General features: G+C 44.1%; 41 protein-coding genes, 6 tRNA genes, 4 pseudogenes and 1 riboswitch. Of the genes and pseudogenes, 26 read left to right on the top strand and 25 right to left on the bottom strand.

Going from position 1 to position 57671, the window contains the following annotated elements; translation table 11 throughout:
- Nucleotides 1-54 precede the first annotated feature (54 nt).
- Together purT and BXY_RS01250 are read left to right on the top strand one after the other, a co-directional pair.
- A complete protein-coding gene (purT, locus tag BXY_RS01255) occupies nucleotides 55-1221 on the top strand; it encodes a formate-dependent phosphoribosylglycinamide formyltransferase (RefSeq protein WP_008639987.1) in 1167 nt (388 codons plus the stop codon).
- A gap of 20 nt (nucleotides 1222-1241) precedes the next feature.
- A complete protein-coding gene (locus tag BXY_RS01250) occupies nucleotides 1242-1712 on the top strand; it encodes a GNAT family N-acetyltransferase (protein WP_008639984.1) in 471 nt (156 codons plus the stop codon).
- Nucleotides 1713-1883: 171 nt separating this feature from the next.
- Here BXY_RS01250 and BXY_RS01245 read toward each other — a convergent pair whose 3' ends face one another.
- The 5 genes and pseudogenes from BXY_RS01245 to BXY_RS01225 all read right to left on the bottom strand — a co-directional run bounded on the left by BXY_RS01245 (nucleotide 1884) and on the right by BXY_RS01225 (nucleotide 7469).
- On the bottom strand, nucleotides 1884-3038 hold the full coding sequence (locus BXY_RS01245) for an acyltransferase family protein (RefSeq protein WP_004315308.1): 1155 nt from the start codon (nucleotides 3036-3038) through the stop codon (nucleotides 1884-1886).
- 97 nt (nucleotides 3039-3135) lie between these two features.
- Nucleotides 3136-3700 (bottom strand): annotated as a pseudogene (locus BXY_RS01240) (Crp/Fnr family transcriptional regulator).
- Nucleotides 3701-3745: 45 nt separating this feature from the next.
- Nucleotides 3746-5140 carry an acyloxyacyl hydrolase gene (locus BXY_RS01235; RefSeq protein WP_004315310.1) on the bottom strand — a complete coding sequence of 465 codons (1395 nt, stop codon included), beginning with the start codon at nucleotides 5138-5140 and terminating at the stop codon, nucleotides 3746-3748.
- A gap of 34 nt (nucleotides 5141-5174) precedes the next feature.
- Complete coding sequence (locus BXY_RS01230; protein WP_004315311.1) at nucleotides 5175-5798, bottom strand: chloramphenicol acetyltransferase; 624 nt, start codon at nucleotides 5796-5798, stop codon at nucleotides 5175-5177.
- 153 nt (nucleotides 5799-5951) lie between these two features.
- On the bottom strand, nucleotides 5952-7469 hold the full coding sequence (locus BXY_RS01225) for a DUF4301 family protein (RefSeq protein WP_015531024.1): 1518 nt from the start codon (nucleotides 7467-7469) through the stop codon (nucleotides 5952-5954).
- 106 nt (nucleotides 7470-7575) lie between these two features.
- Here BXY_RS01225 and BXY_RS01220 point away from each other — a divergent pair, with 106 nt between their 5' ends.
- Complete coding sequence (locus tag BXY_RS01220) at nucleotides 7576-9792, top strand: RelA/SpoT family protein (protein ID WP_004316962.1); 2217 nt, start codon at nucleotides 7576-7578, stop codon at nucleotides 9790-9792.
- Nucleotides 9793-9895: 103 nt separating this feature from the next.
- On the opposite strand, the gene BXY_RS01215 is transcribed toward BXY_RS01220, so the two are convergent.
- The 3 genes from BXY_RS01215 to BXY_RS01205 all read right to left on the bottom strand — a co-directional run bounded on the left by BXY_RS01215 (nucleotide 9896) and on the right by BXY_RS01205 (nucleotide 12796).
- A complete protein-coding gene (locus BXY_RS01215; RefSeq protein WP_004316963.1) occupies nucleotides 9896-11053 on the bottom strand; it encodes an MFS transporter in 1158 nt (385 codons plus the stop codon).
- 8 nt (nucleotides 11054-11061) lie between these two features.
- A complete protein-coding gene (gene panB / locus BXY_RS01210; RefSeq protein WP_004316964.1) occupies nucleotides 11062-11883 on the bottom strand; it encodes a 3-methyl-2-oxobutanoate hydroxymethyltransferase in 822 nt (273 codons plus the stop codon).
- A 265-nt stretch (nucleotides 11884-12148) separates the two neighbouring features.
- On the bottom strand, nucleotides 12149-12796 hold the full coding sequence (locus tag BXY_RS01205; RefSeq protein ID WP_004316965.1) for an HAD family hydrolase: 648 nt from the start codon (nucleotides 12794-12796) through the stop codon (nucleotides 12149-12151).
- Nucleotides 12797-12946: 150 nt separating this feature from the next.
- On the opposite strand from BXY_RS01205, the gene BXY_RS01200 reads away from it, so the two are divergent.
- Nucleotides 12947-14308, top strand: coding sequence for an MATE family efflux transporter (locus BXY_RS01200; RefSeq protein ID WP_015531022.1), 1362 nt, complete (start codon nucleotides 12947-12949; stop codon nucleotides 14306-14308).
- A 39-nt stretch (nucleotides 14309-14347) separates the two neighbouring features.
- Here BXY_RS01200 and BXY_RS01195 read toward each other — a convergent pair.
- Nucleotides 14348-16667: pseudogene (locus BXY_RS01195) on the bottom strand (ABC transporter permease).
- 14 nt (nucleotides 16668-16681) lie between these two features.
- Nucleotides 16682-17356 carry an ABC transporter ATP-binding protein gene (locus tag BXY_RS01190; RefSeq protein WP_004316968.1) on the bottom strand — a complete coding sequence of 225 codons (675 nt, stop codon included), beginning with the start codon at nucleotides 17354-17356 and terminating at the stop codon, nucleotides 16682-16684.
- Between the two features lie 301 nt (nucleotides 17357-17657).
- On the opposite strand from BXY_RS01190, the gene BXY_RS01185 reads away from it, so the two are divergent.
- The 6 genes from BXY_RS01185 to hcp all read left to right on the top strand — a co-directional run bounded on the left by BXY_RS01185 (nucleotide 17658) and on the right by hcp (nucleotide 24431).
- Nucleotides 17658-18461 (top strand): metallophosphoesterase family protein, encoded by an 804-nt coding sequence (locus BXY_RS01185; RefSeq protein ID WP_015531021.1) that lies wholly within the window; start codon nucleotides 17658-17660, stop codon nucleotides 18459-18461.
- Complete coding sequence (locus BXY_RS01180; RefSeq protein ID WP_074909294.1) at nucleotides 18442-19245, top strand: hypothetical protein; 804 nt, start codon at nucleotides 18442-18444, stop codon at nucleotides 19243-19245. The genes BXY_RS01185 and BXY_RS01180 overlap by 20 nt, the downstream gene beginning before the upstream one ends.
- A gap of 75 nt (nucleotides 19246-19320) precedes the next feature.
- Nucleotides 19321-20661, top strand: a complete 1341-nt coding sequence (locus BXY_RS01175) for a sigma-54-dependent transcriptional regulator (protein ID WP_015531019.1) — start codon at nucleotides 19321-19323, stop codon at nucleotides 20659-20661.
- On the top strand, nucleotides 20658-21971 hold the full coding sequence (locus BXY_RS01170; protein ID WP_008022633.1) for a sensor histidine kinase: 1314 nt from the start codon (nucleotides 20658-20660) through the stop codon (nucleotides 21969-21971). The genes BXY_RS01175 and BXY_RS01170 overlap by 4 nt, the downstream gene beginning before the upstream one ends.
- Nucleotides 21972-21981: 10 nt before the next feature.
- Nucleotides 21982-22650, top strand: a complete 669-nt coding sequence (locus BXY_RS01165; protein ID WP_008022634.1) for a Crp/Fnr family transcriptional regulator — start codon at nucleotides 21982-21984, stop codon at nucleotides 22648-22650.
- 149 nt (nucleotides 22651-22799) lie between these two features.
- Nucleotides 22800-24431 (top strand): hydroxylamine reductase, encoded by a 1632-nt coding sequence (gene hcp, locus BXY_RS01160; RefSeq protein WP_004316974.1) that lies wholly within the window; start codon nucleotides 22800-22802, stop codon nucleotides 24429-24431.
- Nucleotides 24432-24638: 207 nt separating this feature from the next.
- Here hcp and BXY_RS01155 read toward each other — a convergent pair whose 3' ends face one another.
- Nucleotides 24639-25823, bottom strand: coding sequence for a uracil-xanthine permease family protein (locus tag BXY_RS01155; protein WP_015531018.1), 1185 nt, complete (start codon nucleotides 25821-25823; stop codon nucleotides 24639-24641).
- A 166-nt stretch (nucleotides 25824-25989) separates the two neighbouring features.
- On the opposite strand from BXY_RS01155, the gene BXY_RS01150 reads away from it, so the two are divergent.
- The 4 genes from BXY_RS01150 (at nucleotide 25990) to BXY_RS01135 (ending at nucleotide 31568) form a co-directional block, all read left to right on the top strand.
- On the top strand, nucleotides 25990-27456 hold the full coding sequence (locus BXY_RS01150) for a potassium/proton antiporter (RefSeq protein WP_015531017.1): 1467 nt from the start codon (nucleotides 25990-25992) through the stop codon (nucleotides 27454-27456).
- 279 nt (nucleotides 27457-27735) lie between these two features.
- Complete coding sequence (locus BXY_RS01145; RefSeq protein ID WP_004316977.1) at nucleotides 27736-29400, top strand: long-chain fatty acid--CoA ligase; 1665 nt, start codon at nucleotides 27736-27738, stop codon at nucleotides 29398-29400.
- 141 nt (nucleotides 29401-29541) lie between these two features.
- Nucleotides 29542-30216, top strand: coding sequence for a response regulator transcription factor (locus BXY_RS01140; RefSeq protein ID WP_008639963.1), 675 nt, complete (start codon nucleotides 29542-29544; stop codon nucleotides 30214-30216).
- 20 nt (nucleotides 30217-30236) lie between these two features.
- A complete protein-coding gene (locus BXY_RS01135; protein WP_015531016.1) occupies nucleotides 30237-31568 on the top strand; it encodes a sensor histidine kinase in 1332 nt (443 codons plus the stop codon).
- Nucleotides 31569-31656: 88 nt separating this feature from the next.
- Here the strand turns inward: BXY_RS01135 and BXY_RS01130 are convergent, their stop codons facing one another.
- The 3 genes and pseudogenes from BXY_RS01130 to BXY_RS01120 form a co-directional block, all read right to left on the bottom strand.
- Complete coding sequence (locus BXY_RS01130) at nucleotides 31657-34782, bottom strand: efflux RND transporter permease subunit (RefSeq protein ID WP_015531015.1); 3126 nt, start codon at nucleotides 34780-34782, stop codon at nucleotides 31657-31659.
- A 14-nt stretch (nucleotides 34783-34796) separates the two neighbouring features.
- Nucleotides 34797-35891, bottom strand: a pseudogene (locus tag BXY_RS01125) (efflux RND transporter periplasmic adaptor subunit).
- Nucleotides 35892-35913: 22 nt separating this feature from the next.
- A complete protein-coding gene (locus tag BXY_RS01120; protein WP_008639957.1) occupies nucleotides 35914-37179 on the bottom strand; it encodes a TolC family protein in 1266 nt (421 codons plus the stop codon).
- A 239-nt stretch (nucleotides 37180-37418) separates the two neighbouring features.
- Here BXY_RS01120 and BXY_RS01115 point away from each other — a divergent pair, with 239 nt between their 5' ends.
- Complete coding sequence (locus tag BXY_RS01115) at nucleotides 37419-37781, top strand: thioredoxin family protein (protein WP_009039518.1); 363 nt, start codon at nucleotides 37419-37421, stop codon at nucleotides 37779-37781.
- A gap of 259 nt (nucleotides 37782-38040) precedes the next feature.
- On the opposite strand, the gene nagA (BXY_RS01110) is transcribed toward BXY_RS01115, so the two are convergent.
- The 9 genes from nagA (BXY_RS01110) to nspC form a co-directional block, all read right to left on the bottom strand.
- Nucleotides 38041-39213: an N-acetylglucosamine-6-phosphate deacetylase gene (nagA, locus tag BXY_RS01110; RefSeq protein WP_009039517.1), complete on the bottom strand. Its 1173-nt coding sequence runs from the start codon at nucleotides 39211-39213 to the stop codon at nucleotides 38041-38043.
- Between the two features lie 21 nt (nucleotides 39214-39234).
- Nucleotides 39235-40401: an N-acetylglucosamine-6-phosphate deacetylase gene (gene nagA / locus BXY_RS01105; protein ID WP_008022640.1), complete on the bottom strand. Its 1167-nt coding sequence runs from the start codon at nucleotides 40399-40401 to the stop codon at nucleotides 39235-39237.
- 246 nt (nucleotides 40402-40647) lie between these two features.
- Nucleotides 40648-40723, bottom strand: a tRNA-Gly gene (locus BXY_RS01100).
- A 37-nt stretch (nucleotides 40724-40760) separates the two neighbouring features.
- A tRNA-Leu gene (locus tag BXY_RS01095) sits at nucleotides 40761-40842 on the bottom strand.
- Nucleotides 40843-40874: 32 nt separating this feature from the next.
- Nucleotides 40875-40947: transfer RNA gene (locus BXY_RS01090), tRNA-Gly, on the bottom strand.
- 19 nt (nucleotides 40948-40966) lie between these two features.
- Nucleotides 40967-41050, bottom strand: a tRNA-Leu gene (locus BXY_RS01085).
- Between the two features lie 23 nt (nucleotides 41051-41073).
- Nucleotides 41074-41155 (bottom strand) — tRNA-Leu (locus BXY_RS01080).
- 34 nt (nucleotides 41156-41189) lie between these two features.
- Nucleotides 41190-41262 (bottom strand) — tRNA-Gly (locus BXY_RS01075).
- Between the two features lie 118 nt (nucleotides 41263-41380).
- The gene (gene nspC / locus BXY_RS01070) at nucleotides 41381-42520 is read right to left on the bottom strand and encodes a carboxynorspermidine decarboxylase (protein ID WP_015531012.1); all 1140 of its coding nucleotides are present in this window, start codon (nucleotides 42518-42520) and stop codon (nucleotides 41381-41383) included.
- A gap of 176 nt (nucleotides 42521-42696) precedes the next feature.
- Between nspC and BXY_RS01065 the strand changes: the two genes are divergently transcribed.
- Nucleotides 42697-43254: an NAD(P)H-dependent oxidoreductase gene (locus BXY_RS01065; protein ID WP_009039515.1), complete on the top strand. Its 558-nt coding sequence runs from the start codon at nucleotides 42697-42699 to the stop codon at nucleotides 43252-43254.
- Nucleotides 43255-43525: 271 nt separating this feature from the next.
- On the opposite strand, the gene BXY_RS01060 is transcribed toward BXY_RS01065, so the two are convergent.
- Nucleotides 43526-44218, bottom strand: a complete 693-nt coding sequence (locus tag BXY_RS01060; protein WP_004313158.1) for a hypothetical protein — start codon at nucleotides 44216-44218, stop codon at nucleotides 43526-43528.
- 25 nt (nucleotides 44219-44243) lie between these two features.
- A pseudogene (locus tag BXY_RS01055) lies at nucleotides 44244-46621 on the bottom strand (ATP-dependent helicase).
- Between the two features lie 146 nt (nucleotides 46622-46767).
- Here BXY_RS01055 and BXY_RS01050 point away from each other — a divergent pair.
- From BXY_RS01050 to BXY_RS01005, 10 genes are all read left to right on the top strand, one after another.
- Nucleotides 46768-48507 carry an RHS repeat protein gene (locus BXY_RS01050; protein ID WP_134993104.1) on the top strand — a complete coding sequence of 580 codons (1740 nt, stop codon included), beginning with the start codon at nucleotides 46768-46770 and terminating at the stop codon, nucleotides 48505-48507.
- 75 nt (nucleotides 48508-48582) lie between these two features.
- The gene (locus BXY_RS01045; protein WP_008022648.1) at nucleotides 48583-49200 is read left to right on the top strand and encodes a superoxide dismutase; all 618 of its coding nucleotides are present in this window, start codon (nucleotides 48583-48585) and stop codon (nucleotides 49198-49200) included.
- 148 nt (nucleotides 49201-49348) lie between these two features.
- Nucleotides 49349-51331, top strand: coding sequence for a sensor histidine kinase (locus BXY_RS01040; protein WP_015531009.1), 1983 nt, complete (start codon nucleotides 49349-49351; stop codon nucleotides 51329-51331).
- 55 nt (nucleotides 51332-51386) lie between these two features.
- Nucleotides 51387-51480: riboswitch (TPP riboswitch) on the top strand.
- Between the two features lie 60 nt (nucleotides 51481-51540).
- Complete coding sequence (gene thiS, locus BXY_RS01035; protein WP_015531008.1) at nucleotides 51541-51741, top strand: sulfur carrier protein ThiS; 201 nt, start codon at nucleotides 51541-51543, stop codon at nucleotides 51739-51741.
- A 4-nt stretch (nucleotides 51742-51745) separates the two neighbouring features.
- Nucleotides 51746-52366, top strand: coding sequence for a thiamine phosphate synthase (locus tag BXY_RS01030; protein WP_015531007.1), 621 nt, complete (start codon nucleotides 51746-51748; stop codon nucleotides 52364-52366).
- A gap of 153 nt (nucleotides 52367-52519) precedes the next feature.
- Nucleotides 52520-53293 (top strand): thiazole synthase, encoded by a 774-nt coding sequence (locus tag BXY_RS01025; RefSeq protein WP_008643676.1) that lies wholly within the window; start codon nucleotides 52520-52522, stop codon nucleotides 53291-53293.
- Between the two features lie 12 nt (nucleotides 53294-53305).
- Nucleotides 53306-55003, top strand: coding sequence for a phosphomethylpyrimidine synthase ThiC (thiC, locus tag BXY_RS01020; protein WP_008643678.1), 1698 nt, complete (start codon nucleotides 53306-53308; stop codon nucleotides 55001-55003).
- Nucleotides 55004-55090: 87 nt separating this feature from the next.
- A complete protein-coding gene (gene thiH / locus BXY_RS01015) occupies nucleotides 55091-56215 on the top strand; it encodes a 2-iminoacetate synthase ThiH (protein WP_004313167.1) in 1125 nt (374 codons plus the stop codon).
- A gap of 4 nt (nucleotides 56216-56219) precedes the next feature.
- Nucleotides 56220-56912 carry a HesA/MoeB/ThiF family protein gene (locus BXY_RS01010; RefSeq protein WP_008770632.1) on the top strand — a complete coding sequence of 231 codons (693 nt, stop codon included), beginning with the start codon at nucleotides 56220-56222 and terminating at the stop codon, nucleotides 56910-56912.
- Nucleotides 56913-56974: 62 nt separating this feature from the next.
- Entirely contained in the window at nucleotides 56975-57583 is a 609-nt protein-coding gene (locus BXY_RS01005; RefSeq protein WP_004313169.1) for a thiamine phosphate synthase, read from the top strand.
- Nucleotides 57584-57671: the final 88 nt, after the last annotated feature.

Below are 57671 nucleotides of genomic sequence, written 5' to 3'. Positions count from 1 at the left end.
TTATCTCATTTTTTTGCTGTAATTTTGCACCACTAATATAAAACACTCAAAATGATGAAGAAAATACTGTTACTCGGTTCCGGAGAACTAGGAAAAGAATTTGTAATTTCAGCTCAACGTAAAGGTCAACACATCATTGCCTGCGACTCATACGCGGGAGCACCTGCTATGCAAGTGGCTGATGAATTTGAAGTATTCGATATGCTGAACGGTGAAGAACTGGAGCGTGTCGTAAAGAAACACCAGCCGGACATTATCGTTCCGGAGATTGAAGCGATCCGCACAGAACGTTTGTATGACTTCGAAAAAGAAGGCATACAGGTAGTGCCCAGCGCCCGTGCCGTGAACTTCACGATGAATCGTAAAGCTATCCGCGACCTTGCCGCCAAAGAGCTCGGACTGAAAACAGCCAAATACTTCTACGCCAAAACATTGGACGAACTGAAAGAAGCTGCCGCTAAAATCGGTTTCCCTTGTGTCGTTAAACCGTTGATGTCATCCTCCGGTAAAGGACAGTCGCTGGTGAAGAGTGCCGACGAACTTGAACACGCCTGGGAATACGGATGCAGCGGAAGCCGTGGCGATATCCGCGAACTTATCATTGAAGAATTTATCAAATTCGACAGCGAAATCACCCTGCTCACCGTTACTCAAAAGAACGGCCCCACCCTGTTCTGCCCCCCTATCGGACACGTGCAGAAAGGTGGCGACTATCGCGAAAGTTTCCAGCCTGCACACATCGATCCTGCTCATTTGAAAGAAGCGGAAGAGATGGCAGAAAAAGTAACCCGCGCGTTGACAGGCGCAGGACTTTGGGGAGTTGAGTTCTTCCTAAGCCATGAAAACGGAGTCTATTTCTCCGAACTTTCTCCACGTCCGCACGATACCGGCATGGTAACTTTGGCAGGAACACAAAATCTGAATGAATTTGAATTGCACCTGCGTGCCGTGCTCGGTCTGCCTATTCCGGGCATCAAGCAAGAACGAATAGGCGCAAGTGCCGTCATCCTCTCTCCGATTGCCAGCCAGGAGCGCCCTCAATATCGTGGACTGGAAGAAGTGACCAAAGAAGAAGATACCTATCTACGTATATTCGGCAAACCGTTTACACGCGTCAACCGTCGTATGGGTGTGGTGCTTTGCTACGCTCCGCTCGATGCTGATTTGGATGCGTTGCGCGACAAGGCTAAGAGAATTGCAGAGAAAGTAGAAGTTTACTAAAAAAGAAATTTAGAGATAAGATGAATAGAATCCGCCAAGTAAACCTGTCTGACATTCCAGCACTACAAGAGCTATATCAGCATACAGTCCTGACTGTGAACCGAAAAGATTATACAGCCGAAGAAGTAGCAGACTGGGCTTCGTGCGGAGACGATACATCACATTGGGGTGAGCTTTTCGAAGAGCAACATTACGTGGTTGCAGAAAATGAAGAAGGTGTGATTGTAGGCTTCGGCTCTGTCAACGACGACGGATATATGCACACGCTGTTTGTCCATAAGGACTTTCAGCATCAAGGCATTGCGACATCTTTGTATAAATATCTCGAAGCATACGCACGAGAAAGAGGTGCGAAAAGATTAACATCGGAGGTTAGCATCACGGCAAAACCGTTTTTCGAGAAACAAGGTTTTCAGGTTGATGAAGAACAAAAACGGAAAGCTAATCAAATGTGTCTCACCAATTATAAAATGAGCAAGCAACTCTATTAATCTATATCGTTTCACATCTAAAATGCAAAGACATAGAATCAGTCTCACTTACTGACGAAGAGAAAACTTATTCTATTGATAAAAAACTCCAACCAATGCGACTTTATCCGCCACTTGGTTGGAGTTCTTTTTTAGCTTTATGAAATATTTTTCAGATACATAACAATGAAACTATCGTTTCTTACTCAAGAAACGTTTTGCCAAATATTTACGTATCGGTTCGTCATACAGTTTCAGGCACAGATAAGCAAGCACGATACTCAAGACAAAGACGCACACGGCTACGTGCCAAGTCTCGCCCAACGTATAGAGCTTATTCTCAATCAGCCATGCATAGAACAGATACATCAACGGATAATGGATCACATAAACCGGATAGGATATATCCCCCAGAAATTTGCATATCTTTGTCGATTGCACGTCCGTAGTGGTGCCCGACGCTCCTATCCAAAGAATGATAGGGAAAGCCACAATCACACAAAACGCTTCATAAACACCATTCATGCAAAGCGGCTCCATTCCTTCGAGATAAGGAACAGCGAACAGGGCAATCAATGCAACGGTACAGATCCAGAAAGCACCTCTCACCTTCATAGGCTTGAAGTTACGCGACATCAGCATACCCAGCGAAAAAGGGAAAAGCATACGTAGGGAGCCGCCCAGGAAGTTAACCCCGTCCAGCGTCCAGCCCACTCCTATGTTTCCATAAGTGGAGACATTGAAGACGGCAAACGCTGCCAATGCTACCCCCAGCAACACCACAAATACCGTCAGCGCCTTGTTGGACAAGCGACGGATGAACAACGCATACAGGATATTACCGATATACTCGAAAAATAACGACCAGCAAGGGCCGTTCAACGGAAACATCTCACCGTTGCCACGAACTTCATATCCCACCCCCGGCATGGCAGGAATGAAGAATATCGTGCAAAGAAGAGACAACATAATCATGGAGATGGCTACATGCGTTCCATCCCATTGCACACAACCCTGAATACAGAATGTGATAGCACCCAATACGGCACCCATAACGACCATCGGATGAAGACGTATCAAACGGCGTTTAAAGAAATCTTTCATGGTGAGACTCTTGCCCCAACGGTCGTCATAAGCGTAACCGATCACGAAACCCGAAAGGATAAAGAAGAAATCCACGGCAAGATAACCGTGGTTGAGAGTCTCGATATTGCCACCACCGGCAAAAGCATATCCCTCGAATACATGATACCATATCACCATAAGAGCCGCTACACCGCGAAGTCCGTCAAGAAGATCATAATGTGCTTTGGTATCTGCAAAGGCTGAAGAAGAAATGTTCGACATCTGTTTTTCTATTAGTTAGTTAGTATTTTCAGATGGCAAAGATACGGTTTGCGAAACGAAGTTCTTTTGCTTAAAAGCAAAAAAGCCCTACCGAAAACTATTTTTTAGCACGTACCCGACTAAGCGTGTAGATGGAAATGCCCAAAAAGGCAGCCACATACTTCAGCTTCACCCGGTTTATCAGTCCGGGATAGCGACGGTTGAACTGCTCATACCGTTCTTTAGGCGAAAGCTGGAGCCGTTCCACAAACATGTGGCTAAGTTCTTTATTGACATTCTGATGCAGGATACCGCCCCCAGTTGGCTATGTCGATATAGGTTTCGTAGAGCATATTCAGCTTGTCGATATGGATGACGTAGATTTTGCAATCGGAAAGCGTTTCAATGCTCTCCACCGACGGTTGCTGATAGTAGAGCGAATCCATGCCGAACGTAATGTCGCCTTCTAGCGTGAACCACGTAGTAGTATCCTGTCCGTTGTGATGGAATACGGAACGGGCAATGCCCTCTTCAATGAAATAAACCAGGCGGTCTGTTACCCCCGACTGGACGATATAGGTATCTTTAGGATAATATCGCAGTTCCATATTCGCCTGAAGCGCCTGAAGCGCTTCATCGGATACCGGATAGATTTCTCTTATTTTTTGAATAATGTTTTCCATTTTGAGATTCCTTACTTGATTCGACAGACCACCGGACGGACATTTCTAATGACGCACCTTAGGATACTTATTATTGAAACGGAATCCCAAGCCGAGCATCAGATAATTAGGTGTCTGAAAGTTTTGGAGATTGTAACCGATGTGAAGGAAAGAGCTACGTGTCACGTCTATCTTCAACGCAAAGACCTGATACAGCCCCCGCAAATCGCCACGCCCCAGCACATTCGTTCCCAAACCGACATTGATGGTGAAAAACGGCATTACATACTCCGCCCGTCCCGAAAGTCCGAGAGCAAGCTGATGCTGAATGCCCGGCACAAGAAACCTGCGTTCGGAAGTGCCGCTGCCTCCATCGTAATCGTACTCCACAATCCGGTCTTCGGTGTACACATTGGCACTACCGTCATAAACACCGTCCAGCGAGACGCCGAATCGCAGCTTATAGTTGAGGTTGTACATCGGGGCAAAGTTGAATCCCGCCACGGGGTAACTGCCCGGCGAAGCTATCTGCTTCCCGCTTTCTACGTACACGCCTTTCCGTCTCCACGAGCCGAACAACACAAGGTCGTAACTGATATGACGGGGAAAACGGGGAATATACGGCTTGACCAAAGACTTGGTCAGGTCGGATTCTTCACGGTTGAAGTTGTACACCAGACCGATTTTCGCTCCGGTGGTGTTCACTCCTGCGTTGGGGAATTTGGTGTTGCCGTTGGAGAAATGCGTAAAATCTCCGCCGATGATAAAATCGAAATAACGGGAAAGCGACCAATTGAGGTAGATACCTGCATTGAGATACGCATTCACCCGTGAACCTACCGCTCCGTTGTAGGAGTTGTAATCGTTATCGTATGGTTTCCATCCGGCAGAAAGGCCGAAATTCCACTCGTAATTGAGCGAAAGACGGGGATTGAAACGGGCGATACGTGCGCCCTGAAAGACATAGAACGTCACCGGATCACCGAGTTGCTTACGGTCGCCAAAGGTGGTGACGGCCAAGCCGAAGCCTTGGTAGGCTCCGCCGTAGATACGGTCGGCACAGGTATTGGGACGAAACTTGAAGGAATATTTCAAATGAGCGGCAAAGGAACTTTGGATGGGCTTCCACCGTTCGTTCTCTCCTTGCAGGAAAGGATTGGTGGGGAACACGTATTGCGGCCGAGCTTCTATCCCCAACCGGTGAATGAACCGATGGGGAACGTAAGGAGCTACCGTGTCCATGCCACATTGCGGGAAACTGTTGCGCCGGAATCCATGAAGTTCTTCCTGCAATCGACGCACTTCTTCACGAAGTTCGCGGACGTCCTGCTGGAGTTGCTCCACGTCTTGCCTGACCTCTTTCACCTCCTGCCCCACTTCTTGCGCGCACAGCGAAGCAACGGGGAAAAGCAAGGCGGAACAGAATAGGATGATTTCCCGTCTGGGTATCTTTACTCTCATATCATAGTCTGGTTAGTCTTTTTCAGAACGAAGTTTATAAATGGAGCTTCTCGATAAACTGCGCTACATGATAGCCATCCATCAATCCATGATGGCAAGTGACGGAAACGGGCATCATCAGCCTTTCTCCTTCGCGGAAGTATTTACCGGTGGAGATTTTGGGAACGCTGTCGCCCGAACGCATATTGGTGGGATGCTTCATATCGGTGAAAGAGAGCCACGGCACAGCCGAATAATGAATGGCGTTGGGATGAAACGTACCTCCTTTGTTGAGTCCCGTAGTGGCTTGCAGGCGTTCCATCTCGGCTTTTGCCCGACGAATAAAGACGAGTTCGTCCGGATCGTATTCAAAAGCGGCAAAAGAAAAGGTGTGGTCGGCACGCCCCACAGTGGCTTCGGGCAGAAGACTGTCATAACACACCACTCGATTGCCTTCGATGCGGTAGCGGAACTCTTCCACGGCAGCCGCGGCAGTCACGATGCGGTGAAGGACGAGCAGGGAAAAGGAAACGCCTTTGTCTTTGGCTTCCTGATACGCGCGCGTACAATCTACGTTGACCGTCACTCCAAAAAAAGGATCGTCAAAAGCACTGAAATGTTCGTAATGTTCTCTTCTGTTCCAAGTAGCAATATCGATGATCTTCTCTATCTGATTCATTCTAAACACTCTTTTTTAAGTTTCACCACAGATTACACAGATTAACACAGATTGAATTCGGATGCATCCTTTTTTCTTTTTATATCTCAACCATTATCGGTAATTAAGAATCTGTGTTAATCCGTGTAATCTGTGGTGAACATAGATATACAATTACTGATGTTGCTCACGCAACAAGTCATTCACTGTCTTCACCGGGTTAAAGGTAGAAAGAGGAACTTCTACAAAGACGGTATTCCAGTCGCTCATCGCACCATTCCACAAACCGGGAAGTTCGAGGGCTTTCAGGTCTTTACCGTTCTTCGATTTGTAGGAGATGAAGCCGGTGGCTTTATCTACATATTTCACCAGGTCGAATTTATGTCCTTTATAATCACGCACAGCGCATACGAGGTCTACCGGATTGAAGTGCGTACCCTTCTCGAACATTTCTTTCTTCTCCGGATCGTCCATGTCGATCTGCGAGCTTTCGAGGATTTGCAGGGAGATGGTTCCGTCGCTATTGTAAGCAAGGAACGGACCGCCGCCGGGTTCGCCTACGTTCTTCACCATTCCGCAGACACGCATCGGACGGTTGAACTTGTTTTTGAGGTAAATGGCCAGTACGGAGTCTTCGAGATCTTTTGTTTCCGGATTCTTGCAGAAGAGTTTCTTTTGCAGGAATTGAAGCATTTCCATCATCTGGTCGTGCGTATACTTGCCGCTGTCGAGCAGCGTGAGGTATTCGAATACTTGTTTTTGCAGGGTCACGAGCACTCCGGCAATCAGTTTCTTATACGTAACGGTGTCGGCTTTCAAACGGTCGGGCACTACGTTGTCGATGTTCTTGATGAAGATGATGTCTGCGTCCAAGTCGTTCAGGTTCTCAATCAGCGCGCCATGACCACCGGGACGGAACAGCAGTTTGCCGTTGTCGCGGAACGGTTGGTTGTCCATATCGGCAGCAATGGTGTCGGTACTTGGCTTCTGCTCGGAGAAGGTGATGTAATAGTCTACGCCGTAACGTTTGGCGAAGTCGTCCACTTTTTCCGTCACGAGCTTCTTGAAAAGTTCGCGGTGTTCGGTAGACACGGTGAAGTGTACGTTCACTTTGCCGCTCTTGCCGGCTGCATACAGAGCGCCTTCGGCAAGATGTTCCTCCATCGGAGTGCGGGAGCCTTCGGGATATTTATGGAATTTGAGCAGACCTTTCGGTAGTGCGCCATAGTTCAGTCCTGCAGTCTCCAGCAGGGCGGACACCACTGCTTTATAGTTGCCTTCTTCCATCAGTCCGGGAATGTCTTTTCCGGAGATTCGCTGACAGGCCACATTCAGATCGTCATAGAAAGCAAAATTCTTGATTCCGTCAAAGAAGGCCTGCTCGAACTTGGTAGTCGGCTGGTCATAATCGGCGGACAGAAACTCGAATAGATTCTTAAACATACGACTTGCAGCACCGGAGGCAGGCACGAACTTCACAACAGTCTTATCTGTGTTTGTATATGCATCCCAGGCGGCCAGATAAGCCTTCTGTTCTTCTGCGTCGGGAGCTAATATGCCCTTTTCGATGGAAGCTGCCGCATCCAGTTTTAAAAAGGGAAATCCCGTCTGGAAGCATGCTAATTGTTCTGCAATTTGCTCTTCCGTGATGCCTTTCTTGGCAAGCAACTCTTTGTCCTGTGTCGTTATCATAATATCTAATTTTATTAATTGATGCCCAAAAATACAAAATGTTATTTACTTCTTGCCGAATAACCGGAAAAAAAACTACTTTTACATCGAATTAACAAGATTGAATATGGACGACTTTTTTACATTGGAGGAAAAAAAGGAGCTTTTTTCACTCTATCGACATTTATTGCAGTCCGCCGGAGACAGTATTTTCTGGAGAGATTGCCAAAAGTTAAAGAAACATCTTATCAAGGCGGCCCAATGTAACGGTCTGCAACGCAATAACTTCGGGATGAATCCCGTCATCAGAGATTTACAAACAGCAGTGATCGTTGCCGAGGAAATCGGTATGAAAGGTTCGTGCCTGATCGGGATCATGTTGCACGAAATCGTGAAAGGCCATGTATTGTCTATCGACGAGGTGAACGCCGAATATGGTGAAGACGTGGCAAGTATCATCAAGGGATTGGTGAAGACGAACGAGCTGTATGCCAAAAGCCCTGCCATCGAGTCGGAGAATTTCCGTAATCTGCTGCTGTCGTTTGCGGAGGATATGCGCGTAATCCTGATTATGATTGCCGACCGCGTGAACGTGATGCGCAAAATAAAGGATACAGGCAACGAGGAGGACCGGATCAAGGTAGCAAACGAAGCAGCATATCTGTATGCTCCGCTGGCTCACAAGCTGGGATTGTATAAGCTGAAATCGGAACTGGAGGATTTGTCTCTCAAATATACGCAGAAAGAGACATATTATTTCATCAAGGATAAGCTGAACGAAACAAAGGCTTCCCGCGACAAGTATATCGCCGCTTTTATCGAACCGATCCAAAAGAAGGTGGCGGAAGCGGGACTGAAGTTCGACATCAAGGGACGCACGAAGTCGATTCATTCGATATGGAACAAGATTCAGAAGCAAAAGACTCCTTTTGAGGGGATTTATGACTTGTTCGCCATCCGTATCATACTGGATTCGGAACCGGACCCGGCGAAGGAGAAGCAGGAGTGTTGGCAGGTGTATTCGATTGTGACGGATATGTACCAGCCGAACCCGAAGCGTCTGCGCGACTGGCTTTCAATACCGAAGAGTAATGGTTACGAGTCGTTGCACATCACCGTGATGGGCCCGGAAGGGAAATGGGTGGAAGTGCAGATACGTACCCGACGGATGGACGAGATCGCGGAACGCGGACTGGCTGCGCACTGGAGATATAAAGGTATCAAAGGAGAAACGGGCTTGGACGAGTGGTTGACTTCCGTGCGGGAGGCGTTGGAGAACGCGGACAACGACTCGATGAAGGTGATGGATCAGTTTAAGATGGATCTCTACGAGGATGAAGTGTTTGTCTTTACGCCCAAAGGGGATTTGTTCAAGCTGGCTAAAGGGGCTACGGTGCTTGATTTTGCTTTCCATATACATAGTAAGTTGGGATGCAAGTGTATCGGCGCGAAAGTGAACGGCAAGAATGTGCAGTTGAAGCAGAAGTTGAACAGCGGCGACCAGGTGGAGATCATGACTTCAAACACCCAGACTCCGAAACAGGACTGGCTGAACATCGTGACGACTTCCAAAGCACGCACCAAGATACGCCAGGCGCTCAAAGAGATGGTGGCACGCCAACATGCGTTTGCCAAAGAGACGCTGGAACGAAAATTCAAGAACCGCAAACTGGAGTATGATGAAGCGACCATGATGCGCCTCATCAAGCGTTTGGGATTCAAGAACGTGACGGAGTTTTATCAACGGATTGCCGATGGCGGACTGGATGTGAACGAGATTCTGGATAAATACATTGAGCAGCAAAAACGGGACAGCGATACGCACGATGAAATTGTTTATCGGAGTGCCGAAGGGTATAATTTGCAAACCGCGCAGGAGGAAACGACATCTAAAGAGGATGTACTGGTGATTGACCAGAATCTGAAAGGACTGGAGTTTAAACTGGCTAAATGTTGTAACCCGATTTATGGCGATGATGTGTTCGGGTTCGTAACGGTGAGCGGCGGTATCAAGATACACCGGTCGGATTGTCCGAACGCGAACCAGATGCGCGAACGTTTCGGCTACCGGATTGTGAAGGCTCGCTGGGCGGGCAAGTCGGAAGGTACGCAATATCCGATCACGCTGCGCGTTGTAGGACATGATGATATTGGTATCGTAACAAATATTACTTCGATCATCTCGAAAGAGAATGGTATCACGCTACGTTCTATCGGTATTGATTCGAACGATGGGTTATTCTCTGGCACACTGACGGTAATGGTGGGTGATACGGGGCGTTTGGAGGCTCTTATCAAGAAATTACGGACGGTGAAGGGAGTAAAACAGGTGAGCAGGAATTAAAGTTAAGACAGAAGAACAAAAGAACATATTTTTGGATACGTATGATGAAAATCAAAAAACAATCATCACTCCTGAAATATGTTCTTTTGTTCTTCTGTCTATTTTATCTTACCTTCTTCTTTATATAATAAGGATAAGTGACCAATACGAAGAACAGCAAAGCGATAGAAGCTACCATCTGTCCGGTATGGAGCATCTTGTCTGTATCCAATTCCATGTAGCACGCAGTAGCGATACCCAGGGAGATACCAACTTCGCTTGCCAACAAATGGGTAGTGTTGGCTGTTCCGCGTTGGCAATGATGGGATAGTTTCACAAATATCATCAGGAATTCCGGCATGGTTAAACCTAAACCCAATCCCAAGAGTACGGAAGAGATGCCTATCGAAAGGTCTGTGTTCAATAAGGACATGGCTACCATTTCCAACCCGATTCCTATAATGACCAAGCGCAGTGTCTTCTCTTTAAAAAAGAACAGGCGCGCGATGAACAGGGAGATAATGTATCCGAGGGTTGTGCCGACAAAGAACGGTACGGGGATTCCCACGTTTCCGAGTACGAAATCGTTTAGGAAAGGGTGTACCATTGGAATCAGTAAGCCCGGAACAAATGTTATCAGAATCAGGTTGATAGCGGGAACCCATCCACGAAGCAATAAGAAGCGGTCGAAGGAATAGAGTTTAGTGACAATCGGCGCACGGAAAGGTACATATACCCCCGATAGCATGAGAATTCCTACAGCTCCGGTTATGACAGATACAGTGAGCAGGTTTTGGAATGAGTGGCTTTGATAGAGCCACACTCCGAGGATAATCCCCAAAAGCATTCCCAGACGTGCCGTCCACGAGAAGCTGACATTTCCCGCGCTCCGCAGTGTGGAGTTGGTGATGTCGATAGCCAAGGTGATACCGGCAGTAGTGCCTATGCCAAAGGCCAGTCCTTGCACGGTACTCAACAGGATTAGTTCTGTGAAGTTCGTCACAAAGGCGTACCCAATCGTCGCCACTACCATCAGGGCAGCGGCAAACATACATACGTATTTACGTTTGTAGGCATCTACCAGGTAGGCATGGAAAGGACCGATAAGGAACATCCCCAAGGTGAAAAAAAGAAAGATTACTCCTGTCTGTGCGGCCGGCACTCCGAGACGGTCGGCCATCTCTACGGAAAGTACCGGAAATAACACATACAAGGATATAAACAACAGCAAATTAGCTACACATATCCGCATAAAATGAACTGTCCACAATTTAACTGCCATATACTATCTTAATATTGTTCCTTCTCGTTGGGGAAGTAGCAATTCTTCACGTCGGAAACGTAACGGCTGATGGCGTCGGTCATCACTGTGTACAAGTCAGCATAACGACGTAAGAAACGCGGACGGAATCCGTTGTTCATGCCAAGCATGTCCTGAATAACCAATACCTGACCGTCTACGTGGCCGCCGGCACCGATTCCGATGATAGGAATAGTGAGTTCGGAAGCTACACGCTCTGCAAGGGTAGCGGGGATTTTTTCGAGTACAATGGCAAAACAGCCTGCTTCTTCCAATAAATGGGCGTCGCGAATCAGTTTGTCGGCTTCGGCTTCGTCTTTGGCACGTACGGTATAGGTTCCGTATTTGTTAATGGATTGAGGCATGAGTCCCAAATGTCCCATCACAGGGATACCGGCGCATACGATACGTTTCACCGTGTCGATGATTTCTTCACCGCCTTCGAGCTTCAATGCGTCAGCGTGACTTTCTTTCATGATGCGGATAGCGGAAGCAAGGCCCTCCATCTCATTGCCCTGGTAAGATCCGAAAGGCATATCAACTACCACCATCGCCCGCTTTACACCACGTACTACGGATTTGGCATGATAAATCATTTGGTCGAGCGTGATAGGTAATGTAGTCACGTTACCTGCCATTACGTTAGAAGCGGAGTCGCCTACCAGGATTACGTCCATTCCCGCACCGTCTACAATCTGTGCCATTGTGTAATCATACGCAGTCAGCATAGATATTTTTTCGCCTCTCTGTTTCATTTCAACCAAGCGATGAGTAGTCACCTTTCTTGTGTCATCTGATATATAACCAGCCATGTCTTTTTAATTTATGATTTATGAATTATGATTTATGTCATTGATGTCTGCGCATTTGGACGCTTTCAAAAATTGCGGCAAAGTTATAACATTTAATTCATAACTGGGAAAGAAAAGCAAAAAATCCTTTCAAATGCTTCGCTTGGATAGTTGGAAGGCATTTGAAAGGATGGGTGGGTCTCACTATTTTTATTTATCTCGGTTATTTTTCTTATTTCATTTATTAATATAATATAAGTGAGGTAACTATTTAAAAATAATGCCGTTATTTATGGAGAGATATCATTTTTTCGTATGTCATGCCGGTGAAGTCGTCTATTATATAATGGGCTTTTCCGGTGATGGCTTCGCGTGAGTTGGTGGTGGCAAGTCCGATCACGGTTGCCCCGGAAGTCATGCCGGCTTGCAGGCCGTGGAAAGAATCCTCAAAGACGTAGGAGTTTTCGGGGGTGGCTTCAAAGATTTCCATTCCCAGCAGGAAACAGTCGGGAGCGGGTTTTGAACGGGCAAACATTTCTCCTGTCAGGATGCGGTCTACCATTCCTTTAAATTCGGGATGGGCATTGTAGACGTTGGCCATCTTCTCTTCGTTGGAGCTGGTGACTACGGCTATCTTTGCACCGTTCCGACGAAGATCGGCTATGAAGGCTTCTACTCCGGGGATGTATTCGTAGGACATCTTTTTCTCGTAAACATTGAGTTCAGCGCTTATTTCGAGCTGTGCTTCGGGTTTGTCCGCGAAATGCTTTTCATAGATTTGTAATAGCGTCTGTCCCTTGATACGGCGTCCGAAATCTTCTTCATTCAGATATTTCCGTCCTTGCTCGTCCCAAAAAACAGTGTACTGCGTTTCTGTATCCATGATGACACCGTCAAAGTCGAAGAGTGCTGCAATTGTTTTCGTTGTATTCATATTAAACTGGCTTTTTACCTAAAACGTTAAACCTTGTGTATCTATCGCCGCAAAGTTCCGAATAATCATCGAATCAGGCAAATAATTCGTACCTTTGCAAAGCTAAAAAAAACGTAACATACGTTTTTATCCAACAAAATCTACTGCCGCATGAGCAAGAACGACCCGCACATTTTAGGCAAAGAACGTATCGGCAAATTGCTGTTACAATATTCCATTCCTGCGATTATCGGAATGACGATTACTTCTATCTATAACATCATTGATAGTATCTTCATCGGACATGGCGTAGGACCGATGGCTATTGCCGGACTGGCTATCAGCTTCCCGCTGATGAATCTTGTTGTCGCTTTCTGTACACTGGTTTCGGCTGGTGGGTCTACCCTCGCCTCTATCCGTTTGGGACAGAAGGATATGAAAGGAGCTACGGAAATTTTGTCACATACGCTGATGCTTTGTATCACAAATTCTCTTTTCTTCGGTATTCTGTCTTTTATCTTCCTGGATGATATACTGACTTTTTTCGGAGCCAGCGCCGACACCCTTCCATATGCACGCAGCTTTATGCAGGTGATTTTGCTGGGAACTCCCATCACTTACACAATGATCGGGCTGAACAACGTGATGCGCGCTACCGGATACCCCAAAAAGGCTATGCTTACTTCAATGGTAACGGTGGTGGCTAACATCATCCTCGCTCCTATCTTTATCTTCCACTTCGAATGGGGAATGAGGGGTGCGGCTACGGCAACGGTTATCTCGCAGTTGATTGGTATGGTGTGGGTGGTGAGCCACTTCACCAAGAAAGACAGTACGGTGCATTTTGAAGGGAATATCTGGAAAATGAAACCGAGGATTGTAGAAAGTATCTTCGCCATCGGTATGTCTCCATTCCTGATGAATGTGTGTGCGTGTGCCATCGTGATTATCATCAATAACAGCCTGCAAAACTATGGGGGCGATATGGCTATCGGCGCGTATGGCATCATCAATCGGTTGCTGACGCTTTATGTAATGATTGTGTTGGGGCTGACTATGGGTATGCAGCCAATCGTAGGCTACAACTTCGGAGCACAAAAGATAGACCGGGTGAAACAAACGCTGCGACTGGGGATTATCTCAGGGGTAGTGATTACGAGCAGCGGGTTCGTGATTTGTGAGTTCTTCCCTCATGCCGTATCGGCTCTCTTCACCGATAGTGATGAATTGATTGATTTGGCGGTAGGCGGTATCCGGCTGACTGTGTTGATGTTCCCGTTTGTAGGGGCACAGATTGTAATCGGTAACTTCTTCCAAAGTATCGGCAAGGCTAAAATCAGTATTTTCCTTTCGCTGACGCGTCAGTTGCTTTATCTTTTGCCTTGCTTATTACTTTTCCCTAACTGGTGGGGATTGGAAGGAATTTGGATCAGTATGCCGGTATCGGATGCGCTGGCGTTTATTACAGCCGTTGTCAGTCTGATGATTTATATCAAGAAGGTTTCCAAACTGCATCCGGTAGTAGCAGAATAAGGCGGTGTCTGCCCTATTCTGCCATTTATTCTATTCGGCTTATTCTGCCTTAATGCTATTGACCGGATTCTCGTTCGCGATATGCCATGCTTTCAGAACAACACAGATTACAATCAGTAATTGGACGAACAAGGCCGTAGCAGCAAAAAGCAATGGATTCAAATCAATCTGCTCGGCAAATTGGTCGAGCCATGCCTGTCCTGCAAAATAAGAAACGGTAGTACCTACTAGGATAGAAATCACTGAAACGTATAAAATGTCACGTGTCAGTAATCCGAGGATATGAGATGCTTCGGCTCCATTCACTTTCCGGATAGCTATCTCTTTGCTCCGGCGCTGGGTTTCATCATTCACATAGCCAATCAATCCCATGATAACGATCAGTAGGATAAAGGCGGAAGTGATCCAGACGGAATTGCGGAAGCGGTATACGTCTTTATAGATATTTTTCACCATTTGATCTACCAGGATAAAACGCAAGGATATATTCGGATAGGTGTTTTCTACAAACTCGTTCAGACGTTTCAGATTCTCGTTATATGGTTCTTTCAAACGGACATCAAATGCATGGTTGGCATTTTCATCTCCAATCAGGACAATAGGAGATTGCGACCCATAAAAGCTGTTATTGCGAATGTCACGGAATACGCCTACAATCGTTCCTTGAATGTCATTCACTGTTTTACCTACTGCTCCGTCGGTCCATTTCATCAGACGCACCAGTTCTTCGTTTACTAATAAGTCGTTCTGCTTTTTCAGTGTAGTACCTTCTATAATCTTAATACCCATTACTTCAGGATAGTTGTAATGGCAGGAGTTGTAATTTAGGGTAGCAATCCGCTTACCGTCATTTCCCATCAGTCCGCGTGTCCAGTACTCGCCCAACACCCCATTCACGGCAACGGTCACTCCTTCTACCATCGGTTGGCGGTTCAAATCGTCTTTGATATGCTCCACCGATTCTTTAGGCAACCATGTCTGCGCTTGAGCTAATCCGGGCACGACGATACCCATATCACGGCTCATCAGATGACTGTACTGCAACAGAGTGACCAGCAACAATCCCAAGACGAAAGAAACTCCCGTAAACTGCACAAACAATAACGAACGTTTCCACCCTTTCTTCCCATCTGTATACCGGCGGAATACCTGCGTGACAGGGATACGGGAGAATAATCGTCCCGGTATGCCACCTGCCAGTATGAAGAGAACAAGGATAGTGAGCAACGGTACCCACAACGTTTCCCAAGTGAAAAGTGAGGAAAGACGGACGGAAAGTAAATCTTCAATCAGACCACGCGCATTGATTATCAGTAAGAAACTAAGCAATACGGAAAGAATGACAAGGATTCCCGTCTCTGCCATAAACATTCTGAAAATATGGGTGGAACTGGCTCCATTGCACTTATGTACTCCCACTCCTTTTGCACGACGGCTTAAAGTAGCAATGGATATCAGCATATAGTTCATGATAGCCACAAAGAAGATAGCAAAACCCAAAAATCCGTAAATGACCAAACGCTTTTGTACATCGGGAGAAGCCAGATGACGTTTCACCAATGGAAGGACGCTAAATTCAATTTTCCAGCCATCATACTCTAAATCTGTATATTTCCCGATCACCCGCTGAATGTCAGCATTCACTTTGTCAATGTCCGAAGCATGGCGCAAACGAAGGAAAGCGTAAAAGACATCATTTCCTCTCCAGCCGGCTCCTGCATGATACCCTCCATTCTGATGAACAGATATCACGAAATCATGGGTGAGCATCGTATTTTCCGGTACATCTTTGTAGATCCCACGTATGGTCAGTGTGTTTTGTTTTTCAACAGAAAGCACTTTACCAACAGGGCTTTCATCTCCAAACGTCTCACGGGCAAAATGCTCCGAAACAAAAACGCTTCCGGGCATAATCATATTCTTGGGATTGCCTTCCAACACCGGTATGCCGAAAGTCTGAAAGAAACAAGTATCCGCAAAGATGTAATCTGCATCGGGCAACAGTTTATCTTCATAATAAATATTGGCACTTCCCATCGAAAGGACACTACTGGCTACTTCTATTTCTTTCGGCATCTCTTCTGCCAAAGTAGGTGCCACCACATCGAAAACAGTATAGTCATAACCGATCTCTCCATCATCACCTGCGGTTTCGCCTGTACTAAGATTAGTCATCTGACAACGTACAAGTGCCAGGCGTTCCGCCTCCGGATAGCATTTCTCATAGCTTAGTTCGAAAGCTATCTGCGAGAAAAGCAGAACACCGATAGTAAGCCCTAAGGAAAGGGAAATGATTCGTATGATATTCGATCCGCGTTCACGCAATAAGGTAACGTATAGTATAATAGATTTGTCTCATGGTTGGTTCTCTGTTTATGCCTTTACACTTGCTACAATACTTCCATCGAATAAATGTACGGTACGATGTGCAAAACTGGCATCGTGCTGTGAGTGGGTCACCATGATAATGGTTGTCCCCTCTCTATTCAGTTCCGTCAACAGATTCATCACTTCCGCTCCGTTCTTTGAGTCAAGGTTACCTGTAGGCTCATCGGCAAGGATGAGTTGAGGATTGGTAACAACCGCGCGGGCTATCGCCACCCGTTGTTGTTGTCCGCCGGAAAGCTGTTGAGGAAAATGTTTAGCACGGTGGTTGATATTCATTCTTTTTAGAATGTCTTCCACCATTCGGCGGCGTTCGGAAGATTTAAGACCTAAATAAGTGAGCGGAAGTTCCACATTCTCATAGACGTTCAATTCGTCTATCAGATTAAAGCTCTGGAATACAAAGCCCAGTTTACCTTTACGGACACGGGTACGCTCCTTTTCTTTCAGACCGGCTACTTCTTCTCCCATCAACAGATAAGAGCCTTCAGTGGGGTTATCTAATAGGCCGAGGATGTTTAATAAGGTGGATTTCCCACAACCAGACGGTCCCATGATAGCAACAAATTCTCCTTCTTTTACTTCAAGGTTTACATGATTTAATGCGACCGTCTCCACTTCGGTAGTACGGAATACTTTACTAATATTTTCAATCTGTATCATCTTGTTTATTTATGATGTTGTTCTACATAGATTTATTTCCAGTTTTACTATTGACGTTTTTAGTCATGCAGAAAGTATGCCAAACAAGAATGGCTATTCATTTTCAATCATTTATCTTTTCCTAGTTTCCCAAGCATTGTCTAATAATTAGACGGTCCTGTCTGATTATTAGACAAATCGATACTGTTCCATATCTCCCATTTATTGTTCAAAGAGTCCTATTTGCCTGTTAGCCGATTGTCCATCCAAATAGAAAACTTTATCTTTGCATTTAGTTTTCTAGACTATAAACAAAATAATTATGATGAGAAAGAATGTATATGTATTCTTATCGTGCTTTTTACTTTCCGGATGCGGCATGATAGATTACCATCCATATGACGTCCGTATCAGCGGCGAAACAGAGGTCAACGCACATAATATCGAAAGAATAGAAGCAAACTGCCAGGGTAAAACGACCATACGCTTTGTGACTATGGGCGACTCACAACGATGGTACGATGAAACGGAAGATTTCGTGAAAGAGATTAATAAACGGAATGATATCGACTTCGTTATTCACGGAGGCGATATGAGTGACTTCGGACTAACCAAAGAGTTTCTCTGGCAAAGGGATATCATGAACGGACTTAACGTGCCTTATGTAGTCCTTATCGGCAACCATGATTGTTTGGGGACGGGAGCAGAAACATACAAGGCAGTATTCGGTCCCACTAACTTCTCTTTTATTGCAGGCAACGTCAAATTTATCTGTCTGAACACCAATGCATTGGAGTATGACTACTCTGAACCGGTGCCGAACTTCACCTTTATGGAACAAGAGTTAACGAACAGACAGGACGAATTCAAAAAAACAGTCATTAGTATGCACGCACGCCCCTACACAGATGTATTCAATGATAATGTGGCAAAAGTATTCCAACATTATGTCAAACAATACCCGGGAATACAGTTTTGTACAGCTGCCCACACACATCACTTTCAGGATGACGTGATTTTTGATGATGGAATACATTATGTTACCAGTGATTGCATGGATCTCCGTACTTATCTGGTATTTACAATAACCCCGGAAAAATATGAATATGAACTGGTTAAATACTAACTATATCTTGCGCGCAGGAGTATTATCCGTACTTCTGTTACTTCCCGGTCTGATTTCAGCTACTTGTAAAGCAGATACAATCATCAACTCGTACAAGGCTGATTCACTCCGTTTCATTATCAAAGATGATTCAATTATCACTTTTCGCACAGGAGATTCTATATTTACGATCATCAGAGCGGACTCTGTATTGCCGGTTACACCGAAGCAGGTGAAACACAGTCGTTACGATAACCGGATTCACCGTTTCCGCAGTCACTGGGAACGGATTATCCCGACGCACTCCAAAATACAGTATGCCGGAAACATGGGATTACTTTCTTTCGGTACGGGATGGGATTACGGGAAACATAATCAGTGGGAAACGGATATATTGCTCGGATTTATACCGAAATATTCGTCAAAGAAGGCCAAAGTAACCATGACGCTCAAGCAGAACTATATGCCCTGGAGCATTAATATCGGAAAGGGCTTCTCTACGGAACCTCTTACCTGCGGGCTTTATGTGAATACCGTGTTTGGCGACCAGTTTTGGGTGAATGAGCCGGAACGTTATCCGAAAGGTTACTATGGTTTCTCCAGCAAAGTACGTTTTCATGTTTTCATGGGACAACGGTTGACATACGATATTGATCCGCAACGTAGATTTTTAGCCAAGTCGGTGACTTTTTTCTATGAAATAAGTACGTGCGACCTGTATGTTATCAGTGCAGTAAACAATAGCTATCTCCGTCCCCGTGATTATCTTAGTTTATCATTCGGATTGAAGTTCCAGTGGTTATAAAAGAATTTATGATTTATGAATTATGATTTATAACTCACTTTTTCGTAAGTTTGCGCTTTACAAACTTAAACGAAAATGAGTAAATCAGGAACAATCATCATTGTAGACGATAATAAAGGAGTATTGACTGCCGTACAAATCCTTCTGAAAAGTTATTTTTCCAAGATTGTCACACTCTCCTCTCCTGTCACCCTGTCCAGTGTCATAAGGGAAGAAACACCGGAAGTAATTTTGTTGGATATGAATTTCACATCAGGCATCAACACCGGTAATGAGGGTTTATTCTGGTTGCATGAAATAAAGAAAGTACGTCCGGAACTTCCGGTCGTACTTTTTACGGCTTATGCCGACATCGAACTGGCTATCCGGGGGATTAAAGAAGGAGCAACCGACTTTATCGTCAAGCCTTGGGATAACCAAAAACTGGTGGAAACCCTGCAAACCGCAGCAGCTTCTACGCACAACGACAAGAAAACGGGCAGCAAAGAAGAAACCACCCACTCACCTATGTACTGGGGAGAAAGCAAAGTGATGCAGCAACTCCACTCATTGATTGAAAAGGTAGCCATTACCGACGCCAATATCCTGATAACAGGCGAAAACGGAACGGGGAAAGAAATGCTGGCACGGGAGATTCATCTCCTTTCCAACCGCAAATACAAAGAAATGATTGCAGTGGATATGGGGACTATCACAGAGTCTTTATTTGAAAGTGAGCTTTTCGGACACGTTAAAGGTTCTTTCACCGACGCACACACCGACCGGACCGGCAAATTTGAGGCTGCCGATAATAGTACGCTGTTTCTCGATGAAATAGGCAACCTGCCTTACCACCTGCAAGCAAAGCTACTGACCGTCCTCCAACGACGAAGCATTGTGAGAGTGGGAAGCAACACGCCGATTCCCATTCATATCCGACTGATATGCGCAACCAACCGGAATCTGCAAGAGATGGTAGTGAAAGGTGAATTCCGGGAAGATTTGCTCTATCGCATCAATACCATTCATGTAGAGATTCCTCCTTTGCGGGAACGGAAAGAAGATATTATTCCATTGGCCGAAAGGTTCATGGTACGCTTTTGCAAACAATATGACAAGACATTGATGAAGTTCACTCCCGACGCTAAAGATAAATTGAAAGCACACCTTTGGTATGGTAATATCCGTGAACTGGAACACGTGATTGAAAAGGCCGTTATCATCAATGACAGTCCGCTCGTTCCCGCCGAATTGTTCCAATTATCCATTCCACGGACGGAGAGTCAGGAGAAAAGTATTTCTACGCTGGAAGAGATGGAAATGCAGATGATACGGAAAGCGCTCGACACTTGTGCAGGAAACTTATCGGCAGTAGCCGCCCAACTGGGAATAACCAGGCAAACTCTTTATAACAAGATGAAAAAGTTCGGATTATGACAGTGCAGCTTCAACAAGTAGGTGTTCAATATTGGTTCAGAGTCTTGCTGACGGTACTTTTCTGTATATCGTCCGTGTGGTTCGGTATACATCAATCATACAGCTGGTTAGGAGTCAGTCTTTGTTTATTGGTTCTTAGCATACTTTGGCAAATCCGCCTTTATCGCCTCCACACCAAACAGGTGCTTTTTATGATTGATGCGCTCGAGAATAATGATAATACATTTCATTTTACCGAAGAAAACGGTACTCCCGAAAGCAAAGAAATAAACCGGGCACTCAACCGCGTGGGACATATCTTATATAGCGTGAAAGCTGAAACAGCCCAGCAAGAGAAATACTACGAACTGATTCTCGACTTTGTCAGTACAGGATTAGTAGTGCTCAATGACAATGGAGCCGTTTATCAGAAGAACAAAGAAGCACTCCGTATTTTAGGGCTGAATGTGTTTACACATATCCGCCAGTTAAGTCAAGTGGATGCGCAGCTTATGGAGAAAATAGAGAACTGTCGCCCGGGGGACAAACTACAAGTCATATTTCACAATGAACGGGGAACGATTAACTTATCCATCCGTGTGTCGGAAATCAATGTACGCAAAGAGCATCTGCGCATCCTTGCCCTGAATGATATCAATACCGAACTGGATGAAAAAGAAATAGATTCATGGATCCGGCTGACACGGGTACTGACACATGAGATCATGAACTCTGTGACTCCCATCACTTCCCTTTGCGATACGCTTCTTTCAATATCAGCGAATAAAGACGAAGAAATAAATCACGGATTGCAAACAATCAGTACGACCGGAAAAGGGTTGCTTGCCTTTGTAGAATCATACCGGCAATTCACACGTATACCGACACCGGAACCCTCCTTGTTCTATGTGAAAGCATTCATAGAAAGAATGGTTGAACTTGCCTGTCATCAGCATCCATGTGAGCATATCCGTTTCCACACAGAGATTACTCCTGCGGACTTAATCGTATATGCAGATGAGAATCTTATTTCACAGGTAGTTATCAATCTTTTGAAGAACGCAATTCAAGCAATCGGCAATCAGCCGGATGGGAGAATTGAGTTGAAGGCGTCCTGCAATGACATGGAAGAAATATGGATTGAGATAAAGAACAATGGCCCCGAAATCCCAGCGGAAATAGCAGAACATATCTTCATTCCTTTCTTTACGACCAAAGAAGGCGGTAGCGGAATCGGACTTAGTATCTCCCGCCAAATCATGCGCCTTTCGGGAGGAAGCCTTACGTTACTACGAGAGAAAGAGACAACGTTTATTTTAAAATTCAAATAACGATTGATATATGATACCTACACTAGTCAATAATCCGCTATTCCGTGGAATCACTCCGGAAAGACTTCTTGCCGATCTGGAAGAGATCAGTTTTCATACACGTTCTTATAAGAAAGGAGAAATCCTGGCGCGACAGGGAGATGTGTGCAACCGTCTTGTCATCCTGACCAAAGGAAGTGTGCGTGGGGAAATGATTGACTATTCGGGACGTCTTATCAAGGTGGAAGATATAACTGCTCCCAAAGCGATTGCCCCCCTGTTCCTGTTTGGTGAGCAGAACCGCTATCCGGTGGAGGTAACTGCCAATGAACCGACAGAGGTGATCGAGCTTCCTAAACCAAGTGTTTTGAGTTTGTTCCGCAAGAACGAGCAGTTTTTGGAAAACTATATGAATCTCTCCGCCAATTATGCACGGACTTTATCAGATAAACTTTTCTTCATGTCATTCAAGACCATTCGTCAGAAACTTGCCTCCTACCTGCTCCGCCTGTACAAACAGCAACAACAGACACATATCACCCTCGACCGTTCGCAACAGGAGTTGAGTGATTACTTCGGAGTGTCCCGCCCTTCCCTCGCCCGCGAACTGGCACACATGCAGGAAGACGGACTATTGATAGCGGATCGTAAACATATCACTATCTTACAGAAAGAAGAACTGGTCCGGCTCATCCAATAATGCTCCGATTTAAAAATCATTTATCTAATTGTGAGTATTTGAGATAAAATATTCATTGTTGTAACATTGGTTACAGAATCACCTGAAACCTTTCCTCTACTTTTGCGTTCAATAAATAAACTGTTGGACTAATTAAAAACGTAAAAGTTATGAGTATGTTCTGTTATCAATGTCAAGAAACCGCAATGGGTACGGGGTGTACCTTAAAAGGTGTATGCGGTAAAACTTCCGAAGTGGCTAACCTGCAAGACCTGCTGCTTTTTGTAGTACGTGGAATTGCTGTCTACAACGAACATCTGCGTAAAGAGGGACAGTCTTCCGAACAAGCAGACAAATTTATCTATGATGCTTTGTTCATCACCATCACTAACGCCAATTTTGATAAAGTAGCGATCACCGAAAAAATCAAAGAAGGACTGAAACTGAAAAAGGAACTTGCCGGTAAGGTAAAGATCGAAAATGCTCCTGACGAATGTCTTTGGGATGGAAACGAAGAGGAATTTGAAGAAAAATCAAAAACGGTCGGTGTGCTTCGCACGCCTAACGAGGATATACGCTCACTAAAAGAACTCGTACACTATGGCCTGAAAGGAATGGCTGCCTACGTAGAGCATGCGCATAACCTGGGTTATCAGTCACCGGAGATATTTGCTTTCATGCAGCACGCATTGTCCGAATTGACCCGCAATGATATTACTGTGGAAGAATTGGTTCAATTAACGCTGGAAACAGGAAAACATGGAGTATCGGCAATGGCACAGCTGGACAAGGCAAATACGAGCAGTTACGGTAATCCGGAAATCTCACAAGTGAATCTTGGTGTCCGTAATCATCCGGGTATATTGATAAGCGGACATGATTTAAAAGACCTCGAAGAGTTGCTGGAGCAAACGGAAGGTACAGGGGTAGATGTATATACGCACAGTGAAATGCTGCCTGCGCACTATTATCCTCAACTAAAGAAGTATAAGCATCTGGCAGGAAACTACGGAAATGCCTGGTGGAAACAAAAAGAGGAATTTGAAAGTTTCAACGGTCCGATCCTGTTTACAAGTAACTGTATTGTTCCGCCACGTGCGAATGCCAGCTACAAAGACCGCATTTACATCACAGGAGCCTGCGGTCTGGAAGGCGCGCATTATATCCCCGAACGCAAAGATGGAAAACCGAAAGATTTTTCTGCCCTGATTGCTCATGCTAAACAATGCCAGCCACCCGTAGCCATCGAAAACGGAACACTCATCGGTGGATTCGCTCATGCACAGGTGACGGCTTTAGCGGATAAAGTGGTGGATGCCGTGAAAAGTGGAGCCATCCGTAAGTTCTTTGTAATGGCAGGATGCGACGGACGTATGAAGAGCCGTGAATATTATACGGAATTTGCTCAAAAGCTACCCGGTGATACAGTGATTCTTACGGCAGGTTGCGCCAAGTACAGATACAATAAATTAGCTTTAGGTGATATCAACGGTATTCCGAGAGTATTGGATGCGGGACAATGTAACGACAGTTACTCACTGGCTGTAATCGCTCTAAAACTGAAAGAAATCTTCGGGTTGGACGATGTGAATCAGTTACCTATCGTATACAACATTGCATGGTACGAACAAAAGGCGGTCATTGTTTTATTGGCATTGCTGGCTTTAGGAGTGAAACATATTCATTTAGGACCTACTCTTCCCGCTTTCCTTTCACCGAATGTAAAGAACGTATTGATCGAGCAATTTGGGATCGGAGGTATCAGTACAGTGGATGAAGATATTGTGAAGTTTCTATCATAAATGATAAGGGAACAGAAGGGTATTTTACAGGCAAATTTCCTTCTAAAAGATAGTGACGGTATATGATAAGGATAGTGACGCTATACGGTAATGATACCGTCACTATTTCCATCATATACCGTCACTATCTTTTTTATATATAACCGGGAATCCTGCGTTTATTCTTTCTTCTCGAATACCGGCTTCCTTTTATAGTGATTTCCTTTTTTAATCTTCTTTGGGCAATATCAAATTGAGAACTACTCCTACCAAAGCTGCCAATCCGATACCGGACAAAGAAAAATCACCCCAGCTAAAAGCAGCGCCACCAATCCCGACAGTCAGTGTCAAAGACACGATAACGATATTTCTTGTACGGCTCAAATCAATACAGTTATTCACGAGATTAGCAATACCTGCACAAGCAATCGTTCCGAAAAGCAGCAGCATGATACCACCCAATACCGCACTAGGTATGGATCTTAGTAATGCGCTGATTTTACCGATAACGGAGAATAAGATAGCAGAGATGGCAGCTATTCGGACCACTTGCGGATTGGTAATCTTTGTTAATGACATGGCTCCTGTCACTTCCGAATAGGTAGTCACAGGAGGACCACCCAGCAATCCGGCACAGAAACAAGCCAGACCATCCCCCAATAAGGTGCGGTGCAATCCCGGGTCTTTCACGAAATCTTTTCCCGTAACCGTATTCACCACATAGACATCACCAATATGCTCTATCACCGGAGCAATAGCTACCGGAATCATAAATAACACCGGCTCCCATGAGAATTTAGGAAAGACAAACTGCGGTAATCCAATCCAAGCGGCATCTCTGACGCCGGACAAATCCAAACCATAGAAGATCCATGCAGCCAGATACCCCACTACAATTCCACAGAAAATAGGTATCAGCTTCAAAAGTCCTTTAGCTTTCATCGAAACGACAACCGCAGTCACCAATGAAAGCAGAGCCAGCACCCAGTTCTCTTTTGCCATATTCACTCCCGTTCCGGCCAATGATAAACCTATCAGAATAATGACAGGTCCTATGACAACAGGAGGAAACAACCGTTCAATCACCCGCACTCCCTGCCATTTGACAAGCGCACTCATCACAAAGTAAACTAATGCAACTCCAACCATGCCGGATAAGGCGCCGGGCAGCCCATAAAGTTCTGTCGCTTTAATGATAGGCGCAATAAATGCGAAACTACTCCCCAAAAAGATAGGAACCTTTCCACGCGTAACGGCATGAAAGATAAGCGTACCAATACCTGCTGTAAACAGAGCTGTCGAAGGATCGAGCCCTACCAATAACGGCACGAGTACCGTAGCTCCGAAAGCCACAAACAAGAATTGTACCCCCACCACCCCTTTCCTCAAAGGTGTAAGATTATTTGAATCCATAAGTATAATGTAGATTAATCTCTGCAAAATTAGTCTTTTTAGACAATTTAACTCCCTTTTTTCACAAAAATACATCTAAAAAGAGGTTTTATTTGTTGTTAATAATGTGTAACTTCGCACGGTGAGAATTAAAACGACAATTTTATAACTTTATAATATATTGCCTATGATATTTACAGCAGAAAACACCCTACTTATCGGTTCTATCTTACTTTTCGTCAGCATTGTTGTTGGAAAAACCGGATATCGCTTTGGAGTACCTACCTTATTATTGTTCCTCGTAGTAGGAATGTTGTTTGGAAGTGACGGCCTCGGCCTGCAATTCCACGACGCGAAAGACGCGCAGTTTATCGGTATGGTCGCTCTTAGCATTATCCTTTTCTCGGGAGGTATGGATACGAAATTCAGAGAAATCAAACCTATTTTAGGTCCCGGTATCGTGCTTTCCACTGTCGGAGTACTACTTACAGCTCTTTTCACCGGGCTCTTTATCTGGTGGATATCAGATATGAGCTGGTCTAATATTTATTTACCTATCACCACTTCCCTGCTTTTGGCCTCTACCATGTCGTCTACGGACTCGGCTTCGGTGTTCGCCATTCTCCGTTCACAGAAGATGAATTTAAAGCACAACCTCCGTCCCATGCTGGAACTGGAGAGCGGAAGTAATGACCCGATGGCCTATATGCTTACCATTGTCCTGATACAGTTTATTCAATCGTCAGGTATGGGAGTCGGAGCTATCGTAGGCTCTTTTGCCATCCAGTTTATCGTCGGTGCGGCTGCCGGATATGTACTCGGAAAGCTCGCTATCCGAATGTTGAACAAGCTCAATATTGACAATCAGGCCTTATATCCTATCTTATTACTTGCATTTGTATTTTTCACTTTCTCCATCACCGACTTACTGAAAGGTAACGGATACCTTGCCGTATATATCGCCGGTATCATGGTGGGAAACAATAAAATCATGCATCGTAAGGATATCTACACCTTTATGGACGGACTGACCTGGTTGTTTCAAATCATCATGTTCCTTTGCCTGGGATTGCTTGTCAATCCGCACGAGATGTTGGAAGTAGCTGCTGTGGCATTGCTGATTGGTGTCTTTATGATTATTATCGGCCGGCCGTTAAGCGTATTCCTTTGTTTGCTTCCATTCCGGAAAATCACGATGAAATCACGTATTTTCGTGTCCTGGGTAGGATTGCGCGGTGCAGTTCCTATTATCTTTGCCACCTATCCGGTAGTGGCGGGCGTAGAAGGTTCGAACCTCATCTTCAACATTGTTTTCTTTATTACCATCGTGTCATTGGTGGTACAGGGAACAACGATTTCTTTCGTAGCCCGAATCTTGAATCTTTCCAAACCACTGGAAAAAACTGGAAATGATTTCGGAGTGGAACTCCCGGAAGAAATAGACTCTGATCTTAGTGATATGACCATTACTAAAAGTATGTTGGAAGAAGCAGATACATTGAAAGATATGAATCTCCCGAAAGGCACGCTGGTAATGATTGTGAAGCGCGGAGATGAGTTCCTGATTCCCAACGGAACGCTGAAACTGCATGAAGGAGATAAACTGCTGCTCATCTCCGAAAAATCAAAAGAAGAAGAGACTGATTCTGACTAACATCCGAAAAGATTGATTCTATCACTATAACTGATTCGTCTCCACGCATGAAGCCTCTTGTCCCTACAAGACACTCGTTTCTTATTCATGCGTGGAGACGAAATGTTTTAAATAGGCCAACAAACTAGTTTTAAGGAAGAAACACGAAAACGCCTTAGCAAGCCGTAAAAATTGTTCATTCCCCTCCGTTAATTAACCGTAAAACTTGAATTTAAAATTCGGTTTACATCAGCGAAGTATTAATTTTGCGCAGTTTTAAACTAAATGTGCAAAGATCGAATGGAACAAGAACATCAGTTCATTGATTATATTGAGCAAAGCATCATCAAAAACTGGGACAAGGATGCCTTAACTGACTATAAAGGAATTACCCTTCAATATAAGGATGTAGCGCGTAAAATCGCTAAATTTCACATTGTCTTGGAAAGTGCCGGCATCCAGCCGGGAGATAAAATTGCCGTTTGCGGACGTAACAGTGCTCATTGGGCGGTTACTTTCCTGGCAACGATTACTTATGGAGCCGTTATTGTTCCTATTTTGCATGAATTCAAGGCAGATAATATTCATAATATCGTCAACCATTCCGAAGCCAAATTACTTTTTGTCGGTGACCAAGCCTGGGAAAATTTGAATGAGGACGCCATGCCTTTATTAGAGGGTATTGCTTTACTAACAGATTTCTCACCATTAGTATCACGCAACGAGAAACTCACTTATGCTTTTGAACACCGGAATGCAATATATGGTCGACAATATCCCAAGAACTTCCGCCCGGAACATATTTGCTACCGGAAGGATCATCCTGAAGAACTGGCTATTATCAATTATACTTCCGGCACCACAGGTTACTCTAAAGGAGTGATGCTCCCCTATCGCAGTCTTTGGTCGAATGTGGCTTACTGCTTCGAGATGCTTCCCGTTAAACCGGGCGATCATATCGTTTCCATGTTGCCTATGGGGCATGTGTTCGGTATGGTATATGATTTCCTTTACGGATTTTCTGCAGGTGCACACATCTATTTCCTGACGCGCATGCCGTCTCCGAAAATCATTTCTCAATCTTTCTCTGAAATCAAGCCAAGAGTGATCTCTTGTGTGCCATTGATTGTGGAAAAGATTATTAAGAAAGATATTCTTCCTAAAGTAGACAGCACAATCGGTAAGTTATTGCTTAAAGTGCCTATCGTGAATGATAAAATCAAATCGCTGGCACGGCAGGCCGCCATGGAAATCTTCGGTGGAAACTTTGACGAGATTATTATCGGAGGCGCTCCTTTCAATGCTGAAGTTGAGGCCTTCCTTAAAAAGATAGGATTCCCCTATACAATCGCTTACGGTATGACTGAATGTGGTCCTATCATTTGCTCCAGTCGTTGGGAAACGCTGAAACTTGCTTCTTGCGGAAAGGCAACCAGCCGGATGGAAGTTCGTATTGACTCGCCGGACCCGGAAACGCATGCCGGAGAAATCGTATGTAGAGGAATGAACATGATGCTGGGATATTACAAAAATCCGGAAGCTACCGCGCAAATTATTGACGCTAACGGCTGGCTGCATACCGGTGACCTCGGCACGTTGGATGAAGAAGGTTACGTAACAGTTCGCGGACGTAGCAAAAACCTGCTTCTCACCTCTAGCGGACAGAACATCTATCCGGAAGAAATTGAAAGCAAGCTGAATAATATGCCGTATGTTGCGGAATCACTGATTGTCTTACAGCATGAAAAGCTGGTAGCAATGATTTATCCGGATTTCGATGACGCTTTCGCTCATGGATTGCAGCAGACGGATATTCAGAAAGTGATGGAACAAAACCGTATCGAGTTGAATCAACAGCTTCCTAACTATTCTCAAATAAGCAAGATAAAGATCCATTTCGAGGAATTTGAAAAGACTGCGAAAAAGTCAATCAAACGCTTTATGTATCAGGAAGCAAAGGGATAATTATCCCGGATAGCGCGATAAGTATCCTTGCAATTTCAGAAAAACAGTACAACTCAAAAAGGAGAAACACTTAAATGTAGGGCGAATTTCTTTCTTCAGATGCCAGGAAAAAAGTATCTTTGCGCATAAACAATCTGAATGATGGCAAAGATATTATTAGTTGAAGATGAAATAAACATCGCCTCTTTCATTGAACGGGGGTTAAAAGAGTTCGGACATACAGTAACCGTCTGTCATGACGGAAACGCCGGTTGGAAAATCCTTCAGGACGAACCTTTCGACCTTTTGATACTGGACATTATCATGCCGAAAATAAACGGTTTGGAACTTTGCCGGCTTTATCGGCAGACGTTTGGGTACCAGTCTCCTGTGATCATGCTGACAGCCTTGGGTACAACGGAAGATATCGTCAAAGGACTGGATGCGGGAGCAGATGATTATCTCGTCAAGCCTTTCAGTTTCCAAGAACTGGAGGCACGCATCAAGGCCTTGTTAAGACGCAATAAAGAAGTAACCTCCAATCTGCTGACCTGTGATAATCTGATATTGGATTGCAATACCCGAAGAGCTAAAAGAGGCAATATAGATATTGATCTTACTGTCAAGGAATATCGTCTGCTCGAATATTTCATGACTCATCAAGGGGTTGCGCTCTCACGTATCACCCTGCTCAAAGATGTGTGGGACAAGAACTTTGATACCAATACCAATATCGTAGATGTTTATGTAAACTATCTCCGGGTAAAGATAGACCGTGACTTTGATAAAAAGCTGATTCACACAGTCGTAGGATTAGGATATATCATGAATACTTAAACTCACCAACTATCCCGGCTATGAAAATAGGTTCCAAAATAGCTCTTTTCTATACGTTAATCAGCGTGTTGACCACTGTCATTATCATTGCTGTATTTTATATTTTCAGTACACAGTATATCAATAAACTCTATGCTTCCTACCTGCGTGAGAAAGCCTATCTGACTGCACAGAAGCACTGGGAAAAGGATGAAGTGGACGAACAGAGTTACCAGATTATCCAACGAAAATATGATGAACTCCTGCCCGAAGCTCATGAGATTCTTCTCAACATGGACAGTCTTTCTGAAGTGCGTGATACGTTGAATAAGTATCTCACGCAACACCAGCAAACACTTCTACTGGCAAGGCAAGACAGTATTCCTTTCTCTTTTAAATATAAGGACCAGTTAGGAGCCGCCCTTTATTATCCGGATAATGAAGGGAATTTCATCGTACTCGTCATGTCCCGGAATGCCTACGGAACAGAAATCAAGGAACATCTGTTGTTACTTTCCATTTTCCTCGTTTTAGCCAGTTCTATCCTGATCTTTTTCATCGGGAAAATATATTCCGGTCGTATTTTGGTTCCGCTGCAACACATATTAAAGGAATTGAAAAGAATACGGGCCAACAGTCTGAATCGTAGGTTAAAGACTACCGGAAATAATGACGAGCTGGAGGACATGATAAAAACATTAAATAGTATGCTCGATCGCCTGGATAGTGCTTTCAAGGCAGAGAAATCCTTTGTAAGCCATGCTTCGCACGAGTTGAACAATCCGATTACTGCTATTCAGGGAGAATGTGAAATCAGCCTGCTCAAAGAAAGAAGTACCAAAGAATACATTGAATCCCTGCAACGAATTTCTTCGGAGAGTAAACGGTTGTCCAGCCTGATCCGCCACCTTCTTTTTCTTTCGCGGCAGGAAGAAGAACTCCTGAAAAATAATGTGGAAGAGATCATTCTATCTGATATATTGAAAGAGTTGACCGATTTTAATAAAAGAATCCGTCTCCACTTGGAAGCAACAGAACAACAAGCTGTTGTTAAGGCTAATCCTTATCTGTTAAAGATAGCATTGAAAAATATAATTGATAACGCATGTAAATACTCCGATAAGGAAGTAAATGTGGCTCTCTATCGGGAGCAGCAACAAGTCATTCTTGAGGTGGAAGATCAGGGAATCGGCATTCCGCAAGAAGAAATAGAGCATATTTTCCAGTCTTTCTATCGGTGTAGTAACACCCGGGATTATGCCGGACAAGGCATCGGACTTAGTCTGACTTTGAAAATCATTTCTGCTTATCATGGAAAGCTGGATATATCTTCAGAAATAGAAAAAGGAACAAAAGTACGGGTGATTTTTTAATTCACCCTTCTTTTATCCCTTTCTCTCTCTACCTACTGAAAACTACAAATTTAATCTATGAACGTTTTTTTCATAGAATAGAAATGAACTAAATACGTCTTTGCAATAACTTTCCGTTTTTATCATATAACATTCGTTCATATACCACTTCTACGATGAGAGGAAAGACAAACAAGGCAAAGAAAGTCGCTCCTATCAATCCGCCGATAATAACAATCGCCAACGGACGCTGTGATTCCGAACCAATTCCATGACTCATGGCAGCAGGCAACAAACCGATAGCCGCCATTGCCGCTGTCATAATCACAGGACGAATGCGTGAGCGTACTCCTTCTTTCGTAGCCTCTTCCAAAGGAGAACCCAGTTTCAGATTCGCTTTGATGTCGGAAATCATAATCACGCCGTTCTGAATACAAATACCGAACAAGGCTATGAAACCGATACCTGCAGAAATGGAGAAGTTGAATCGTGTTATCAGAAGGGCTACAATACCCCCCACAGCGGCAAATGGCACATTCAGCAATACCAGTCCGGCATCCCGCGCATTAGAGAACAGAATAAACAGGATGATAAAGATGATAGCAATACTGATGGGAACCACTTGTGCCAAGCGTTTCGTGGCACGTTGCTGGTTCTCGAAATCACCAGTCCATTTCAGCGAATATCCTGCCGGAAGATGTACGGATGCATTCACTTTTTTCTGTGCCTCGGCAACTGCCGTACCCATGTCACGGCCTCTCACCGAGAACTTCACTGCACAGAAGCGTGCATGATTATCACGGAAAATAAGTAATGGTCCCGTAATGGTCGTTATATCTGCCAGTTCCTTGATAGGCACCATTGTGCCATCCATTGCCGGAACCAGTATTTTACCTATCTCCTCTTCATTCTGGCGGAATTGCTCGCTATACCTTACCATGATATTGAATTTCCGTTCGTCCTCATACAACAATGAAGCCGATTTTCCGCCAATAGCCATCTCGATAATCGATTGCACATCTTCCTTAGCAACGCCGTAACGCGCCAACTGACCTTCATTCAACTCTATACGAAGTTCCGGCTGACCGATATTTCGAATCACACCCAAGTCTTCAATTCCTTGAACCGTGCCCAGGATTTCCTCAATCTGCACCGCATATTTCTCCGACTCATACAAGTCTTTACCAAACACCTTCACCGCAATAGATCCTTTCACGCCGGAAGCGGCTTCCTCCACATTATCGGTAATCGGCTGTGAGAAATTGAAGTCAATGCCGGGGTAAATGGATAAATCCTCCTGCATTTTATCGATCAGTTCCATTTTAGTCAGTTTACTCTCCCATTCCTTTTCAGGGTATATATCAACGTGAAACTCGATATTATAAAATCCGGTAGCATCTGTTCCGTCATTCGGTCGTCCGGTCTGTGACAGGACTTGACGTACTTCCGAAAACGTTAATAGCTTCCTTCTCATTTTATTGGCAAGCGTCACCGATTCATCCAGCGAAATGCTTTGTGGCAAGGTGGCACGAATATAGATAGCCCCCTCATTCAACTGTGGAAGAAACTCCGTACCCAAGAAAGAGAAAAGCCATAATCCGACACCTGCTATGACCGTTGCCAGTCCGATAGTCAGTTTCCTGTGCGCATAGAATAAATCAAAAAGAGCCGTACACTTTGTATTGACAAAACGGACAAAACGATTATTCTTCTCACGAACATTCTTCTTCAACAACATAGAAGACATTACCGGCACCAGGGTCAGCGTAAAGATCAAAGCTCCCAATAGTGCAAAACCCAGCGTATAGGCTAAAGGAGAGAACATCTTTCCTTCTACCTTCTGGAAAGAGAAGATAGGAATCAACGCGGTTATGATAATCAATTTGGAGAAGAAAACTGCTTTCGCCTTATCTTTTGCGGTGTTACGGATCAATCCCATTTTGGACATGACATTAAATGCCGGCATTCCTACTTGCCTTGCTTTCTTGTCCAAAGCCACAAACACTCCTTCCACCATCACCACTGCCCCATCAATAATGATACCGAAGTCAATGGCTCCCATAGAAAGCAGATTGGCGGACATTCCCATCGCCCGTAAACAGATAAAAGCGAATAGAAGGGCTAATGGGATAACGACAGCAACAATCACGGTAGTCCGCCAATCTGCCATAAAAATCAATACAATAAACGTAACCAATAAAATTCCTTCGATCAGATTATGTGTCACCGTCTTTACCGCCAGATTCACCAAATCCTCCCGGTCATAGAATGACACGATTTTCACATCTTTCGGAAGTATATTCTGATTCAAGTCTTCTATTTTATCTTTCAGGTTTGCAATCACCTCGCCCGGATTCTCCCCTTTCCGCATGACTACAATGCCTTGTACCACATCATCTTCATCCATTCGTCCTACCTGGCCGAGACGGGGCAAACAGGATTCGTGTACATCGGCAAGATTCTTCACCAAAATCGGAGTACCGTTGATGTTTTTCACTACGATGTTTCTCAATTCTTCCAAGTCGTTAATCAGACCAATTCCACGAACAACATAAGCTTGCGAACTCTTGGTGATGACATCTCCTCCTACATTGATATTACTCTTGGCTATCGCATCATAAAGCTCCAAAGAAGTAATTCCATAGTTAATCAACTGGTGAGGATTCACGCTTACCTCAAACGTTTTCACTTCTCCACCGAAGCTCACAATATCCGCTACGCCGGATACCGAACGGAGATTACGCTCAATCACCCAATCTTGGATTGTTTTCAGCTCCCGCACACTACGTTTATCACTACGGAGTGTATAACGAAATATTTCTCCCGTCGGGCCATATAACGGTTGCACTTCCGGAGTTACCCCGTCAGGAAGATCGGCGTCATTCAATAAATTATATACCTGTTGACGGGCGGTGAAATCATCCACACGGTCTTCGAACATCACATTGATTACAGAAAGTCCGAAAAGAGTGGTAGAACGAATATCCGTTTTCTTCTGAACAGGATTCATGGCAATCTCAACAGGAATGGTGATAAACTTCTCTACCTCTTCCGCACTACGTCCCGGCCATTGCGTGATAATCGTCACTTTCGTATTCGTCACATCCGGGAAAGCATCTATCGGAGTATGTTTAAAAGAAACAGCTCCGGCTATAACGGCAATCGCTGTACAGAAGAAAATAAAGAACTTATTCTTCAGCGAGAAAGCCACTATATTATCTATGAATTTGTGCATACTATTTTCTGTTTTTAATCTGCATTCAACGCATTATATACCAACAATACATTATTATTCAGCACCCTGTCCCCCTCAGAAAGCCCGGAACGGATATAACACTCCTTGCTCAACTGTTTGTATACATCTACCTCTTTCACCTGCAAACGCTGATCCGGCTCTACTACAACAACATAGTTTTTCCCTCCTTCAAACACCAGCGCATGAGAATCGATACGAGGCATTGAAGTTCCATCTGCTTTGCACTTCACACTTACATTCGTAAACATCCCCGGCTTCAACAGATACTCTTCATTCTTTAATTTGATACGGACATTCATTGTTTTACTTTCGCTATTCAGCAAATGATATACCTTATCAATAGTGCCGGCAAACATCTTATCCGGATAGGCCAAAGTAGAAATACGTACAGAAGCACCTTCAGAAACTTTACTGATATCGCTTTCATACACATCTGCCATCACCCATACGTCCGACAACCCCGAAATCGTAAACAACTCTTCACTCTGATCCGGACGCAACTGCATATCCCTGCTGATTTGTTTCTCCACAATAAAGCCCGAAACAGGAGATTTCAACTGATAATAAGCATTTCCGGAGAAATTATAAATGGAAAAGACTTCCTTTATCCTTCTTTCTTCGGCTTCGGCACTCGTCAACTCCTGCTTTGCCTGAAGCATATCTTTATCCGAAGCCATGCCGGAATTATACATATCCTACGTAGCATCCATGTTTCTGCGGGCGAGCAACAGTTGTTGTTCCGCTTCTTTCAATTGTTTCTCATAGTCCGCCACTTCTCCACTGCGGATGACTGCCAGTACATCTCCTTTACGAACATAATCTCCTATTTCTGCTTTCAGTTCCGTCACCGTGCCTCCAAACATCGGATATACATGCGCTACCTGATTTTCATTAAAAGTGACCCGTCCGTTCAATGTCAGTTCATCAATCACTTCTTGAACGTGAACCGTATCGACAGATACAATTCTCAACAAGCTATCTGTCAGGCATAAAGCAGTCGGTTCAACATTCGGTTGTTCTCCTTTACCGGAGCATGCTCCCAATACGGTAGTAAGCAATATGCAAGGAAGGAATTTATTCCAGTTCATAGTCTTTGATAATTTATGAATATTAGTAGTTTAATATATTTTGCCCGATAGTTGTATTCAGGTTTTCCATCGCGAGGAAAACATCTTTCTTTATTTCATGCAACTGAATACAGGTTTCCTTATAACTGTCATAATAATCGATAAACTCCAGCAAGCTGATATTCCGCTTGGTAAAGTTTTCATTCACTCCTGTTATCAGTTTCTCAAAATTACGTTCCAAATCCATATTGGTAGATTGGTAAAGCTGAACTGCTTTTTCCAGTGAAGCATAAGCGGTATAAAGTTCCATATCTGCACGATTAGCAGCATTTTCCTGTTCCGCTCCTGCCTGTTGAATACTAAAACGGGCTGCCTTTATATTTCCCTGATTGCGATTGAAAATAGGTACTGACAAGCTCACTCCTACCGCAAAATAGTTATTGATAAAGTTTCCGGCACGGTCATAGTTCCCTTTCACCGAGAACTCCGGAAATGCCATCGATTTCTGCAATTTCAGATTGGCACGGGAAGCACTTACCGTACTTCTGGCAATCTTCAAGTCGGGACGTTCATTTACCATCGCTTTCAAATCAGCAAACGATAATTGAGACAAATCCAATTGCTTCAACACCTCTTCGTCCAGTGATAACTTAACCGTAGTATCTCCCGGAAGATTTAACAAGACATTCAGTTCTCCTCTAAGAGTCAGCAACTCGTTTTCCCGTTCGTTCTTCTCTTTCTTCAGCGAAAATAGCATAGATTCCAAACGAGACATTTCCATCAATGAGATATTTCCTTTCTCCTGTTGCAGCTTCATTCCGGCAAGCAGTTCTTGCAGAGAGTTCACTTCTTTCTCGTAGATGGATATGGATTTCGAAAGAAAATAGACTTGCACAAACTTCTCATTCAACTCCTGACGGAGTGTTCTCATCACCTCTTCAAACTGATATTCCGCTATTTCCTTATTGATTTTTTCCAGCTTTATCTGCTTGTTTCGCTGTCCGGCAAGGCGAATGACCTGTTCAACCTCCACAACCGTTTCACCCTCCTTACCAAAATCAAAATACTTTCCGTTCAAGCGGTTATAGACATTCTGTTCCAGCGAGATGACCGGATTCTCAAATAACCTGGCTTGCAGCACTTGTGCCTGTGCCATATCAATGTTATACCGTTCGGCTATCAGCGATAAGTTACGTTCCAGGAAACGTTGTTCCGCCTCTTTCAGCGTTAATGTTCCTGTGGTAGCCTGTTGCGCACATATTCCTCCTGTCAGCAGAAGAAAAAAAGAAATTAAAAATTCTCTGTTCATTACTATATTTATCTTTATTACCTTATCGTAGTTGTCGCAGCAAAATTACAATTCTGCAACCGGAGAAACGGAAAAAAACGATTATAAGCCTCTCATATCAGATTAGAATTTGATTAGAAAAGAGCCATAAAGGAAGAATTGTAAACACAACAGGAAAAATGGCCAGCCTTCTTTCATTCCAACTCCCCTATCTTTGCAGGAGAGAAAATAAAACGAATCATTAAAAAATAGTAGGATATATGAAAATAATAGATTTAACCAAAGATAGTTTTGTTGAGAAAGTAGCTGATTATCAATCTTATCCTGATAGTTGGAACTTTAAAGGGAATAAACCTTGCCTGGTCGATTTTCATGCACCCTGGTGTGTCTATTGCAAAGCATTATCGCCTATATTAGACCAATTGGCAAAAGAATACGAAGGGAAATTAGATATTTATAAAGTGGACGTCGATCAGGAACCGGAACTGGAAAGCGCATTTAAGATTCGTACCATTCCCAATCTGTTACTTTGCCCGTTGAACGGCAAACCGACAATGAAATTAGGCACTATGAATAAAGCCCAATTGAAAGAATTAATAGAAACCAGTTTACTTTCAGAATAGAAAAACATCGAAAGTCCGGAAAGTTCCTTATGACGATAGACTGATAAACTACCAGGCTTTTGATATAATACAGAACATTTATTTTTATAATAAGAGGCTGAAAAGCCTTGATCTTATAAAATGCCCCTTACTAGAACTAAACTGAACTCCTAAAATTTTGTATCCAACTTTTGGGATTCAGTTTAGTTCTTAGTAAAGGGCATTTTTCTTTTAGGAAGTCTCCGGACGGCCTCATCCCTTTCAAAGGTTATTTCAATGGTTATTTATGCAACAGATTATCAGTTCCCGGAACGATCTTTCCCATTGACCATACGCAACGTACATTCAGTTCTTTGTCAAGAATCACAATATCAGCATCCTTACCCTTTGCTAACGCCCCCTTCCGGTCACTCACTCCAATTAAACGGGCAGGAGTTTCAGAAGCCATACGCACGGCATCTTCCAAAGGAATATTCGCTTTCTTTACCATAGTGCGAACCAACACATCCATCGTAGCCAAACTACCGGCCAACGCAGAATGATCCGCCATCTTGCATACGCCATCCTCTATGATATAACGAGGATCAATCGGTTCATTCCCTTCATAAGCTGCATACGCCAAAGCATCGGTAACAAGGCAGGTATTCTCCACGCCTTTCAACTTATAAACCAGTTTCAGGATAGTGGCAGGCAAATGAATACCATCCGCAATCACTTCCACAGTCATTCCATCCGTCAGATACACACTTTCCACTGTACCCTCATATTTATATTCACGACGTTTATGGAAACCCGGCATCGCATTATAAAAATGAGCAGCATGAGAAAATCCTACTGCAAATGCAGCTTTAATTTCATCATATTCGGCTTCGGTATGTGTAACAGCAGTCATAATTCCTTTCGAACGGGTATACTTTGCAAAATCATGTGCACCGGGCAGTTCGGGACTAATATCCCAACGTCTGATACAAGACGTACGCTCCAACAAAGGAATATATTCATTTTCATCCGGAGTTTTCAGAAAACCGTCATACTGCGTACCCGCCATCTTCGGATTCAGATATGGACCTTCGATATGCAGACCGAGAATCGGAGAATCCTTCTCTTTCATCAAGTGCTCACATACATCGACTGCCTGGTAGATTCTTTCGAATGAAGTAGAGGACAAAGTAGGAAATATACCGGTAGCACCATGTTTCAGATGTGCATTGGTTGCGGTGCGGAAAGCCTCTTCCGTTGCTTCCGTATAATCATGCCCACCACCTCCATGTGCATGCATACTTACGAATCCGGGCACTATCGTCATCCCTCTGGCATCAATAACTGTTGCACCGATAACCGCTAAATCACTATTAGTTACCTCTAATATTTTTCCATCACAAATCAATACGGAACCATCTTTCAACCAGCCTTGCGGGGTAAGTATTCTTCCGTTTATTATTTGAGTCAACATAGTCTTTGTTCTTTATTAGATTTAAAACAGTTTGTTGGTGCCTTCCACCAGTTCTCCCATTGCCCATACGGCTCTCACGTTCAAGTCTCTGTCCAAAGCGATCATATCGGCATCCTTGCCACGTTCCAGCGTTCCTTTACGGTCGAGCACTCCCATAATCCGTGCAGGAGTTTCGGAAGCCATTCTTACGGCATCTTCCAAAGGAATTTCCGCCTTTTGCACCATGGTACGAATCAAACGATCCATCGTTGCAACACTCCCGGCCAAGGCTGAATGGTCTGCCAACTTACAGACTCCATCCTCAATAATCACACGCGGGTCAAAGGCAACCTGGCTATCACTGGCGGCACAAGCCAACGCATCCGTTATCAGGCAAGTGCGTTCCACTCCTTTTATCTTATAGACAAGACGCAAAATCGTCGGAGGTACATGAATACCATCAGCCACCACTTCCACTGTCATATCATCAATCAGATAAATACTTTCTACCGTACCTTCATACTTGTACTCTTTCCGTTTATGGAAACCGGGCATCGCGTTATAAAAATGAGTAGCATGCGTATATCCCGCCTCATAAGCCGTCTGTATATCCTCAAATTCTGCCTGGGTATGTCCTACCGAAGCCAGTACACCTTTTGCCGTGATATATTTACCGAATTGCATGGCTCCGGGAAGTTCCGGTGCGGCATCCCAACGTTTGATACAGCGTGTTTCTTCCAACAACGGAATATATTCTTCGGGATCAGGATCTTTGATATTTTCCGGAATCTGTCCGCCTGCCATGTCCATATTGAAATAATGTCCTTCCAGATGGAGTCCGAGTACAGGGCTATTGGGCTCTGCCATCATTTTTTCAGTAGTTGCCGCAGCTGCACGGATCATCGGAATGGTAGAAGAAGAAAGGGTAGGAAAAATACTGGTGGTACCATGCTGCATGTGAGCCTTGATTGCTGTCCGGAAAGCCTCTTCGGTGCCTTCCATAAAGTCTCTTCCACCGCCACCGTGAACATGGATTTCTACACCGCCGGGAACAATATACATTCCTTTGGCATCAATCAGTTTGGCTCCGATAATGGCAAGGTCACAATTGGTTACTTCCAGAATTTTGTTATCGCGAATAAGAACTGACCCATCCTTCAGCCAACCTTGAGGCGTCAGGATGCGTGCATTAATGATCTGTGTTAACATATCACAAATAGTTAAATTAATTAAAGGTCTGTGTGAATCAATGACGCTCTTTTTTGGGGGGAGTACATTGATTTTTTCGTTTGCAAAATTACGTTTTTCTATTCAAACTATCGATAAAATCGTCCGATAAACTTCTAATAAAGTCCAATTTTAAACGATTATCCAACCATATATAAATCAGAATTCATCAATCATAAATAAAAAAAAAGGTTGCCAATCTTATCGACTGACAACCTTATGTCTATATGGAGCGGAAAACGAGACTCGAACTCGCGACCCTAACCTTGGCAAGGTTATGCTCTACCAACTGAGCTATTTCCGCAAACTAAATTTCGTCATTCAGAATTCTGAAGGATGGGTGCCCAGAACAGGACTCGAACCTGCATGCCTCTCGACACACGCACCTGAAACGTGCGCGTCTACCAATTCCGCCACCTGGGCAAAACTTAGTTCCATTATTTCAAAGAAACAAGAGCGGAAAACGAGACTCGAACTCGCGACCCTAACCTTGGCAAGGTTATGCTCTACCAACTGAGCTATTTCCGCAAATCACTTTCATAAACTGTGAAGAGAAGGAGACTCGAACTCCCACGACATAACTGTCACTACCCCCTCAAAGTAGCGCGTCTACCAATTCCGCCACCTCTCCATAATTTTAAAGTTTAACCTTTGTGCCCAGAACAGGACTCGAACCTGCATGCCTCTCGACACACGCACCTGAAACGTGCGCGTCTACCAATTCCGCCACCTGGGCAAAGATTATTGTTCCAACATTTCAAAGAAACATGAGCGGAAAACGAGACTCGAACTCGCGACCCTAACCTTGGCAAGGTTATGCTCTACCAACTGAGCTATTTCCGCATTTTTTCGTTTGCGGTTGCAAAGGTAGGGATTTTCCGTAAACCTGCAAACATTCTGCCTACTTTTTTCACAGAAATCTGTTCACTTTGCATCGACCGCAAAACAATCATTTTGATTATCAACTCATTCGGCCACGATAATCTTCATAAGAAAATTGCTTGTATATTTCAGCTTTCCCCTCTTTGGTCCAGATAGCAATGGCAGGATGGTGAATTCCGTTAAACATATTTGTCTTGACCATCGTATAATGAATCATATCTTCGAACACAATACGTTCTCCGATTTGCAAAGGATGATCGAAACTCCACAATCCCATATAGTCACCACTCAAACAGGAATTTCCTCCGAGACGATAAATATATTTTCCTTCGTTTCCCATTTCCGCACCACGCACGGCAGGCTGATAGGGCATTTCCAAACAATCAGGCATGTGGCAAGTGAAACTGACATTCAAAATAGCCGTCTTGATTCCACGACTTTCCACAATATCCACTACTTCGGAAGTCAGCACTCCCGTCTGCCATGTAAAAGCCGAACCGGGTTCCAGGATAATTCGCAGATGAGGATGGCGTGCTTTTAATCCTTGTAACAGTGTTATCAAATGTTCGGTATCATAGCCTTTACGGGTCATCAGATGTCCACCACCGAGATTCAACCACTTTATCTGTGGAAACCAACGGGAAAATTTGGCTTCGAGATGTTCCAATGTACGTTCCAACTCATAGGAAGAAGATTCACAGTGACAATGGCAATGGAAGCCTTCAATTCCCTGCGGCAATGCATCGGGCAACAAATCGGCTGTTATCCCAAAACGTGTGCCGGGTGCACATGGATTATAAAGTTCTGTTTCCACTTCCGAGTATTCGGGATTTACACGAATACCACAAGAAATACCACTTCCTTCTGCCACCACCATCGGATAAAAACGCTCGAACTGCTGCATCGAGTTGAAAGTGATATGACTGCTGCAACGCATTATTTCAGGAAAATCCTGTTCCGTATAAGCTGGAGAATATGTATGTGCCTTACTTCCGAATTCTTCCAGTGCCAAACGGGCTTCATACACCGAACTTGCCGTAGAATGGTCTATATATTCACGGAATATAGGGAAAGAACGCCACATGGCAAACGACTTGAAAGCAAGAATAATCTCCACTCCCGCCCTGTCGGCTACGTTTTTTATCAAACACAGGTTCTTTCTTAAAAGTTCTTCTTCCATGATATAACAAGGAGAAGGAAACTGATTAAAATCTATCATATATAAAATTATTATCTAAACTGACGTCTTACAAACGTGGATGCAAAAATACAAATTCAAAAGCAAAGAGGGATTGTTTTATTTTTAATTAAGATATTGGTTTTCGCGAACTTTTTCTTATTTTTACACCTTATATATTATAGTAAGTATTGTATCATCCTAAATACCCGATTAAAATGAATAAAGATTTAAGAAAAGTAGTGATTCTACTGGCACATCCTAACATCAAAGAATCACAAGCAAACAAAGCATTAGTTGATGCTGTCAGTGACATGGAAGGAGTGGCGGTTTTCAATCTTTACGAGCTGTCACAGGAAATCGCTTTCAATATAGATGAATGGAGTAAAATCATTTCCGATGCCTCGGCTGTCATCTATCAATTTCCTTTCTATTGGATGTCTGCACCGTCATTACTAAAGAAATGGCAGGATGAAATCTTTACTTTTCTATCCAAGACTCCGGCTGTCGCCGGCAAACCGCTGACAGTAGTAACGACCACGGGTTCCGAATACGAGGCTTATCGCAGTGGAGGCAGAAACCGTTTCACTACGGACGAATTATTACGTCCTTATCAGGTAAGTGCCATTCATTCGGGAATGTCATGGCAAACCCCTATTGTTGTTTATGGGATGGGAACGGCAGACGCCGGCAAGAATATCGCTGAAGGAGCAAATCTGTATAAACAACGTGTGGAGATGCTTATCGGTAACAGTAATGCAGGGAACAATTGGTAAGACTGTAAAAAGCGTAGCTTTATCCTATCTAAAGCTACGCTTTACAGATGCTAAAGCATAGCTTTAGGTTTCACCAAACACTTGTATGCCCCGCCCTGAAATAGAGGTTACTTCTAATCATGACTTCAAACATTGGCTGTGCAAACAAAATGATTATATAAGATAGTGACGCTATCCCACCAACATAGTGACGGTATATGCACAGGATAGCGTCACTATCCAAGGCATATACCGTCACTATATTTAAACCGGATATTTCAGGCTTTTAACTCTAGTTTCCGCGCTGTGTAGGCAAGGTAAATTCCTGCGAATCACAAATCACCCCATTCTCGTCCGCCACTGCGACACGGAATGTCACTTCACCGTCTTTCAACCTTTCACCTGCATGGATCGAAGCCGTATAACGGATACCCTCACCCGGAAGAATTTCCTCAATCATCACCGAAGGAGAGATGCCGAGATGCTTCACCTTTCCTACCGTTTCTACCACAGGAACCACATTATAGACAGGCTTTCTCCCTTCATTCATAATCTCAAAAATAATCTTGCTATTTTCTCCCGCATCAATCACATGACTACGATTATCATCAATGAAACGGATTTTGCGCAACTTCAGTTGAGAAATGGGCGGCTGCACTTGCGGCTGCTTCTTATACTTTTGCACACGTACTTCCCGCACTTCAGGAATATACGCATCCTCCTCTATCTGCTCTTGTCTCGGTGCCGTCAATGCGTTTCCAATAGCCGCACCGGCAATGGTTCCTACAATATTTCCAATAGCAGAGCCACGGTAACCGCCCCTCCAGCCATGATTATTATCTCCGATAAGTCCGCCTATCGAACTTCCCAGACTACCTCCAATAGAAGCACCTGCCATGATAGCTCCCGGATTTCCCATACGCCCCGACGCACATCCACTCAAAAGCAAAGCGGAAAGCAAAATTACTGTTAGTTGTTTCTTCATGAGCCTCTCTATTTAGTGTTATTATTTATTCTACCACTTTAAAACGAGCGAAACGCAACAATAGTTGTTTGTCACCCGCATTTTTAAAATGAATAGTGGCTTTCGCATTGTCTCCCGTTCCTTCCACTTTCAGCACTTCGCCCAATCCGAAACGTTCGTGCTCTATCATCTGTCCGACTTGTACTCCTGCTACCGATGCTGAACCGGAAGACGCCATCTGCGCACTGCTACTTCCACCAACAGCACTTACCTTCTTCAAATTTCTCGGTACACTGGGAGCAATAATCTGTGCTTTCGGACGTTCACGCTGCTCGGATGAATTACTACCGAAAGGCGCACGCGACGGAGAAGTAGAACGGGCAAATCCCCCTTCAATCTCCCTGCGGAAACGTCCCGCACCTTCATCCACAGCACGGCTCACTCCTGCTTCATGCGGCAACCGCAAATAATCAACATCAATATCACGCAGGAAACGACTGGGACTTCCAAACTCCATCTTTCCGTAACGGAAACGGGTTTTGGCAAAAGATAGATAGCAATGTTCTTCCGCACGGGTAATAGCTACATAGAACAAGCGACGTTCTTCTTCCAGCGCCCGGGGAGAATCTCCGACCATCCCACTGGGAAACAGATTTTCTTCCAGACCAACCACAAATACATTCTTAAACTCCAATCCTTTAGCCGAATGGACGGTCATCAACGTTACCTTTTCCCCATCATCCGCCTTGTCGGAGTCCTGATCGGTGAGCAATGCAATCTCCGAAAGGAAATCAGTAAGAGACACATTCGGATTGCCTTCCTCCTGCCGCAAAGCGCAGAAGTCATTCATACCATTCACCAACTCTTCTATATTTTCCTTACGACTTAGATTCTCGGGGGATGTGTCCTGACAAACATCATTGATAATACCGGACTGACGGATAATGTCCGTTCCTATTTCATAAGCGTTCTTATCCGCCTGATCGGCAATAAAACCTTCAATCAGTTCACGAAAGCCCTGCAGTTTTGCATGAGTTCCCTTATTTATATCCAGTCCGTAACTTAAGGGTTCGCAGACTGCCGCCCAAAGACTTACGCCATGATTGGTAGCCGCTGATATAATCTTCCCGACCGTGGTATCTCCAATGCCACGAGCCGGATAATTGATGATTCGTTTAAACGCTTCTTCATCATTCGGATTCACCACCAAACGGAAATAAGCAATCACATCTTTTATCTCTTTCCGCTGATAGAACGAGAGTCCCCCGTAAATTTTATAAGGTATACTCCGTTTCCGAAAAGCCTCTTCGAAAATACGGCTTTGCGCATTCGTACGATATAGGATGGCAAATTCAGCATATCCGTAGTGATATTCCCGACGTAACTCCGCAATCTTATTAGCCACAATATCACCCTCTTCCACATCACTATACGCCTGAAACACACCGATGGGTTCCCCTTTTTCTTTCTCCGAGAACACGGCTTTCCGGATCTGACGTTCGTTCTTTTCGATCAGACTATTGGCAGCACAAACAATGGTTTGCGTAGAACGGTAATTCTGTTCCAGTTTAAAGACTTTCGTGTTGGGATAGATTTTCGTAAAATAGAGAATATTATCAATATCCGCCCCACGGAAAGAATAGATACTTTGCGCATCATCTCCCACCACACAGACACGTTGATTCTCCTTTGTCAGTTGCAGAACAATGCTATGCTGCGCATAATTCGTATCCTGATACTCATCCACCAACACATAACGGAACTGTTCCCGATAGCGTGCCAGCACTTCCGGAAAGTCACGAAACAGAATATAGGTATATACCAATAAATCATCAAAATCCATCGCTCCCGCCTGACGGCATCTGTCCCAATAACGGGTATAGATGTCACGGATAGCAGGCATCTTGGCAGCCATATCTCCTTCGTAAGCCTCTTTATTGGCAGCGTACCCCGTAGGAGTGACCAAATGGTTTTTGCATTGGAGATGCGTGCCTGCACTACTCCCGGCTTATAAGTTTTCTCGTCCAACCCCATCTCTTTAATGATGGAACGAAGCAGGCTCTTACTATCAGCCGTATCATAGATGGTGAACTGGGAAGTGAATCCGATATATTGTGCTTCGGCACGAAGAATACGTGAGAAAATGGAATGGAAAGTACCCATCCACAAATAACGTGCCCGTTCCATACCTACCTGCCGGGCAATACGCTCTTTCATCTCGCGCGCAGCCTTATTAGTAAAGGTCAGCGCAAGGATATTCCACGGATTATACCCGTTCTCCTGCTCCAGCAAGTAAGCGATTTTATAAGTCAACACACGCGTCTTCCCCGAACCCGCACCGGCTATCACCAGCGAAGGACCGTCATTATAAGTCACTGCTGCACACTGACTCTCGTTCAATTCATCTATATAATTGGTATTCATAACAGCATTATAAAAACAATGTGGATTTTTAACAAACCCTTGGCACTCAAATTTGTTCTCAATACAAAAGTATAATATTCATTCGAGAATGAAGGTATTTTTATGAATTTTCATCACTAACTATTTTAACCTAACCCCAAAAAGCAATGAAAAGGAGTATATTTTTATCAATTATTTTAAGTTTGTTTCTGGTTGCCTGCATTCCACAGGCAATGGCACAAAAACAGAGCCGCTTGGAAAAGCTGCTAAGGTATCTGAACGATAATGACGCCGACAAATGGCAGAAAAACCGTGATAAGATAGATGACGAGACGCAAACCTATTATGCCGAAGAACTGGCATTGTTGGACGTTCTCAACGAATTGTGGAACAAACAAAGTGAGCAAGCCGCCACCAACTATTTCGGCTGTTACGAACAAGCTACGAAAGCTTATTTTCCGAATATCTGCGAAGAAGAGAAAATACAGCTTTCCAACGTACAAGACAAAGCGGAACAGGCTGTTATCTCCATCCTGGAAGCATCGAAAGAGCAGATTCCCTTTAGCAAGACATTGATGGACAGCATCCAGTCAAGCGGCTATCCGGCAGACTCCGCCCTCTTGCAAAAGGTGCGGGACATCCGCGAACTGGCCCTACTGGAAGGGATGCTGAAAACACCTGCGCTGAACATCTATCAAACGTATATCTCGGAATATCCGAACGGCAAGTTTATCTCTCAAATCAGCACTGCGGAGAACAAACGGCTTTATCAGATTGTAAAGAGTAATCCGACCTCTGCGAATTTCAAAGCATTCTTTGATAATGCCGCCATGCAGAAATTCTTCACTGATAAAGATACACGTCCCTTCCTTTCGGAAGTCCGCACATTATACGACGATTTTCTGTTTCAAGGAATTGACAGCCTCCGGGAGAAAGGAAATGCAACAGCTATCCGACAGATCATTGACGACTATAAGCAATCACCTTACCTGACTTCCACAGCACGTACGCACCTGGATGACCTTGAATATCTTAGTGAAAAAGCTGATTTTGAGCTTTTAAAACCTGCCATTGTCAGTTCCGAATCGTTAAGTATGTTGCAGGATTTTCTTTGCACACACAGATACAAGGAATTTCGCGACCAAGCCAACGCACTGCGGGCACCTTTTATTCTGCAAACAATCATATCCACCCCTACTTCCGTGAAATACTATAATGGAGGGCGATTGATAAAGTCTGCGGAAAACGACAGTACAGGGACCACCTCGACCACTTATTCGTATGACGATAAAGGACAGCTCGTCTCCACCCTGGCACTTACCATGAAGAACGGGCAGCCAGGCAATGAAATACAGACGAATAGATTATACGACCCGCAAGGTCACTGCATCTTTGAGGTACAAACGAATCCGAAAACCAAAACGGATCTCTACCGGCGGACACGCCGCATCGGTACCGATGGAAGTATTGAGAGTGATTCGCTCAAGTATGCAGACGGAAGAGTCGTCATAAGCTCCTACAATAAACGGGGATTATTGACCGAAACCAAAGAATATAATAAGAACGGAGAACTTCAGGCATACACCGCCAACAAATATGATGATAAAGGAAGATTGGTTTCATCCCAACATCAAAACTTGCTTTTTGCCAATTCTCCGGATCAGGTTATTTCACAAAAAGATGCTTATGAATACGATAAATACGGTTATCTATCGCAGATTGTCTACCAACGGATTTTGGGTAATAACCAAAAAACGTCCGGATGCCTGACTTGCCTGTATGATAAATACGGGAACCGGATTGACGGCAATTCTTATTATGAATATGACAATACGGGCCAATGGATCTGCCGGACCAACCGCGATCACCCGAAAGAGGTGGAACGTATACAGTACATTTACAAATAAAGTAAGATGCTGTGAACATTTTGCAGAAGGCTTCTGTTATTATAGTATAACAAGCCAATTAAAACTTGTAACATTATGAATACTATATTAATGTCTTTAATTATGATGACCATGACTTACGAAATGCCTAAACTTCCTTACGCAAACAATGCGTTGGAACCTGTAATCAGTCAGCAAACAATAGATTTCCATTACGGAAAACATCTACAAACGTATGTAAATAATCTGAATAGCCTCGTACCCGGAACAGAATATGAAGGTAAAACGGTAGAAGAAATCGTTGCAACCGCACCGGACGGAGCTATATTCAATAACGCCGGACAAGTATTGAATCACAATCTGTACTTCCTGCAATTTGCCCCGAAACCCTCAAAGAAGGAACCAGCAGGCAAACTGGGAGAAGCCATCAAACGTGACTTCGGTAGCTTTGAAAACTTCAAGAAAGAATTCAACGCAGCAGCAGTCGGATTGTTCGGTTCAGGATGGGCCTGGCTATCCGTTGGGAAAGATGGTAAACTGAAAATCACGAAAGAAGCCAACGGCAGCAATCCGGTACGTGCCGGTTTGAAACCGCTTCTCGGATTTGACGTTTGGGAACACTCCTATTATCTGGATTATCAGAACCGCCGCGCCGACCACGTAAATGCCCTGTGGGACATCATCGACTGGGATGTGGTTGAAAAAAGAATGTAACCGGATTTACTAGCAAAACTATACTTATGAAAAAGGTCGTTGTGTTTTCACAGCGACCTTTTTTACAGACTAAAAAAACAAACTTTTATTGTATATCAAACGCATTAGTTGTATTTTTGCAACCCATAAACTAGCATAACAAACAATTATGGTACTATATAAAAGAAAAGAGATACGATATATTGTCTCCATTGCCGTTCTTCTTTTCTTCCCCCTTTTCTGTAACGCTGCCGCCACAGAAGAACCAGAGGAAGAGATCCTGTTCATTACCTCATACAATTCTGACACTAAATATACCTACGATAACATCAGCACATTTATAGAAACCTACACCCAATTGGGAGGAAGATACTCGACCATTGTAGAAAACATGAATGCGACGGATTTAACGCAGGCGCACCAATGGAAAAAAACATTAACCGATATTTTAGACAAACATCCGAAAGCTAAATTAGTGATTCTTTTGGGTGGTGAAGCATGGAGCAGTTTCCTTCATCTTGAAGATGAGAAATATAAGCAGCTTCCTGTTTTCTGCGCAATGGCATCACGCAACGGCATCCGTATTCCGGAGGATTCAATCGATATGCGGAACTATAATCCTGTAAGTATCAACTTAACGGAACGAATGAAGGAGTACAACGTAAAATACTGTGATACATACGAATATAATATCAGCAAAGATATCGAAATGATACAAGATTTCTATCCGAACACAGAGCACCTGGTATTTGTATCGGATAATACCTATAACGGACTTGCCGAACTGGCATGGTTCAAGAAAAACCTGCAACATTTCCCGCAGTTATCCATCACCTATATTGACGGCCGCATCCACACACTCGATATGGCTGCCAATCAATTGCGCAATCTTCCCAGAAACACAGCAATGCTTCTTGGTATCTGGAGAATTGACAGCCGGGGGATCACTTACATGAACAACTCCGTTTATGCTTTTTCCAAAGCCAATCCACTCCTGCCTGTGTTCAGTATGACTTCCACCGCAATAGGCTATTGGGCCATCGGAGGATATGTCCCGCAATATGAAGGAGTGGGAAAAAATATGGGAGAATATGCTTACCGCTTTTTAGACCAGAAGGAAACGGGTATCAGCAGCATCAATATCTTACCCAACCGATATAAATTTGACGCGAAGAAACTAAAGGAATGGGGATTTGAAAACAAGAAGTTGCCTGTCAACTCAATGGTTATCAATCAGCCTATCCCCTTCTTTGTAGCCTACAAGACAGAAGTGCAATTTATCCTGATTATCTTCCTCGTATTAGTAGGAAGTCTGATGATTTCCCTGTATTACTATTACCGGACGAAAATCCTGAAAAATCACCTTGAAAGAACCACGCAACAATTGCGGGAAGATAAAAAGAAACTGGAAGAGTCTGAAATCGAATTACGTGACGCCAAAGAGCGCGCCGAAGAAGCTAATCAATTAAAAAGTGCTTTTGTCTCGAATATGAGCCATGAGATACGGACACCTTTAAACGCAATTGTCGGTTTCTCCAGCCTGATTATCGGTTCGGTAGAGCAGAATGATGAATTGAAAGAATATGCGGATATCGTCCAGACTAATTCCAATTTATTGCTCCAACTGATTAGCGATGTACTGGATATATCACGCCTGGAATCAGGAAAACTGCAATTCAACTATGAATGGTGCGAGCTGGTGAACCATTGCCAGAATATGATTACTCTCACCAACCGGAACAAGACAGTGGATGTAGACATCAAACTCCAAATGCCTAAGGAGCCTTACATGCTCTACACGGACCCGTTGCGTCTGCAACAGATTATTATCAACCTGCTGAATAATGCCTTGAAATTCACTCCTGCCGGAGGAAGTATCACGCTGGATTATGAAGTGGACGAAGAAAAGCAATGTATGCTGTTCTCGGTGACAGATACCGGCACGGGAATCCCCGAAGATAAACAGGAACTCGTATTCCAACGTTTCGAAAAGCTGAATGAATTCGTGCAGGGTACAGGGTTGGGACTGGCTATCTGCAAACTGACCATCCAATATATGGGAGGTGATATATGGATTGACAAGAGTTACAAAAATGGTGCCCGATTTATCTTTTCTCATCCCATCAAAAAACAGGAATCAACAGAAAAATGAAAAAAAATCGACTGATTTAGTGTTTTTCTGTTTCTTTTTCGCTTACTTTGCTCCCGTAAAGACAAAGGGGTGCCCCATGAGGGGCTGAGATTATACCCTAGGAACCTGAGGCAGTTAATACTGACGTAGGGATTGTGTTTCTTCTTATCGCCTTTCCATTTAAGCACGCTCTTTGTATTTACTTTCAACTTATTTATTCTGATAGGACAATGAAAGTACAAGTGAACAACAAAGAGGTGGAAACGTCTCCTGACTCTACCCTTACGCAACTGACAGCACAGCTCGAACTTCCGGTTCAAGGCATTGCTATCGCCGTAAACAACAAAATGATTCCCCGTACCGAATGGGAGTGTTTCATTCTACACGAGAACGACAACCTGGTGATTATCAAAGCTGCTTGTGGAGGATAAGGAGATGATTAGTCTACAATTTATCACGCATCAGACCGAACAGTATTCGTACCTCGAATCGGCACGTATGGCACTCGAAGGCGGATGCAAATGGATCCAGCTACGTATGAAAGACGCTCCTCTCGAAGAAGTGGAAGCAGTAGCCCTGCAACTGAAGCCGCTTTGCAAAGAGCACGAAGCAATCCTGATTCTGGATGACCACGTCGAACTGACCAAAAAGCTGGAAGTGGACGGTGTACATCTAGGCAAAAAGGATATGCCTATCGACCAGGCCCGCCAAATACTTGGTGAAGCCTTTATTATCGGCGGCACTGCAAACACTTTCGAAGATGTGGTACAGCACTATCGTGCCGGAGCCGATTATCTCGGCATTGGTCCTTTCCGGTTTACTACCACTAAAAAGAATCTAAGCCCTGTACTGGGTTTGGAGGGCTATTCTTCTATTCTTTCACAGATGAAGGAAGCGAATATCGAAATCCCCGTTGTAGCTATCGGGGGAATCACTTTTGAGGATATTCCTGCCATACTTCATACAGGAGTAAATGGAATAGCCCTGTCAGGAACTATTCTCGGAGCAGATAATCCGGTAGAAGAAACACGTAGAATCATTGAAAGTGATCTATAATTTGTCAAATGATAAATGGAATTTTAATTCAGACAGAAGAACAAAAGAACATAAAAGCTGCACTTAGATAATTATTTCTACTGTTTTATTTTTGTTCTTATGTTCTTCTGTCTCAAAAAATCAGCATTTAAATAATCAACTAAAATATATAGAATGGAAAAGTTAGTAATTGCGGGACGCGAATTTAGCTCCCGTCTTTTTCTGGGAACAGGAAAATTCAATTCCAATGAAGTAATGGAACAAGCTATTCTGGCTTCGGGTACGGAAATGGTAACTGTTGCCATGAAACGAATCGACATGGATAACAAAGAGGACGACATGCTGAAACATATTATTCATCCGAATATTCAGTTATTGCCCAACACCTCCGGTGTACGTAACGCGGAAGAAGCTGTTTTCGCCGCACAACTGGCTCGCGAAGCTTTTGGAACAAACTGGCTGAAACTGGAAATTCATCCGGACCCGCGCTATCTGCTCCCCGACTCTATCGAAACACTGAAAGCTACGGAAGAACTGGTGAAACTGGGCTTTATCGTGTTACCTTATTGCCAGGCTGACCCTGTACTCTGCAAACGGCTGGAAGAAGCAGGCGCAGCTACCGTTATGCCGCTCGGTGCACCCATCGGTACGAACAAAGGATTGCAGACAAAAGAATTCCTGCAAATCATTATCGAACAGGCAGGTATCCCGGTGGTAGTGGATGCCGGTATCGGCGCGCCAAGCCATGCTGCCGAAGCAATGGAACTGGGAGCTTCCGCTGTATTAGTGAATACTGCAATAGCCGTTGCCGGAAATCCGGTAGAAATGGCTAAAGCATTCAAAGCAGCTACAGAAGCCGGAAGACAGGCTTACGAAGCAGGATTAGGATTACAAGCCATCGACTTCGTAGCAGAAGCAAGTTCACCTCTAACGGCTTTTCTTGATTAAAACAAATAAACTATGGAACAAAAAATAAAATTCCCCCGCTCGCAGAAAGTCTATTTACCCGGTAAACTTTATCCGAATATCCGCGTTGCCATGCGGAAAGTGGAGCAAGTGCCCAGTGTCAGCTTTGAAGGCGAAGAAAAGATAGCAACACCAAATCCGGAAATATATGTATATGATACCAGCGGACCGTTCAGTGATGCAGAAATGAACATTGACCTCAAAAAAGGACTGCCCCGCATGCGTGAAGAATGGATCGTGAGTCGTGGTGACGTGGAACAGTTGCCTGAAATTACTTCGGAATACGGACAAATGAGAAGAGATGATAAAAGTCTCGATCACTTACGTTTCGAACACATCGCCCTGCCCTACCGTGCTAAAAAAGGAGAAACAATCACCCAAATGGCGTATGCCAAAAGAGGAATTATCACTCCTGAAATGGAATACGTAGCGATCCGCGAAAATATGAATTGTGAGGAACTGGGAATTAAAACTCACATTACCCCCGAATTTGTTCGTCAGGAGATTGCGGAGGGACGTGCTGTACTACCGGCCAACATCAACCACCCGGAAGCTGAACCGATGATTATCGGACGTAACTTCCTTGTAAAAATCAATACGAACATCGGAAATTCGGCTACTACCTCCAGCATTGATGAAGAAGTGGAGAAAGCACTGTGGAGCTGCAAATGGGGTGGAGACACGTTGATGGATCTTTCCACAGGAGAAAACATCCATGAAACACGTGAATGGATTATCCGTAATTGTCCCGTACCAGTAGGCACTGTTCCTATTTATCAGGCACTTGAAAAAGTGAATGGCATAGTGGAAGACCTCACCTGGGAAATCTACCGGGACACATTGATTGAACAATGTGAACAAGGGGTCGATTACTTTACCATCCATGCAGGGATTCGCCGTCATAATGTTCATCTTGCCGATAATCGCTTGTGCGGCATTGTCAGCCGTGGAGGAAGTATTATGAGTAAATGGTGCCTCGTACACGATCAGGAAAGTTTCTTATACGATCATTTTGACGATATCTGTGATATTCTGGCACAATATGACGTAGCCGTGTCATTAGGTGACGGACTTCGTCCGGGTTCTATCTACGACGCAAACGATGAAGCGCAGTTTGCCGAACTCGATACCATGGGAGAGCTGGTGCTCCGTGCCTGGGATAAAAATGTTCAGGCATTTATTGAAGGCCCCGGACACGTTCCGATGCATAAAATTAAAGAGAACATGGAACGTCAGATTGAAAAATGCCATGACGCCCCTTTCTACACGCTCGGCCCGTTGGTGACGGATATTGCTCCCGGATACGACCATATCACTTCTGCTATCGGTGCCGCACAAATCGGATGGTTGGGGACGGCTATGCTTTGTTATGTCACCCCGAAAGAACACCTTGCCTTACCTGATAAAGAAGACGTACGCGTAGGAGTTATTACCTACAAGATAGCCGCTCATGCCGCTGACCTGGCAAAAGGACACCCGGGTGCACAGGTACGCGACAACGCATTGAGTAAAGCTCGCTATGAGTTCCGCTGGAAAGACCAGTTCGACCTGTCTCTCGATCCGGAACGGGCGCAGACCTATTTCCGTGCAGGACACCATATCGATGGAGAATATTGTACGATGTGCGGACCTAATTTCTGTGCAATGAGATTGTCACGCGATTTAAAGAAAAGTGCCAAAGGCAATAAATAATGAGTGGGGAGAAACAAAACGTCGGGCCACTGACCTACCTCTCTCCCCTCATTTTAATTTTCAATTTTTAATTTATAATTGAATAAAATGTTCTCAGACGAATTAGAAAAAATATCCTGGGAAGAGACGACAAAAGCCATCTATTCCAAAACAGATGCTGACGTACGCCGTGCGTTGGGTAAAAAAGAGCATCTGGATGTCAACGACTTTATGGCGCTGATTTCACCTGCCGCCACTCCTTATCTGGAAGTGATGGCACGCCTTAGTCAGAAATATACAATGGAACGGTTCGGTAAGACAATCTCTATGTTTGTACCGCTCTACCTGACTAATTCATGTACCAATTCCTGTGTCTATTGCGGTTTTCACATCAGCAATCCGATGAAGAGAACGATATTGACAGAGGAAGAGATTGTCAATGAATACAAAGCCATCAAACGGTTGGCTCCTTTTGAGAATCTACTGCTTGTAACCGGTGAAAACCCGGCCGCAGCAGGTGTCCCATACATTGCCCGGGCGTTGGATTTGGCAAAGCCTTATTTCAGCAACCTACAAATTGAAGTAATGCCTCTTAAAGCGGAAGAATACAAGGAGCTAACCAATCATGGCCTGAACGGAGTGATCTGTTTTCAAGAGACTTACCATAAAGCAAATTACAAAACGTATCATCCAAGAGGCATGAAGTCAAAATTCGAATGGCGTGTAAACGGCTTCGACCGCATGGGACAGGCAGGTGTACACAAGATTGGTATGGGTGTCCTGATCGGCCTGGAGGAATGGAGAACCGACGTAACGATGATGGCTTATCATCTGCGTTATTTACAGAAACATTACTGGAAAACGAAATACAGCGTAAACTTCCCGCGTATGCGCCCGTCTGAAAACGGCGGATTCCAGCCGAATGTAGTCATGAATGACCGGGAACTCGCCCAACTTACATTCGCCATGCGAATCTTCGACCATGATGTAGATATCTCTTATTCTACCCGTGAGAGCGCAGAAATCCGAAACCACATGGCAACACTTGGCGTAACCACCATGAGTGCGGAAAGTAAAACTGAACCGGGAGGATATTTCAGTTATCCTCAAACCCTGGAACAATTTCACGTAAGTGATGAGCGAAAGGCGGTTGAAGTGGAACGTGATTTGAAAAAACTGGGTCGTGAACCCGTCTGGAAAGATTGGGATCAGTCTTTTGATTTTAAAAGATAAACAGATGCGATACGACAGACAAATTATACTTCCCGAAGTCGGAGAAGAAGGTCAGAAGAAACTGCAGGAAGCCAAAGTGCTTATTGTAGGCATGGGAGGGCTGGGCTCTCCCATCGCCCTCTACCTGACAGGTGCAGGTGTGGGATGCCTGGGACTGGTAGATGATGACTTGGTAAGCATCACCAACCTACAACGACAAGTGCTCTATTCCGAAAAGGAATTAGGTAAACCAAAAGCTATCTGTGCTGCGGAACGGCTCTCCGCTCTCAACAGTGAAATCGAAATACACCCCTACGCTGCCCGGCTGACGAAAGACAATGCGTATGATATCATTCAGGAATATGATATAGTGGTGGATGGCTGCGACAACTTTGCCACCCGCTACCTGATTAACGACATTTGCATTGAACAGAAAAAGCCCTACGTATATGGTGCTATCTGCGGTTTTGAAGGACAGGTTTCTGTATTCAACTACGGAAATCAAAAGAAAAACTACCGGGATCTTTATCCCGATGAAGAAGAAATGCAACGGATGCCTCCTCCGCCCAAAGGAGTGATGGGGGTTACTCCTGCCATTGTAGGGAGCATTGAAGCTACGGAAGTATTGAAAATAATCTGTGGCTTTGGTGATGTTTTAGCCGGCGAACTATGGACAATTGACCTGCGGACACTGCAATCTAACAAATTTTCACTATAAAGGTTGGTTTCTGACATAGTTAATTAGTAACTTTGCTAAACAATCCAATTTTAACAAAAGAAATGAAACTAATTGTAGTTACCACCCCTACTTTCTTCGTCGAAGAAGATAAGATTATTACCGCTCTTTTCGAAGAGGGGCTGGATGTCCTACATCTTAGAAAGCCGGAGACTCCGGCTATGTATTCGGAACGGCTATTGACACTTATTCCGGATAAATATCACCGTCGCATCGTTACACATGAGCATTTTTATCTAAAAGAAGAATTCAACCTGATGGGAATTCACCTGAATGCGCGTAACCCCAAAGAACCGCATGATTATTATGGTCATATCAGTTGTTCCTGCCATTCAGTGGAGGAGGTAAAAAACAGAAAGCACTTTTACGACTATGTTTTTATGAGCCCTATCTATGACAGTATCTCTAAAGTGAATTACTATTCAACATACACTGCCGAAGAGTTACGCGAAGCACAAAGAGCCAAGATTATCGACTCGAAAGTGATGGCATTGGGAGGTATCAATGAAGACAATTTATTGGAGATTAAGGATTTCGGTTTCGGAGGGGCTGTCGTCTTAGGAGATCTCTGGAATAGATTCGACGCTTGTCAGGACCAAAATTATTTAGCCGTAATCGAGCATTTCAAAAAGCTGAAGAAACTATCAGATTAATAAATATAGCCGATCATAAAACTAACTGGTTATGCTTCCTCATTTTATCCAATAAGAGAAGTGTTTTTCCCAATTATGAAATATTAAA

The sequence above is a fragment of the Bacteroides xylanisolvens XB1A genome, assembly GCF_000210075.1.
Lineage (GTDB): Bacteria > Bacteroidota > Bacteroidia > Bacteroidales > Bacteroidaceae > Bacteroides > Bacteroides xylanisolvens.
Note: the sequence above shows the minus strand (reverse complement) of the source record. Positions and strands in the feature narration are given on the sequence as shown.

Bases quoted from the DNA above. Each gene is read 5' to 3' on its own strand.
- nagA (WP_008022640.1), bottom strand. From the start codon at position 40,401: ATGTTAACACAGATCATTAATGCACGCATCCTGACGCCTCAAGGTTGG.
- BXY_RS01180 (WP_074909294.1), top strand. From the start codon at position 18,442: ATGAACTGGTTAAATACTAACTATATCTTGCGCGCAGGAGTATTATCC.
- BXY_RS01220 (WP_004316962.1), top strand. From the start codon at position 7,576: ATGGACGACTTTTTTACATTGGAGGAAAAAAAGGAGCTTTTTTCACTC.
- BXY_RS01230 (WP_004315311.1), bottom strand. From the start codon at position 5,798: ATGAATCAGATAGAGAAGATCATCGATATTGCTACTTGGAACAGAAGA.
- BXY_RS01250 (WP_008639984.1), top strand. From the start codon at position 1,242: ATGAATAGAATCCGCCAAGTAAACCTGTCTGACATTCCAGCACTACAA.
- BXY_RS01235 (WP_004315310.1), bottom strand. From the start codon at position 5,140: ATGAGAGTAAAGATACCCAGACGGGAAATCATCCTATTCTGTTCCGCC.
- nagA (WP_009039517.1), bottom strand. From the start codon at position 39,213: ATGTTGACTCAAATAATAAACGGAAGAATACTTACCCCGCAAGGCTGG.
- BXY_RS01215 (WP_004316963.1), bottom strand. From the start codon at position 11,053: ATGGCAGTTAAATTGTGGACAGTTCATTTTATGCGGATATGTGTAGCT.
- hcp (WP_004316974.1), top strand. From the start codon at position 22,800: ATGAGTATGTTCTGTTATCAATGTCAAGAAACCGCAATGGGTACGGGG.
- BXY_RS01245 (WP_004315308.1), bottom strand. From the start codon at position 3,038: ATGTCGAACATTTCTTCTTCAGCCTTTGCAGATACCAAAGCACATTAT.
- nspC (WP_015531012.1), bottom strand. From the start codon at position 42,520: ATGATAGATTTTAATCAGTTTCCTTCTCCTTGTTATATCATGGAAGAA.
- BXY_RS01225 (WP_015531024.1), bottom strand. From the start codon at position 7,469: ATGATAACGACACAGGACAAAGAGTTGCTTGCCAAGAAAGGCATCACG.
- purT (WP_008639987.1), top strand. From the start codon at position 55: ATGAAGAAAATACTGTTACTCGGTTCCGGAGAACTAGGAAAAGAATTT.
- BXY_RS01175 (WP_015531019.1), top strand. From the start codon at position 19,321: ATGAGTAAATCAGGAACAATCATCATTGTAGACGATAATAAAGGAGTA.
- BXY_RS01005 (WP_004313169.1), top strand. From the start codon at position 56,975: ATGAAACTAATTGTAGTTACCACCCCTACTTTCTTCGTCGAAGAAGAT.
- thiH (WP_004313167.1), top strand. From the start codon at position 55,091: ATGTTCTCAGACGAATTAGAAAAAATATCCTGGGAAGAGACGACAAAA.
- BXY_RS01060 (WP_004313158.1), bottom strand. From the start codon at position 44,218: ATGAAGAAACAACTAACAGTAATTTTGCTTTCCGCTTTGCTTTTGAGT.
- BXY_RS01185 (WP_015531021.1), top strand. From the start codon at position 17,658: ATGATGAGAAAGAATGTATATGTATTCTTATCGTGCTTTTTACTTTCC.
- thiS (WP_015531008.1), top strand. From the start codon at position 51,541: ATGAAAGTACAAGTGAACAACAAAGAGGTGGAAACGTCTCCTGACTCT.
- BXY_RS01170 (WP_008022633.1), top strand. From the start codon at position 20,658: ATGACAGTGCAGCTTCAACAAGTAGGTGTTCAATATTGGTTCAGAGTC.
- BXY_RS01205 (WP_004316965.1), bottom strand. From the start codon at position 12,796: ATGAATACAACGAAAACAATTGCAGCACTCTTCGACTTTGACGGTGTC.
- BXY_RS01030 (WP_015531007.1), top strand. From the start codon at position 51,746: ATGATTAGTCTACAATTTATCACGCATCAGACCGAACAGTATTCGTAC.
- BXY_RS01045 (WP_008022648.1), top strand. From the start codon at position 48,583: ATGAATACTATATTAATGTCTTTAATTATGATGACCATGACTTACGAA.
- BXY_RS01190 (WP_004316968.1), bottom strand. From the start codon at position 17,356: ATGATACAGATTGAAAATATTAGTAAAGTATTCCGTACTACCGAAGTG.
- panB (WP_004316964.1), bottom strand. From the start codon at position 11,883: ATGGCTGGTTATATATCAGATGACACAAGAAAGGTGACTACTCATCGC.
- BXY_RS01140 (WP_008639963.1), top strand. From the start codon at position 29,542: ATGGCAAAGATATTATTAGTTGAAGATGAAATAAACATCGCCTCTTTC.
- thiC (WP_008643678.1), top strand. From the start codon at position 53,306: ATGGAACAAAAAATAAAATTCCCCCGCTCGCAGAAAGTCTATTTACCC.
- BXY_RS01120 (WP_008639957.1), bottom strand. From the start codon at position 37,179: ATGAACAGAGAATTTTTAATTTCTTTTTTTCTTCTGCTGACAGGAGGA.
- BXY_RS01155 (WP_015531018.1), bottom strand. From the start codon at position 25,823: ATGGATTCAAATAATCTTACACCTTTGAGGAAAGGGGTGGTGGGGGTA.
- BXY_RS01065 (WP_009039515.1), top strand. From the start codon at position 42,697: ATGAATAAAGATTTAAGAAAAGTAGTGATTCTACTGGCACATCCTAAC.
- BXY_RS01115 (WP_009039518.1), top strand. From the start codon at position 37,419: ATGAAAATAATAGATTTAACCAAAGATAGTTTTGTTGAGAAAGTAGCT.
- BXY_RS01130 (WP_015531015.1), bottom strand. From the start codon at position 34,782: ATGCACAAATTCATAGATAATATAGTGGCTTTCTCGCTGAAGAATAAG.
- BXY_RS01145 (WP_004316977.1), top strand. From the start codon at position 27,736: ATGGAACAAGAACATCAGTTCATTGATTATATTGAGCAAAGCATCATC.
- BXY_RS01050 (WP_134993104.1), top strand. From the start codon at position 46,768: ATGAAAAGGAGTATATTTTTATCAATTATTTTAAGTTTGTTTCTGGTT.
- BXY_RS01150 (WP_015531017.1), top strand. From the start codon at position 25,990: ATGATATTTACAGCAGAAAACACCCTACTTATCGGTTCTATCTTACTT.
- BXY_RS01010 (WP_008770632.1), top strand. From the start codon at position 56,220: ATGCGATACGACAGACAAATTATACTTCCCGAAGTCGGAGAAGAAGGT.
- BXY_RS01200 (WP_015531022.1), top strand. From the start codon at position 12,947: ATGAGCAAGAACGACCCGCACATTTTAGGCAAAGAACGTATCGGCAAA.
- BXY_RS01165 (WP_008022634.1), top strand. From the start codon at position 21,982: ATGATACCTACACTAGTCAATAATCCGCTATTCCGTGGAATCACTCCG.
- BXY_RS01135 (WP_015531016.1), top strand. From the start codon at position 30,237: ATGAAAATAGGTTCCAAAATAGCTCTTTTCTATACGTTAATCAGCGTG.
- BXY_RS01025 (WP_008643676.1), top strand. From the start codon at position 52,520: ATGGAAAAGTTAGTAATTGCGGGACGCGAATTTAGCTCCCGTCTTTTT.
- BXY_RS01040 (WP_015531009.1), top strand. From the start codon at position 49,349: ATGGTACTATATAAAAGAAAAGAGATACGATATATTGTCTCCATTGCC.